Origin of the sequence: Sporomusa sp. GT1, assembly GCF_014634905.1 — a bacterium.
Classification (GTDB): Bacteria; Bacillota; Negativicutes; order Sporomusales; family Sporomusaceae; genus Sporomusa; species Sporomusa sphaeroides.
Window position 1 is genome coordinate 57,672 of the sequence record NZ_BMBX01000014.1, and the last position, 47,392, is coordinate 105,063.

Annotated in this window: 37 protein-coding genes and 2 tRNA genes (1 of these 39 running past the window's edge); 9 read left to right on the plus strand and 30 right to left on the minus strand. The window is 50.0% G+C overall.

Annotated elements, in window-relative coordinates:
* The 17 genes from GT1_RS15165 to GT1_RS15245 form a co-directional block, all read right to left on the minus strand.
* Positions 1-1,014, minus strand: partial view of an AAA family ATPase gene (locus GT1_RS15165; protein WP_188399441.1) — the 5' portion only. Its footprint begins 534 nt before the window's first position; the window shows 1,014 of its 1,548 coding nt (coding positions 1-1,014); the start codon lies at positions 1,012-1,014; the stop codon falls past the left edge of the window.
* A gap of 14 nt (positions 1,015-1,028) precedes the next feature.
* Complete coding sequence (locus tag GT1_RS15170; protein WP_188399442.1) at positions 1,029-1,409, minus strand: DUF1257 domain-containing protein; 381 nt, start codon at positions 1,407-1,409, stop codon at positions 1,029-1,031.
* A gap of 14 nt (positions 1,410-1,423) precedes the next feature.
* Positions 1,424-2,827 carry a hypothetical protein gene (locus GT1_RS15175; protein ID WP_188399443.1) on the minus strand — a complete coding sequence of 468 codons (1,404 nt, stop codon included), beginning with the start codon at positions 2,825-2,827 and terminating at the stop codon, positions 1,424-1,426.
* Positions 2,828-2,848: 21 nt separating this feature from the next.
* On the minus strand, positions 2,849-4,954 hold the full coding sequence (locus GT1_RS15180; protein WP_188399444.1) for a WD40 repeat domain-containing protein: 2,106 nt from the start codon (positions 4,952-4,954) through the stop codon (positions 2,849-2,851).
* 79 nt (positions 4,955-5,033) lie between these two features.
* Positions 5,034-6,038 (minus strand): cytochrome d ubiquinol oxidase subunit II, encoded by a 1,005-nt coding sequence (gene cydB / locus GT1_RS15185; RefSeq protein ID WP_075752228.1) that lies wholly within the window; start codon positions 6,036-6,038, stop codon positions 5,034-5,036.
* Positions 6,029-7,414 carry a cytochrome ubiquinol oxidase subunit I gene (locus GT1_RS15190; RefSeq protein WP_188399445.1) on the minus strand — a complete coding sequence of 462 codons (1,386 nt, stop codon included), beginning with the start codon at positions 7,412-7,414 and terminating at the stop codon, positions 6,029-6,031. Before GT1_RS15190 ends, cydB begins: the two co-directional genes overlap by 10 nt.
* A 179-nt stretch (positions 7,415-7,593) precedes the next feature.
* A complete protein-coding gene (locus GT1_RS15195) occupies positions 7,594-8,007 on the minus strand; it encodes an Rrf2 family transcriptional regulator (protein ID WP_188399446.1) in 414 nt (137 codons plus the stop codon).
* Positions 8,008-8,171: 164 nt separating this feature from the next.
* Positions 8,172-9,860: a methyl-accepting chemotaxis protein gene (locus GT1_RS15200; RefSeq protein WP_188399447.1), complete on the minus strand. Its 1,689-nt coding sequence runs from the start codon at positions 9,858-9,860 to the stop codon at positions 8,172-8,174.
* A 207-nt stretch (positions 9,861-10,067) separates the two neighbouring features.
* Positions 10,068-11,561 (minus strand): sigma-54 dependent transcriptional regulator, encoded by a 1,494-nt coding sequence (locus GT1_RS15205; protein WP_188399448.1) that lies wholly within the window; start codon positions 11,559-11,561, stop codon positions 10,068-10,070.
* An 11-nt stretch (positions 11,562-11,572) separates the two neighbouring features.
* Positions 11,573-14,473: a PAS domain S-box protein gene (locus GT1_RS15210; protein ID WP_188399449.1), complete on the minus strand. Its 2,901-nt coding sequence runs from the start codon at positions 14,471-14,473 to the stop codon at positions 11,573-11,575.
* Positions 14,474-15,084: 611 nt separating this feature from the next.
* Entirely contained in the window at positions 15,085-18,600 is a 3,516-nt protein-coding gene (locus GT1_RS15215) for a bifunctional glycogen debranching protein GlgX/4-alpha-glucanotransferase (protein ID WP_188399450.1), read from the minus strand.
* A gap of 18 nt (positions 18,601-18,618) precedes the next feature.
* Positions 18,619-21,060: a glycogen/starch/alpha-glucan phosphorylase gene (locus GT1_RS15220; protein ID WP_075752214.1), complete on the minus strand. Its 2,442-nt coding sequence runs from the start codon at positions 21,058-21,060 to the stop codon at positions 18,619-18,621.
* A gap of 26 nt (positions 21,061-21,086) precedes the next feature.
* Positions 21,087-22,523 (minus strand): glycogen synthase GlgA, encoded by a 1,437-nt coding sequence (gene glgA / locus GT1_RS15225; RefSeq protein WP_075752212.1) that lies wholly within the window; start codon positions 22,521-22,523, stop codon positions 21,087-21,089.
* Position 22,524: 1 nt separating this feature from the next.
* Positions 22,525-23,646, minus strand: coding sequence for a glucose-1-phosphate adenylyltransferase subunit GlgD (gene glgD / locus GT1_RS15230; RefSeq protein WP_188399451.1), 1,122 nt, complete (start codon positions 23,644-23,646; stop codon positions 22,525-22,527).
* Positions 23,647-23,689: 43 nt separating this feature from the next.
* Positions 23,690-24,892: a glucose-1-phosphate adenylyltransferase gene (locus GT1_RS15235; RefSeq protein WP_188399452.1), complete on the minus strand. Its 1,203-nt coding sequence runs from the start codon at positions 24,890-24,892 to the stop codon at positions 23,690-23,692.
* A gap of 30 nt (positions 24,893-24,922) precedes the next feature.
* Entirely contained in the window at positions 24,923-26,869 is a 1,947-nt protein-coding gene (gene glgB, locus GT1_RS15240; RefSeq protein WP_188399453.1) for a 1,4-alpha-glucan branching protein GlgB, read from the minus strand.
* A 121-nt stretch (positions 26,870-26,990) separates the two neighbouring features.
* Positions 26,991-28,148, minus strand: a complete 1,158-nt coding sequence (locus GT1_RS15245; protein ID WP_188399454.1) for a glucose-1-phosphate adenylyltransferase — start codon at positions 28,146-28,148, stop codon at positions 26,991-26,993.
* A gap of 181 nt (positions 28,149-28,329) precedes the next feature.
* Between GT1_RS15245 and GT1_RS15250 the strand changes: the two genes are divergently transcribed.
* Complete coding sequence (locus tag GT1_RS15250; protein WP_075752204.1) at positions 28,330-28,719, plus strand: hypothetical protein; 390 nt, start codon at positions 28,330-28,332, stop codon at positions 28,717-28,719.
* Here GT1_RS15250 and GT1_RS15255 read toward each other — a convergent pair.
* Positions 28,676-29,467: a polysaccharide deacetylase family protein gene (locus tag GT1_RS15255; protein WP_223226290.1), complete on the minus strand. Its 792-nt coding sequence runs from the start codon at positions 29,465-29,467 to the stop codon at positions 28,676-28,678. The genes GT1_RS15250 and GT1_RS15255 overlap by 44 nt on opposite strands.
* 93 nt (positions 29,468-29,560) lie before the next feature.
* Here GT1_RS15255 and GT1_RS15260 point away from each other — a divergent pair, with 93 nt between their 5' ends.
* Entirely contained in the window at positions 29,561-30,718 is a 1,158-nt protein-coding gene (locus tag GT1_RS15260) for a D-alanyl-D-alanine carboxypeptidase family protein (protein WP_075752200.1), read from the plus strand.
* 26 nt (positions 30,719-30,744) lie between these two features.
* Here the strand turns inward: GT1_RS15260 and GT1_RS15265 are convergent, their stop codons facing one another.
* From GT1_RS15265 to hypA, 6 genes are all read right to left on the minus strand, one after another.
* Positions 30,745-31,524, minus strand: coding sequence for a protein-glutamate O-methyltransferase CheR (locus tag GT1_RS15265; protein ID WP_188399455.1), 780 nt, complete (start codon positions 31,522-31,524; stop codon positions 30,745-30,747).
* 238 nt (positions 31,525-31,762) lie between these two features.
* The gene (alr, locus tag GT1_RS15270; protein ID WP_188399456.1) at positions 31,763-32,875 is read right to left on the minus strand and encodes an alanine racemase; all 1,113 of its coding nucleotides are present in this window, start codon (positions 32,873-32,875) and stop codon (positions 31,763-31,765) included.
* 18 nt (positions 32,876-32,893) lie between these two features.
* Positions 32,894-34,261, minus strand: a complete 1,368-nt coding sequence (locus GT1_RS15275) for an amino acid permease (RefSeq protein ID WP_188399457.1) — start codon at positions 34,259-34,261, stop codon at positions 32,894-32,896.
* Between the two features lie 109 nt (positions 34,262-34,370).
* Positions 34,371-34,550, minus strand: coding sequence for an aspartyl-phosphate phosphatase Spo0E family protein (locus GT1_RS15280; protein WP_075752192.1), 180 nt, complete (start codon positions 34,548-34,550; stop codon positions 34,371-34,373).
* Positions 34,551-34,564: 14 nt separating this feature from the next.
* Positions 34,565-35,230 (minus strand): hydrogenase nickel incorporation protein HypB, encoded by a 666-nt coding sequence (gene hypB, locus GT1_RS15285; protein ID WP_188399458.1) that lies wholly within the window; start codon positions 35,228-35,230, stop codon positions 34,565-34,567.
* A gap of 3 nt (positions 35,231-35,233) precedes the next feature.
* Positions 35,234-35,575 (minus strand): hydrogenase maturation nickel metallochaperone HypA, encoded by a 342-nt coding sequence (gene hypA / locus GT1_RS15290; RefSeq protein ID WP_075752188.1) that lies wholly within the window; start codon positions 35,573-35,575, stop codon positions 35,234-35,236.
* Positions 35,576-35,803: 228 nt separating this feature from the next.
* Between hypA and GT1_RS15295 the strand changes: the two genes are divergently transcribed.
* Positions 35,804-36,088 carry an alpha/beta-type small acid-soluble spore protein gene (locus GT1_RS15295; protein WP_075752186.1) on the plus strand — a complete coding sequence of 95 codons (285 nt, stop codon included), beginning with the start codon at positions 35,804-35,806 and terminating at the stop codon, positions 36,086-36,088.
* A gap of 88 nt (positions 36,089-36,176) precedes the next feature.
* On the opposite strand, the gene GT1_RS15300 is transcribed toward GT1_RS15295, so the two are convergent.
* Together GT1_RS15300 and GT1_RS15305 are read right to left on the minus strand one after the other, a co-directional pair.
* On the minus strand, positions 36,177-38,153 hold the full coding sequence (locus GT1_RS15300) for a penicillin-binding protein (RefSeq protein WP_188399459.1): 1,977 nt from the start codon (positions 38,151-38,153) through the stop codon (positions 36,177-36,179).
* Positions 38,154-38,403: 250 nt separating this feature from the next.
* The gene (locus GT1_RS15305; RefSeq protein WP_075755875.1) at positions 38,404-39,066 is read right to left on the minus strand and encodes a TerC family protein; all 663 of its coding nucleotides are present in this window, start codon (positions 39,064-39,066) and stop codon (positions 38,404-38,406) included.
* A 184-nt stretch (positions 39,067-39,250) separates the two neighbouring features.
* Here GT1_RS15305 and GT1_RS15310 point away from each other — a divergent pair, with 184 nt between their 5' ends.
* On the plus strand, positions 39,251-39,451 hold the full coding sequence (locus GT1_RS15310; RefSeq protein ID WP_143558941.1) for a hypothetical protein: 201 nt from the start codon (positions 39,251-39,253) through the stop codon (positions 39,449-39,451).
* 176 nt (positions 39,452-39,627) lie between these two features.
* Here GT1_RS15310 and GT1_RS15315 read toward each other — a convergent pair whose 3' ends face one another.
* Both GT1_RS15315 and GT1_RS15320 read right to left on the minus strand, forming a co-directional pair.
* Entirely contained in the window at positions 39,628-40,569 is a 942-nt protein-coding gene (locus tag GT1_RS15315; RefSeq protein ID WP_109298173.1) for a dipeptidase, read from the minus strand.
* Between the two features lie 122 nt (positions 40,570-40,691).
* Entirely contained in the window at positions 40,692-41,048 is a 357-nt protein-coding gene (locus GT1_RS15320) for a hypothetical protein (protein ID WP_075752180.1), read from the minus strand.
* Between the two features lie 236 nt (positions 41,049-41,284).
* Here GT1_RS15320 and glgC point away from each other — a divergent pair, with 236 nt between their 5' ends.
* Positions 41,285-42,517, plus strand: a complete 1,233-nt coding sequence (gene glgC, locus GT1_RS15325) for a glucose-1-phosphate adenylyltransferase (protein ID WP_075752178.1) — start codon at positions 41,285-41,287, stop codon at positions 42,515-42,517.
* A gap of 201 nt (positions 42,518-42,718) precedes the next feature.
* Complete coding sequence (locus GT1_RS15330; RefSeq protein WP_075752176.1) at positions 42,719-43,057, plus strand: hypothetical protein; 339 nt, start codon at positions 42,719-42,721, stop codon at positions 43,055-43,057.
* Between the two features lie 248 nt (positions 43,058-43,305).
* On the opposite strand, the gene GT1_RS15335 is transcribed toward GT1_RS15330, so the two are convergent.
* Positions 43,306-43,396: transfer RNA gene (locus GT1_RS15335), tRNA-Ser, on the minus strand.
* Between the two features lie 143 nt (positions 43,397-43,539).
* Positions 43,540-43,628, minus strand: a tRNA-Ser gene (locus GT1_RS15340).
* A gap of 527 nt (positions 43,629-44,155) precedes the next feature.
* Here GT1_RS15340 and GT1_RS15345 point away from each other — a divergent pair.
* The 3 genes from GT1_RS15345 to GT1_RS15355 all read left to right on the plus strand — a co-directional run bounded on the left by GT1_RS15345 (position 44,156) and on the right by GT1_RS15355 (position 47,293).
* A complete protein-coding gene (locus GT1_RS15345; RefSeq protein ID WP_075752174.1) occupies positions 44,156-45,100 on the plus strand; it encodes a magnesium transporter CorA family protein in 945 nt (314 codons plus the stop codon).
* Positions 45,101-45,278: 178 nt separating this feature from the next.
* Entirely contained in the window at positions 45,279-46,163 is an 885-nt protein-coding gene (locus GT1_RS15350; RefSeq protein WP_188399460.1) for an LPP20 family lipoprotein, read from the plus strand.
* Between the two features lie 284 nt (positions 46,164-46,447).
* Positions 46,448-47,293, plus strand: a complete 846-nt coding sequence (locus GT1_RS15355; RefSeq protein ID WP_188399461.1) for a DUF2935 domain-containing protein — start codon at positions 46,448-46,450, stop codon at positions 47,291-47,293.
* Positions 47,294-47,392 lie beyond the last annotated feature (99 nt).

The window sequence follows — 47,392 nt, forward strand, 5'->3', positions numbered from 1 at the left end:
AAAAGCAAAGGCTTTTTCAATCTCATCGACCCACAGGATGCAGGGGGCAATGGTCTCGGCAATATTGAGCGCCCGGCGGGTGCGGTCTTCCGACTCACCGACATAAGAGCCAAACAGCGCGCCGACATCCAGCCGGAGCAGCGGCAATTGCCACAGACTGCTGATCATTTTGGCGGTTAAGCTCTTACCGGTGCCGGGAATACCTACCATGGCAATTCCCTTAGGCGCCGGCAAACCGTATTCACGGGCATCTTTGGTAAAGGCCATTTCCCTGAGCCGCAGCCAGTCTTTCAACACTCCCAGGCCGCCGACACTTTCAGCCGTCTCGCTGGTATTCAAAAATTCCAGGGCTTCGCTTTGGCGCACAAGCTGGGCTTTATCTTCGGTAATCAGGGAAATACTGCGGTCATCCAAGCAGCCGCAGGTAACAATGGCCTTCGAGAATACGCGGCGGGCCTGGCCTGCCGTCATCCCCATAGCGGCCTGCACCACCTTTTCGCGGCCGGTATCTGTCAGATTGATTTTGACATTGGCCCCTTTCAGCAGTCCGTCAAGTACGCCGTCAAGCTCTTCCCCGGTGGGACGTTTCAGATGCATAACCACGGCTTCATCCTGCAGCTCGTCGGGAATTTGCCCAGTGGGAGTGGTAATGACAAGGGAGGTCCGGGTCTGGGTCAGACGCTGCACAACGCTTCTGAGCTTACGCCTGACCGGCGGATTGGTCCAAAAGTCATGAAAATCCTTGCAGACAAAAATTGTCCCGGTATTCTCCATCCCTTCCTTTTCCATCAAATCCAGCGCCACCAGCGGATCCCGGCACTTTAAATCAAGGGAGGTGCGCCCGGTAAGCACCGTAAAGGCATCGGCAACGTCCCAGGACAGGCAGGTGCGGTTTTTTTGCTCGCACACAGCCTTAACATGCTCGATGGCGCGCTGCTCTTCAGGTGTCACGATGACAATGAGTGTAACCCGCGCTCTGATATAGGTATCGAATTGTTCGGCAAAAGTATCCATAGTGTTAACCTCCTCTACACCCATCTTCTCACCGTCAGGCGTATTTCCCCGCCGGCGTCCCGCTGCTGTTCCACAACATTAAAGCCCTGGCGGCGTACCTGCTCCATGACGGTGGTCAGCGCATATTGCTGCTGAACCTTGGTGGTGAACTCCTGTTCATTGGTCCCCTGCACGCCAAACCAGTCGGTCACAAAGCTGTACGTGCCGTCAGGACCCAGCACAAAACCAATATCATATCCCTGCTGCATGCGGACAGCAATATCAACCGGGGTTTCCTGCCCGCGATAGCCTGTAATCAGGGTATTTTCCTCAACCTCATAGCCTAATTCCCGTAAGGCACTCAGCAGGATCTCTTTATTTTTTATCTTGGTTGCCACCTGAGTAAAATGCGACATCACACGCTCCTCCTTTACACTAACTTAGCGACTACCGCCCTGTCTGCAAGCAGTTCGCCGCTGCCGGCCGCTGTCGCTGTTACCAGTAACTGCCCGGCACTATCCAGGCTGACGCTGACTGTCAGCACTGCCTGCCCTTTAGCGGCCGGCAGCCGGGTTGTCAAAATCAGCGGATTGTCCTCATTAATACACTGCCCGCCATCTTCCAGGCGGTAGATAAATAACGCAAACTCCTGCTGCCCGTCATAGCTGGCCTTAACCGTAAATTCACCGACCGCGCCGGTACTCGGATAAAACATGCCTGCTCCCACAAGCTCACGGTACTGGTAACCTGCTGCCGCTAAAAAACGCAAACCATAGCTATGGCGGATATAGCCGCAGGCATCCTCCCCGGCGGCCAGAGCTGCGCCGCCGCAAGCGGCAGCAGCCAGCGGCTGCTTATCATATACCGGAATCCCGGTAAAAAGGCTGTGCAGTGCTGCCACAATCGCCGGGGTTACACTACTGCCTGTTACCACTGCCCCTGCCAGGCTGCCGACCGGATACCCCAGCCGCTCAGCCTCCCGTAACGCCTGCTGTACAATAGCTGTCAACTGCATCGGTTCACCGCCCGGCTCCTCGCCGGTCAGCCATTCGGCACAGCGGCTCAGCACCCGCAGGTGCCGCTTACTGGTATCATCCTGAGAAAAAGAACCGCTGCCGCCTGAATAAGGGTAGCAGCCGCCCGGCCCTGACATCAAACACCTGGCATCTGCCATGTTTTCCTTGCCTGCAGGAATAGTCACCCGGACAATGACAGCCTCCACCATATCGGCGTTTACCGTAATAACAACATATACTGCCTCAGGCTTAAGCGGCATACCTGCCCCCCTGGCGGCCGCCCATGGTTGTTCTACCAATTCCAAACGGCTAAAGCCCGCCTGGCGGACGGCATTTTCCAGCCAGCGCCGGTAACGCTGCCAAATCTTTTCTGATTGGCACGCCGCTGCCGGCATCGTAAACATAATAGCCGCTTCACCGGCTAATCCCAGAGCCTGACCGGCACGGCTGATAAACGAAGCTAAGTAGTCTCCGGCGATCTCCTGTCCGCTCAGCCGCCGTCTGCCGGCCAGGCTATACACCGTTTTGCCGGTAATTACGTCGGCCTGTAAGTTACTAAATAGTTTCCGCTCAACAGCCACGCCGCTCAGTCCCTCTGCCGCCTCTTGCCCGACCAGCAATACCTCACCGGCCTCGGCTGCTCCATAGCTGATTAAAGACGGAGCCGCGTACACCCTTTTCGCCTGACCAACGGCATTTCCCGGTATCGGGCGGGTCACGCCGGGAATATATAAAACCTCTGCCTGCCGGACATCCTGCCGCCAATAGGCTGCCACCGTATAGCAATTGCCAAAATCAATAGTCAGGCCTCCAGCCATTGGCATCACCCCTTACCACACTCACGCTAAAGTAATATCATAACGAAATTTAGCCGCCAGCACAGCCTCGAAAAAGGCGGTTGCCTGCCTGGCCTCCGGCGGGCATTCAGGCGCCGCCAGCAGCACCAGCGCCTGTTGCCAGTCCGCATGAGTTGCCAGCGCCAGCGGCTTGGTAAAACGCAGCTGCTGCAGGGCGATACTGCCCTCAGGTCCGGCCACAGCGGCCACAGCCGCATCACGGCTGACTGCCAGCAGCCTGCCCGAACAGCCAGCGCTCCATAAGAGCTTACTGCCCTCAACTGTCCAGACCTTAATCATATCATCCGCACCATGAGTAATCAGCAACCGCCCGTCGCCGCTGAACAGCATGGCCTTAACCGGTCCGGCATGGGCTGCCCAGGACCGATTCCCCCCCTTGCCGCCGGCCAGCGTATAGATACGGATTTTGCCGTCCCGTCCGCCGCCGGCCGCTTTGCTTTGCTCCAGATTCAGGGTACCGGCAGCAAACAGGCTGCCGGGATACTGTCCCCGGTTGGTCATGTACGCTCCGTCCCAGGTCCAAACCCGTGCCGGCAGCACACCGCCGGGACATGCCAGCGCCAACAGCCGGCCGCCGTTATCGGCTGTTATGGCAGTAACCAAGCCAGGCTGACCGCTGACACTGCTCACCCATTTAATATCAGGCATGTGCCAGACATGCACCTTGGCTTCCCGGCCGGCAGTCACCAGATAACGGCCATCCGGGGTAAAGGTTATTGCCGTAATACCGTCAGTATGCAGGTCTACTGTACGCCACAGGCTGCCGCTGGCCACCTGCCACAGGCGCAGCCGCCCGTCGCTGCCGCCGCCGGCCACAATCCGCCCATTTGGATGGATGGCAACACATTCAATGACCGCTTGCACCTCCTGCGTCTCCAGCATAACCGGCTGCCTTCCGGCCGGCACAAACAGCTCCCGGCCGGCCGGCGGGCAGTTGGCACAAATTTTTTCCCAGCCTGTATACTCCCAGTTCTTCGGCACCCAGCCGGCACTGTCCAAAGCCAGCACAATCTCGGCAGCCCAGCCGGCCGGCGCCCGATACGCCAAACGGTACAGCTCCTGCCAGCGTTCCTGACTGACCAGCATATCCAGCATGGCTGCCCAGTCGTCATCGGTAAGCTCTTCATACTCATCCCGGCTGCCGCCTTCCAATAACAGCCCGGCCAGCAGCAAACTGTGACCGCTGCGGCGGGCAGCTGCCAAAAACAGCTGCCGCTCGGCAGGAGTGGCCTGATTATAGCCTTTGGTCAGCAAAGGCCTGGTCTCTTGCCAGTCAAGTGCATAATAGTTCTCCCACTGCCCGGTAATGCAATAATAGAGAGCGGCTTTACTGGCTGTGGCCGGAGCATAGCGGGCAATGGCCGCCCAATGTTTCAGCCGCTCGTTTTCTCCGGCAAGCACCATTTCGCATACCGCATTAATGGCCTGCCGGTCAGTCAGGGTCAGCAACAGACGCCTGGCCCGCCCGGCAATGCTTCTATCGGCATCATCCACTGCCGCCAGCAACTCCGGGATCAGTGCCGGGCCTTCTGCCAGCATCCGTCTGTCGGCACCGGTCTTGAGCACAGTTAAAAGTCTTAATCCCAGCGGCTGTGATGCCAGATAACCGGCATCCAGAATGATTTGCTCCAGGTGCGGGTTGCGGGACTCGGCCCACAGCCCGCATAAGGTATCAATAGCACTGCCGTCAGTTAAGCGCGTAAGGGCTTCCCGGGCATTAGCCGCCAGTTCATCCTTGCCTGCCAGCGCTTCCACCAGGGGACCAATTACCTCCGGCCCCATTTCAGCCGGGAGGTGGGGCTGGCCGTCACATAGAGCTGCCAGTACCTTTTCCCGTATAACAGCTTCAGCCTCCGCCTGAGCCGCAGCGGCATCGTCAGCCGCAGCTTCTGACAAGCCATTCTCCTGTTCCGGCTGGATTTTCGCCATAATTCCCCAGACGATTTCCCGGATATTCTGACGCTCCCCGCCAGCCAGTTGCTCCTTAATCACAGCTTCTGCCAAGCTTTCAAGCTCGGCTATATAACCACCGGGATAAATCCAGGATAACTGCCATAAATACTCTTTATCCTCGTCCTGTAACGCCATAGCCCCTCACCACCCGTACCTAGTATCTTACGCCACCTACATTTTAAGTTCTGCAAGGTACTGTCGCTTAGTCGCTGAATCAATACTCCAGGTCTTTAGCCGTAACCCGCTTGCGGAAGGTCCAGTATACCCAGCCTTGGTAGACAAGCACGACAGGTACCAGTGCCAGCGCCGCCACTGTCATGATCTGCAAGGTATACTGCGACGATGACGCATTGGTGATTGTCAGGCTCCAGGCCGGATTGAGACTGGATACCATAAGCCGGGGAAACAGGCCCCAGAAAAAAGCTACTGTCGTGAAGGCAATCGTCAGACTGCTTAAAGTAAAGCCCAGACCATAGCGTTTGGCATACACGGCGGCATAGGCGCCGACAAACAGGACAACTGCCCCCCAGAGAGTTATGCCTGCGCCGGTACTGGCAAATAAATCGGTATTAGTATAGGTCATACCAACAAGCATCAGGCAGAATACGGCTGCCGGCACCCCGGCCTTAACAGCAGCCTTCCGGGCGCGTTCCACCATCTCGCCGGTGGTTTTGAGTGTCAGATACATAGCGCCATGGAAGATAAAGACCAGCAGGAAGGCTAGACCGCCAACCAGCGTATAGGGACTAAGCAAATCGAAGAAAGTACCGACATACTGCATATTCGCGTTGATGGGAACACCTTTGATTAAATTGGCAACAGCAACGCCCCAGAGCAGGGCAGGTATCGCGCTGCCGAAAAAAATCAGCCAGTCCCAGGTTGTGCGCCAGGCAGGATTTTCATCCTTACTGCGAAATTCAAAGGCCACACCACGCACAATGAGTGCCATCAGCATGAGGAACAAGGCCAGGTAAAAACCGCTGAACATGGTGGCATACACGTGTGGAAAGGCGGCAAACATGGCTCCGCCGGCGGTAATCATCCATACCTCGTTGCCATCCCAAACCGGGCCGATAGTGTTAATCAGCACCCGGCGTTCGGTATCGTTTTTCCCCAAAACAGGAAGCAGTATCCCTACGCCATAGTCAAACCCTTCCAGGAAAAAGAAGCCAATAAACAGCACCGTAACCAGAACAAACCACAGTACACTTAACTCCACAATGTCGCCCCCTTTGCTGCCGGTTTAGTCGGAGTAACCGGAGTATCCACCGGACCTTGCCGCACAAACTTCTGCACAAGATATATGGCGGCAATGGCCAGCAAAGCGTACACCACGGTAAAGCCAATCAGCGAAATCCAGATGCTGCCTGCGCCAACTGACGGCGATACCGCCTCTTCCACCCGCTGCAAGCCAACCACAATCCAGGGTTGACGCCCGCCTTCGGTGACAAACCAGCCTGTCGAATTGGCGATATACGGCAGCGGCAAACTCCATAACACTGCTTTCAGTACACAGGGTTTGGCCTCCAGTTGGCCGCGCCACCACAGAAAACCGGCTGCCAGCACAATCAGCATCATCGCACTGCCTGCGGCCACCATAATGCGGAAGCTCCAAAATACCGGGGTTACTGCCGGCACATAGTTGCCGGGGCCATACTTGGCAATATACTCTTTTTCAATATCATTAATCCCCCTGATCGGAGTGTTGGGATCATTATTAGCCATAAGCGACAGCATGGCCGGAATCTTGATTTCAAATGAATTGGTTTTGTTCTCCTCATCAATCAGGGCGGCTACGGCAAAAGGTGCCGGATTGGCCGTTTCCCACAAGGCTTCGGCGGCAGCCAGCTTCATGGGCTGCGCCTTGGCAATAAACTGTGTCTGGGCATGACCGCTGCCCATTAAGAGGAACAAACTGATTGTCGTCCAGACAAGCCCCAGTTTAAAGGATGCCCGGAAAAAATCCACATGGGTTTTCCGGATCAGGTGATAGGCACTGATGGCAAGTACGAAGAAGCCGGCAGTGACCAAACCTGATAAGACAGTATGCGGAAACTGGTAGAAAACATAGGGATTAGTAATAAGTGCGATAAAGTCGGTCATTTCTGCGCGGCCGTTTTGCAGGGCATACCCCACAGGATTCTGCATAAAAGAGTTGGCAACCAGAATCCAAAAGGCCGAAAGATTGGTAGCCAGCGCCACAATCCAGATACTGGCGGCATGCAGCACTTTGGGTATACGGTCCCAGCCGAAAATCCATAACCCTAAGAAAATGGATTCCAGATAAAAGGCGGTAAGCGCCTCCAGCGCCAGCGGCGCACCAAAGATATCGCCCATAAACCGGGAATACTCAGACCAGTTCATCCCGAAATGAAATTCCTGAACAATACCTGTGACCACACCCATGGCAAAATTAATAAGAAATAGTTTGCCCCAAAACTTGGTTTGCTGCTTATACATTTCATTACCGGTGCGGACATAGATAGTTTCCAGAATGGCGATAATCAGCGACAGTCCGATCGTCAGCGGCACAAACAGAAAATGATAGACTGTCGTTATCCCGAATTGCCAGCGGGATAAAAGTAATTCTTCCATACTCCTACCTCCTACTTAATTTTAGCTTCAGCAGTCGGTAGTCCACCAAGCCCAAATCCACAGTGTTCTTGCCGCGATATTTCCCGCCCAGCTTCGTTGTCGTCACCTTACATATGTCCGATATGTGCGGCTCCTCCGCCTTGCTGGACGAAAAATCTCACGCAATTCATCCTATGGCTTTAGTCTTGGTTGACTACCAATGCTGCAAAAGTCACACTTGATAAATCGGCTGCCAGCCGTTCCTGAATGCCTGCCAGCGCATGGTGCACCGGGCACTCCTGCCCGCAGCTTTTATTGCAGGCATTGCGATCAGCCAGACAGCGGTGAATACCGAGCGGCCCTTCCATAGCGGTAATAACATCATATAATGTGATATTGTCCGGCGATTTTGCCAGGGCAAACCCGCCCTCTACCCCGCGATACGATTTCACCAGCCCGGCCGCTGCCAGCATGCGTACAATCTTCTGGAGAAACCGGTAGGGTATATTCTGGCGCTCGGCAATAATTACACCGCTTTCCACCGTCCCTGACGGCAGCCCCGCAAGATATAATACTACCCGGAATGCATAATCTGTGGCCTGATTAAGCTGCACAGCATCACCTCTTTCTAGTTGTCATAATTAATCAATACTGAACTGGTATAGTATTAATTTCATTGTACTGCCATTGCCTAAATTTTGTCAATATATATTCGTAAAAAAAATACATTCCCAAGGGATAATTTTTATCCCTTGGGAATGTCATTGTATCGCCTTTTTTACAATCTAAACTTCTGCACTGCTGTCTGTAAATTTTCTGCCAGTTGGGCGAGCGCCTGGCTGGAAGCGGCAATCTCTTCCATTGAGGCAGAGGTTTCTTCTGTTGCCGCCGAGATAGTTTGTGTTTGCCCGGCGGTATCTTTACTGATTTTATCAATATCCCGTACAGCTGTTACTATTTGTTGACTGGCTGCCGACATTTGCTGGATGGAAGCTGAGATTTCCCTGATTTGCTCTGAAACAGCGCCAATAAGATCAACAATCTCCTTAAATGCTTTGCCGGCAGTATTGACGACTTCACCGCCGATTTTTGCCTCCCGCGATCCTTCATTAATAGCCACAACCGAGTTTTCCGTCTCGGTCTGGATTTCCCCAATCAGGGCGGCAATCTGTTTGGCCGCTTCCTGGGACTGTTCGGCCAGCTTGCGCACCTCTTCGGCCACTACGGCAAAGCCCCGGCCTTGCTCCCCGGCACGGGCCGCCTCAATTGCGGCGTTTAGCGCCAACAGGTTCGTCTGCCCGGCAATCCCTGAGATAGTATTGACAATTTGTCCAATTTCCGTGGAGCGTTCACCTAGCTTTGTCACTACCTGCGCCGAACCGGCCACCGTCTTTTCAATGCTGGCCATTTGGGTGATTGCGGCATCCACAGCCGTATCTCCCTGCCGGGCTGTGGTCGCCGCCCTATCCGCCATCCGGGCCACATCATTGGCATTTACCGCCACCTGCTGAATACCGGCAGACATTTGTTCCACAACCGAAGCCGCCGTAACAACGGCGCTCACTTGCCTTTCCGCCCCTGTGGCCACTTCACTGACAGCTGAGGCTACCTGCTCAGTTGCCTGGGCCGACTGTTCGGCACTGGCTGTCAGTTCCTCGGAGGAGGCCGCCACCTGCTCAGTGGTTGAAGCAATTTGCCGAAGTAATTGTTTCAGATTGGCCTTCATGGTAACAAAGGCCCGTGCTACCTGACCAATTTCATCGGCAGAATCAATAATAACATCTTCATGGGTCAGATTACCCTGGGCAATTTCACCGGAGGCAACCGTTATCCGTTTCAGCGGATTGGCAATGCTTCGGCTGAGCAAGATCCCAATGGCAACCGCGATACAGGCTACCAGAATGTTAATAATCAATATCAGCATCTGGCTTTCTTTAGCCGTTTCTGACTGAGTTTGCGCTTCCGCCCGGACAATTACTTCGATTTCTTGTACCAATTCCTCGGCCGCACCCATTGCCGCCTTATAAGGCCCACCTGCTGCCTGCATATGCAGTGCAACTTGTTCGAGGTTGTTTGCCTGTTTAGCTGCTATCGATTTTTGGGCAATTGCCTCATAGGCAGCCTTGTCGGCCTTCATCTGCTGGAGAAGTTCCTTCCCTTTTCCGGTTTGTATCATTTGTTGTAAAACAGTCAGCTTTTCTTCAGAGCTTTTGCGATATTCCTCAAAAACCGGTAAATCTGATACATCACCGGTGAAATTGAACCTTCTCATGGCTACCGCCTCATTGGCTAAATCAGCAGCAAACCCCTGGGTCATACGCATTTTTTCCAGGTTACTGTTCATGGTTTGTGCATAGGATTCCTCGATTTCGCCGATTTTGAAATAACTGAAAATACTCATGATCGCTACCAGACCAACAACAAGCAAGAAGCCTCCTGTAATTTTTTTACCAATCGTGATGTTCATTTGATTTCCCTCGCCTTTCTGGACATAATTTCGTTGCATTTGTGAATGATGCAACAATCATGCCAGTCTGAAAGGACAGCCGGGTTACGCTTGCCGCGAACACAAGCGTTATCTTGCTTTTTTCAACAAAACTTTTCCCTTTTCGTCAATTGCATGACTATGCATTTTCAACAATAATTGCATAGTCATACCGGCAATACTATGCAATTATTGTTTGGAACTTACTTCGTTATCGGCTTGCCTGCCGCGCATTTGCTCTAAACGGTAACAAAAAGCTCTCAGCGACATATCCAGATACTTAGCCGCGGCCGTCTGATTGCCGTGGTGAGCATCCAGAACTGCTTGAACAATAAGATCATTATATGCTTTTATTGACAGTCCTGCCTCCGGCAAAGGCAGGATAATGCGCCTCTCGCCAGTGGCGACAGCTGCCCTGCCGTCGGCAGGCACCAAGGTTCCTCTAACGACCTTTTCCAGGTGGCATGGCTGTAGTTCTTCCTCGTTGTACATAAAAACGGCCCACTCTATGGCATTGCGCAGTTCCCGTACATTTCCCGGCCAATTATACGTTTGCAGGAGCTGCTGCGCCTCGTTATTAATGCCGCTAAAACGTTTTTTCCTGGTTTGGGAAAACTCCCGCAAAAACATGGCCGCCAGCGGCACGATATCTTCCTGCCGCTCTCTTAATGGCGGAATAACCAGATGGCCTATTTTCAGGCGGTAATACAGGTCACTGCGAAATGACCCCTCTTGCATTTTTTTATCCAAATCAACGTTAGTAGCACAAATAATCCGTACATTTGCCTTTATTTTTTGCAAACCACCCAGCCGGTAGTATTCTTTGGTCTCAACGACCCGGAGCAGTTTAGCCTGGATTTCCGTCGGCATCTCGGCTACCTCGTCCAAAAGCAGCGTACCGCCGGCCGCAGCATCCAGCTTGCCTTTTTTTCCTTGTCCTAAGCTGCCGCTAAAAGCGCCGCCTTCATAACCGAACAACTCGCTTTCAAATAAATTGTGCGGAATGGCTGCACAATTCAATTCAACCAGCGGAGCTGCCGCCGAATCAAGCTCCGAACCATAATGGATGAGACGGGCAATCACTTCTTTGCCTGTACCTGTTTCTCCCTGCAGCAGTACAGGAATTGTTCTGTCTTCATTATACCGCAGCGCCATGGCCTTTATTGCCTGCATTTGGGGAGAAAAAAAGCCGACCTTACCCATTACCGTCTCTGCCACCAGCTTGCGCATCTGGGTTAACTCCTGTACTGTATGCATTGTCGCTGATTTAAGCCGGGCATCAAAATTCTTAGTTAGCTCCCGGTTTTCCCGCAACAAGGCCTGGTGTTCCGCTACCCGCTGAATAACTGTCGCCAGCTCTTCAGCATCCACAGGTTTCAGCAAATAATCATAGGCTCCTGCCCGCAGTGCCGCCACTGCGGTTTTCATATCCCCATAGCCGGTAAATAATACAACATCGGTGCGCCAGCTGTCAGGCTGTCCGTTAATGGCGTTTGCCAGCTCCAATCCCGACATGCCAGGCATCTGAATATCTGAGATTATCAGCGGATAATCTCCTACCCTCCATTTAGCCAGTGCCTCCCGGGCATTATCACACTCGGTCACCTTATGTCCTTGTTCCTGCAAAAACCACATTACCGCCTCCCGGCTATGCCGGTCGTCTTCGACTAGCAATATCTCCATAACCTTGCCTCCTACACTGCTTCAGTTCTGCTGCCAGGCAGAGTAATCAAAAAAGCGGCTCCCTCATTTTCCTTGGAAACAACGGTAATGGTTCCCTGGCAGGAGGTAACAATAGCCTGCACAATCGGCAATCCTAAACCAAGATTGTCCCCGCCCTGTTTACTCGAGAAAAAGGGTTCAAACAGCCTGCTTCGGTTAGCGGCAGGGATACCCGGCCCAGTGTCTGAGATTTTTAAATTTACTGTGTTTTGGTCCGCCCAGGTCTGAATAAGCAGCCGTTTGTCCCGGCATTCTGCCGAATCCATGGCCTGCATGGCGTTAGATGCCAGATTGACAATAAGCTCTTCCAGTGCCGTGGGTATCGCATAAACTAACAGCATATGTTCAGCCAATTCTGTTTGAATCTGGATTCCATGTGCTGTTAATTGGCTGCCAATAATTCTAAGCGATTGTTCCACCGCAGCATTAAGATTGCAATAAGCCGCCTGACTGGCATCCTGCCGGATAAAACTGCGCATGTGCATAATAATCCGGTTTATGCGATCAGCCTGATTTGATATTTCTTCGACATTACGCATAAGATCGCTAACCGGCCGTTCTTTGCCCTTATTGTACGCATACACCATACCGCTGGCTATCATCTTTATGGAGTTAAGCGGTTGATTAATCTCATGCGCAAGACCGGCAGCCATGGTGCCAAGCGAAGAGAGTTTCTCAGCTTGCGCTCGTAGCGCATTTGCCCTTTCCATAGCAGCGGCAGCCAGCTTTTGTTCAGTTATATCTTCCTTTATGGCAATGAAATTTACAATTTCCCCCTGATTGTTGCGAACAGGCGTAATTGTCATGACTTCTTCGTATAAACTGCCGTCCTGCCGGGAATGGGCTGACTCACCCCGCCATACCTCTGCCGCCGTCTGTAATTGTTGCCAAAACTGGCGGTAGAAGCTCTCATCCGGATAGCCTGATAAAGGCATGAGGTTCCGGCCGTAAGCCTGGTCCTCAGCATAGCCGGTCAGGACGCTAAAGGCCGAATTAACCCAGACAATATTGCCATCCCTGTCGGTAATGACAATGGCATTGGCAGCAGCCTCCAATCCGGCAATCAGCAGCCTGCGATGCTGGCGGCTGGCAGCCGCACTGACGGCTATTGCCAGTTGACCGGCAAAACGCTGCAGCCGGGCCACAATCCGTTCATTCCAATAATGGGGGATATTGCTTATAAGATACAGCGCACCGGCAGTGCTCCCCTTCAAGTTGAGAGGCAGCGCAATCTCAGACTGAATAGCGTCCTTGTCCGCACCCGACTCGGCAATGAGTGTTTCTTGCCAGGTTGATAACCGCTCTTTGTGCTGAACCACTTGCAGCTCACCGGTTCTGATAGCCAACCGGCTTAACCGGCCTTTTTCGCTGCATCTCAGCCTGCCGGATTCCACCTTTGCCAGTCTGCCGGCAACAGCACTGATTTTGCCTGTGCCATCATCAGTTTTCAGCGATACGCGGGCAAATGATATCGAGAAAACAGCCGCCAATTGCTCACAGGTATAGCTTAATATATCTTCAATGCTTGCTTCTTCCAGCACTTTAGCTGAAATTTGCGTTAACAGCCGCTCACAGGCTTCATCCTGTCGCTGCTCCGTGATATCACGGATAATAACCAGTATTTCATCTTTTTCGCTTACTGCCAAACGGGATTCATACTCTTTCTTCACATTATTTTTCGCAAGTTGATACTTCACGGTCAACGGTTCACCGGTAGTTAACATCTTTTCACCGGCGTCCAGGAATTTTTTCCATACCTCTGCCGGCAGCACATCCACTATGTTTTTGTTTAATATTTCCGCTTTCGGCATGTATAAATCTTCCGGTTTTTTTACTTCGACATCCAGAATTTTACCGGCCCGGCTTACCCGGAACAGCTTGTCCGGGACGGCCGCAAGCAAAGTAGCCATACGCTCTTCACTTTGCCGCAGCGCCTGTTCTGTATTTCGGTGTTCCTGCATTTCCAATTCCAATATTTTGTTTTTCAGCAAGAGTTCCCGGGTTTTTTGGTCAACGGCTTGTAACAGCCAGGCTTGCCGCCGTATTAAACCATTAATCAAGAGGAGCAGCAGGCTAAGCGTACTGATGCCTAAACCCCAGATAAGTCCGCGTATATAGATACTAGGGCGCGGCACCCGGCTCCAGCCTGTTTTTACCTGCCACTGTACATCGGCAACAGTAAGCGTAAATTCCCGCACAGGCGAGTTGTCCGCCAAGTGATTAGCCATGTAAAACGGATCGCTGTCCGGCACACCGACTTCAACATGATACATGCACTCATTGTGCTCAAGCGCCGGATCAACTTTTTTTACAGCCTTATGCAAAACCGTAATTGGCGCAACGGTCACCCAAACCATGCCGCGAAAGTTGTCGCCGACAAAAAGCGGCGCCCTATATTCTAAAACATCGCCGCCTGCCTGTTTTACAATAGGCAGCCTGTTTACCGTTATAATCTGTTCCCGCTCGGCCTTAAGCGTAGCAGTAAGAAAATACGGAGATCGGCTTATATCGGTCAGATCTTCACCAATCCGGCTCAGGCCCGACCCTTCCGGATACAGATAGCGTATGATATAATTTGCGTCAGAATAGGACAATTCAATGATTTCAGGATAAAAAGGTAACAACCGCCTGGCAAAGCGTTCAAACGTCTCCTTATCAGGTATTGCCTCACCGGTCAGCATGAATCTTCTTACAGCCTCTATAGCATGCGTGTGCTGGTTTACTTCAGACTGTAATGTGCGCTCCAGGCGTTCGGTGAAATTATCCAGTATCCAGGCATGGCGCCTGGTTTCCTGGTCACAATAAATCCAGTCAAGGCTATATATACAGAGCAGACCAACCGACAAAACCAGCATCAGCCAATGTTTTCCCACTATCTTGCACCAACCTCATTATCTCACGATTTATCAGGATCTTACTTCTTTATCCTAACAGAAAGTATAACTTTCTTAAGAACAGGATAAGGGCAACATCGGCTGCCGCTGTCGCCAAAGGCTCGGCACAAGCCGTGTTTTCTTTATAGCAATTTTAGTCAAACCTGTAAAGAATCCTTTCGTGAAAATATGCTCTATTTGCAACTGACAAGGGCTGCCGCGCATAAGTTTTTTTGTACCTGTGCACGGCAGCCCCCGTATTACTCAGATTTTCTTGATCTAAATTAGTGAGTCAAGACTCCTGCCTATAAACGGCGTTAGTTCTGGCGGGGTAGACTCCCCACACGAATCCCCGATGGTTCAACTGCGCTGCAACGAGTTTACTCTTATGGCTTCAACAACTTATTATGCTGCAAAAAAATCATGTCCTAACAGTTTTTTTACAAAATATAGAACTGACATTCCGGCTATATTATTCAACTGTAGCAAAAATCGTGCCAAAATGTAAATCTGCCGCAAAAGCCTGTTTAGCTGGAAATAAGATGCATTCCCAAATACAAATAATCAACAAAAGTTGCATGCCTATGCAATTTTTGTTGATTATTTTTTCACTATTGCCGACCAATTGTCAAACTGCTCCACTCCCGCAAACAACTGCTGACTTCGGAGGTGAGCATACCGGGCTCCAGCCGCCAGCCCCAATTGCCGTCCGCTGTTCCCGGAGTGTTCATCCGCGCTGCAGAGCCCAGGCCAAGTACATCCTGCAGCGGCAGTATCACTGTCTTAGCCTGGCTGAGATAAGCCAGGCGGATAAGCTGCCTGCATACACCGGCATCACTTAAGTCACTGTCCAGGCCCAGCCGGTTGAGGTGGCGAAGCACCCGGCGCTTAAGCTCCGGCTCAGTGCTGTCAAGCCGCCCAAACCAGCCCAGCAGCGTATCATTATCATGTGTGCCGGTATAAGCGATGGTGTCGGCACCGGTATTATAGGGGAAATCAGGCGCTGACAGGCCATCACCAAAACTAAACTGCAATACTTTCATGCCCGGATAGCCAAGCCGGTGTTTAAGCCTGTTAACCTCCGGAGTAATAATACCCAAATCTTCAGCCACCAGCGGCAGCCTTCCCAGATATTTTTCCAATATGGCAAAAAACCCGGCTCCCGGCCCGGCTATCCACTGCCCGTTGACCGCCGTCGGCTCGCCGGCCGGAATTTCCCAATACGCCTCAAGACCCCGGAAATGATCAATACGGATGACATCAACCAGCGTAAGCAGAACTTCCAGACGGCGGCGCCACCAATGGTAGTCATCCAGCGCCATCTGCTCCCAGTTATAAAGTGGATTGCCCCAGAGCTGCCCGGTATCGCTGAAATAGTCAGGCGGTACACCGGCTACCTTGGTCGGATTGCCGGCTGCATTAAGCGAAAACAAGTGGGGATTGGCCCACACATCGGCACTGTCATGGGCAACAAACAGCGGCAAATCACCGAACAGGCAAATGCCCCGGCTGTTGGCATACTGCTTTAATTCCTGCCATTGCTGCCAGAAAACAAATTGCAGAAAGGTTTGATACTCAATTTCTTCGGCAAGCAGTTGACGGTAGTGGCTGATGACCTCAGGCCGGCGCTGGCTGACAGCCGGCGGCCATTGGTTCCAGGGCAGGCCCTGAAAATGCCGCTTAAGTGCCATAAACAGCGTGTACTCTGGCAACCAGTCAGCCGCCGCCGCCACAAAATCGGCATAGGCGTCTGTCGGTTCCTGCCGCCGAAAGCGGTCAAAAGCCTGCCGGAAAATCTGCTCCTTCCACAGCTTGACATGGGGGAAATCGACACAGGCAGGATCTTGCCGGAAAAATTCGTTGTTATGCTGTAGTTCGGCCTCTGTCAGCCAGCCGGCATCTCTCAGCCTTTCCGGCGAGATAAGCAGCGGATTGCCGGCAAATGCCGACAGGCACTGATAGGGCGAATCACCAAAGCCTACCGGGTTGAGTGGCAGAAACTGCCATAGCTGCTGGTTGCCGGCAGCAAGAAAATCAACAAACCGGCAGGCTTCCGGACCCAGATCGCCAATACCGAAGGGGGAAGGCAGCGAGGTGGGGTGCAGCAGGATGCCATGGGTGCGTTCCGGTCCGGCGGGCGGCGTTTCGTCCCGGGCCAGCAGCAGCCGGCCTGACAGCGGCGGCAGCGTCAGTTCCAGCCGGCCTGTGTCAGGCAGCGCAATCGTATCACCGGTCAAAGCATCCACAACATAGGCCTGACCGGCAAACCAAGCCGCCGTATCAATGCTTATCGCAGCCGCCTCATGACAGCTGCGGTTAAACACAATAACCGCCGTATTATCTGCCGCCAGATCCCCGAAGATATCCTGACCGCTGCGGATACGGCGCACATAACCATACACATCGTCTGCGGCACATAAGAGCAGCCATTCACCTGTCCGCAAAACCTGATGGCTGCGGCGCAGGCCAACTAATTTTTTGTACCACGCCAGCAATTCTTTATCTTCCCGGCCCCACGGATAGGTGCGGCGGTTTAACGGGTCACTGTAACCCTCAACCCCAACCTCATCACCATAGTAAATGCAGGGAGTGCCGGGAAAAGTCATTTGCCATAAAACAACCAGCTTCAGCCGTGCCAGCCCCAGCTCCCGCTGCGCCGGCGTCAGACGGTGTTTAAAAGCGTTTAGTTTACTGTGCGCCGCTTCGGGCGGCGCTTCGGCTAGCAAGGTGAGAATACGCGGCACATCATGGCTGCCGATAATATTCATATTGGCATAAAAGTTTTCTTTCGGGTAGTTTTCATATAAATTGAATAACCGGCGGTGTACCGCCTGCGCGTCCCGCCAGCCTAACATAAAGTCAAGGACAAGTTTGCGGAAGGGATAATTCATAACCGAGTCAAGCTCGGTGCCGTCAAAATACTGACGCAAATGGCCGTAAGACACCTTGCGTGAAGCGTCTTCCCATACCTCGCCGATCAGGACGGCCTCCGGGTCCTGCTCTTTGAGCGTCTTATAAAATTTGCGCAAAAAGGATTCCGGCAGTTCATCGGCCACATCCAGCCGCCAGCCTTTTACACCGGCTTTAAGCCAATATTTAAGCACACTGTCCGGGCCATCAATGATGAAGTGTTGATAAGAAGGATCCTCTTCATTGACATTCGGCATTGTGCCGATCCCCCACCAGGATTCGAATGTATCCGGATGGTCGATAAATTTATACCACGAATAGTAGGGAGAAGCTTTAGACTGGTAAGCGCCAAGTGTGTCATAGCTGCCTTCCTGATTGAAGTACAGGCTGTCGCTGCCGGTATGGCTGAACACGCCGTCTAAAATAACGGCAATGCCATGCTCACCGGCCTTGGCACAAACTTTAGCAAACAGGTTGTTGTCGCCAAACATGGGGTCAATGGTCAGGTAGTCGGCGGTATCGTATTTGTGATTGGAAGGGGAAGCAAATACCGGGTTTAAATAAATGGCGGTTACTCCCAGTTCTGCCAGATAAGGCAGCTTGGCCATAACCCCGGCCAGATTGCCGCCGAAAAAGTCGTAGGCTAAGATTGCACCTGTCTCCATATCCCGGGTATACACCGGCGTATCCTGCCAGTCGGCATGCAGCAGGCTGCCTGGCCGCGGATTAAGAATTTTCCCTTCAGGCAACCCATTATAAAACCGGTCAACAAAGATTTGGTATACCACCGCATGTTTAAACCAGGCCGGTGTAACCGCCTCCGGCAGGTAGGTGCTGATCTGGTATGAGGGCGGCGGATAGCTGAGAAGCTGTCCCACACCGCCCAGCTCGGCTGCGTTGTTGCCATAATAGAAAGTTTGTTCTCCCCGCCTGATAATAAAGTAGTACCAAATAACACCCGGATTGCCCGGAGCGGTAAAGCTGGCTTCATACAGACGCCGTCCCTGCTCCTCCCGGACAAGCTGCATGTCAAGGAGAATTTCTCCGGCACCTTCCTGCCACAACCGTAAATCAGCGGTTTCTGCGGGCAGTTCACCCTGCCGCTTGGTATTGACAGTCAGCAAACGTAATGTTATTTCTGTATAACAAGCAGCAGCCCCAAAGGGGCTGCGAAAGTCCTTATTATGGGAATCATGAAAAATCGGGCACTGGTTCATGCCGGTCCACCTCCGGTATTAGAATTCCCTGATTACAACCGGCTTAATCTGCCAAATGCCAATAGCATATTCGGAAATTGTGCGGTCGCTGGCAAATCTGCCCGAAAAGGCAATATTATTTATGGACATCGTCTGCCAACGGCTCTGATCGCGATACAGATTGCCGACCTTTTCCTGGGCTGCCGCATAACCGGCAAAATCCTTTAAGACAAAGTACTCATCATTGGTACGCATGAGAGAATGATGAATACTGTCAAACTCATCGGCACTAACAGGGAAAAAGCCGTTAATCAGCTGGTCAACCGCTTGCTTTAGGCGCGGGTTGCTGTTATATACGTCCAGCACATTGTAGCCGCCATATTTATAATAGTTCAGGACTTCGTCGGCGGTTAACCCGAAAATAACTATATTATCGTCGCCAACTTCATCATGAATCTCAATATTGGCACCATCCAGCGTACCGATGGTAACCGCACCGTTCATCATAAACTTCATATTACCGGTGCCGGAGGCCTCGCGGCTGGCTGTTGATATCTGCTCACTGACATCGGCGGCCGGAATAATAAGTTCAGCCAGCGATACACTGTAGTTTTCCATAAAGACAACCTTAATTCTACCGCCAATATCCGGGTCGTTGTTAATGACCTGGGCCAGGGTGTTAATAAACTTGATAATGCGTTTGGCCAGATAATACCCGGCTGCCGACTTACCGGCGAAAATAAAGGTGCGCGGCTCAATATCCAGACTGGGATCCGCCTTGAGGCGGTTATATAAGTCTAAAATATGGAGCGCATTTAATGTCTGGCGTTTATACGCATGAATCCGCTTTACATGCACATCAAAAATAGACTGAGTGTCAACCGTTATATTCATTTTAGCCTTAATATACTGAGCCAGCCGTTCCTTATTGGCTTGTTTAACGGCTTTAACGCTTGCCTGGAAGGCCGCGTCGGTACCATAACGGTGCAGGTTTGCCAGTTCAGTGGGATGATCCAGCCAGCCTTGGCCGATGGTTTCGCTAATAAGATCAGCCAGTGCGGGATTGGCTTTAGCCAGCCAGCGGCGGTGGGTAACCCCATTGGTTTTATTATTAAAGCGATGGGGGTAGAATTTATGAAAATTAGCCATAACTTCTTGTTTCAGTATATTGCTGTGCACTTCAGCCACACCGTTGACACTGTGACTGCCGACAACCGCCAAATGCGCCATATGCACATAACCTTCACTGATGATGGCCATATCCCGGATTTTATCCCAATCACCGGGGTATTGCTCCCACAGGGCGGCACAGAACCGCTCATTAATTTCGCGAATAAGCGTATACATGCGCGGCAGCAGGCGTCCTACCAGCTCAACCGGCCATTTCTCCAGCGCTTCAGGCAAAATCGTGTGATTGGTGTAGGAAATGGTTTTGCAGGTGGCATTCCAGGCCTCAGCCCAGCCTAACCCCTCTTCATCCAGCAGAATGCGCATTAACTCCGGTACGGCCAGCGCCGGGTGGGTGTCATTGATATGGATGGCAATTTTTTCGTGAATTTTGGCCAGATCGGCCGGCGTTCCGCCATGGGTGCGCTTATACCGCCGGACAATGCTCTGCAAACCGGCAGAAACGAAGAAATATTGCTGTTTGAGCCTGAGCACCTTGCCTTCCGGATAATTGTCGTCAGGGTACAGGATCTGCGAGGTGGCTTCCATGGAATACTTCTGTTCCACCGCTTTTAAAAAGTCGCCTTTGCTGAAAGAGGAAAAATCAAAATGGTTGGTCTCGGCACTCCACAGCCGCAAGGTATTGACGGTATTGCGGTTAGCGCCGACAACCGGTATATCATAAGGCACAGCCAGTACCGGTTCATAATTTTCATGAATGGCAACAAGCCTTCCTGCCCGTTCCTCCATCCGGACAGTACCGCCGAATTTAACAGTTACCGCCCGGCTGGCCTTGCGCATTTCCCAGACATAGCCGTCACGCAGCCAGTTATCCGGCAATTCCATTTGATACCCATCGACAATCTTTTGTTCAAACATGCCATGCCGGTAACGGATGCCGTTGCCGTGGCCAGGCAGCTGCAGTGAAGCCATAGAATCAAGAAAACAGGCGGCAAGGCGCCCCAGGCCACCGTTTCCCAAACCGGCGTCTGCTTCCACAGCCTCCAATTCTGCCAAATCAATGCCTAATTCAGCCAAACCTTCCCGGCATAGGTCGGTCAGCCCCAGATTGAAAAGATTACTGCCAAGCAGCCGTCCCAGCAAAAATTCCATAGAAAAATAGTACACCTGCTTATCTTTACTGACACGATATTGCATATTGGATTTATACCAGCGTTTGTTGATAATCTCCCGTATCAAAGTGCTGAGGGCTGCATATTTATCGGTAAGCGTGGCATCATCCAGATGTTCTCCGAACAGGGTTTCCAGGCGTTCGATAAAAGCTGCTTTAAATTCTTCTTTAGTTCTGAACATATTATTTATCCTCCCCCGTCCGTTTGCTAGCCGGCAATCAAACTCTCATACATCCGGCAATACTCGCCGGCCGAATGACTCCAGCTGTTGTCAGAGCGCATAGCATTCTTAACCAGCTTACTCCACTCGGTCCGGTCCTGGTATAAGAGCACAGCTTCTTTAATAGTACCCAGCATTTCATGAGCATTATAATTAATAAAAGTAAAACCATTGCCTTCACCGGTTTCCGGCTGGAAGCGGATAACAGTATCCTTAAGGCCGCCGATTTCCCGGACAATAGGAATACTGCCATACCGGAGCGCGATCAGCTGCCCGATACCGCAAGGCTCAAACCGGGACGGCATAAGAAACATGTCAGAACCGGCATAAATCTTATGGGCCAAATCGTCAGAAAAAGTAATCTTGGCCGATACTTTATCCGGGCGGCAGCCTGCCGCATAGGCAAACAGGTTTTCAAAGCGCCTTTCACCGGTTCCCAGCACCACCAGCTGTACATCAAGGTCCAGCAATTCTGCCATGACATGAGCAATCAGATCCAGCCCCTTGGAATCCACCAGCCGGGAAACCATGCCAATAAGCGGAATGTGTTTGCCTACAGACAAACCCAGTTCGGCCTGGAGTTTGATTTTGTTGTCAAGACGTTTGGTGGTTCCCCGCCAGGTATAATTGGTATAGATGAAACTATCCCCGGCCGGATTATAAGTTTCATAGTCAATGCCGTTTACAATCCCGCAAATATCAGCCCGGCGTTTGGCCAAGATACCCTCCAGTTTTTCCCCGAAATAAGGATATTGCATCTCCTCGGCATACGATTTGCTGACAGTGGTTATCTGATCGCTAAACGCCAGACCTCCTTTCAAAAAGTTGACCTGCCCGTAGAACTCCAGACCATCGGCGGTAAACGCACTGGTCGGCAAACCTAACAGGTCTACCAAAATATCACTGGGGAAAATCCCCTGATACATTAGATTATGAATGGTGAATACCGTTTTGACACCGGCATATTCATTTCTGTCAATATATTGGAGTTTAAGCATAGCTGCCAGCGGCCCGGTCTGCCAGTCATGGCAGTGAATGATTTCAGGCATAAAGTCCAGTCGCGGCAACGCCTCAAGCACCGCCCGGCAAAAATAGGCAAACCGCTCGGCCTCGTCATAATAGCCATACAGGCCCTCGCGCTTAAAATAATATTCATTGTCGATGAAATACCAGGTAACCCCCTGAAAGTCAAGCTCATACAGTCCCGCATACTGCCTGCGCCAGCCGACAGATACGGTAAAGGTGGCCCGCTTAACCATCCGGGAGACAAATTCGTCCGGAATACAACTATACTTAGGCATAATTACCCGAATATCGCCGCCTTGCGCGGTAAGCGCTTTTGGCAGCGAGCCAATCACATCACCTAAACCGCCGGTTTTGGCAAACGGTGCAGCCTCAGATGCCACAAATAAAACTTTTCGCATATTAAATCACCGTTCCCTTCGTAATGACAATGGGGTGGTTTAATTCCCCCTTAAGCCGTTTGCCTGCTGTAATTTTGACATCTTTGTCACAAATGACATTCTCGATAATCGCTCCCGGTCCGACCTCCCCGTTTTGCATAATAATGCTGTTGGTAATCCGGGCGTCTTTATGAATCTTAGCACCACGGAACAAAATACTGTTTTCCACCTTGCCGGCGATTACCGAACCATTGGCGACAAGCGAACTTCTAACCTGAGCGTCCTGCTGGTATTTGGCGGGAGCCGCATCCTTAACCTTCGTGTAAATGGAGCCGTTGGAAAAAAAGAGTTCCTGCCATACGGCGGGAGTTAACAGCGCCATACTGTGACTAAAATAATCCTGCACCGAATTAATCTGGGCCAAATAACCCTGAAAAGGAAATCCATAAATTCTGAGATTCTCCAGGTTTTTAAGAAAACAATCGCGTGCCAGATTCGTCCCGCCCCGCGCCACACTGGCATCAATTAAATCAACAAACAAGCTGCGCTCCATCAGGTACATGGCCAGCGATAATTTGTTGCTGCGGGCGCTGACCGGACAAATCTCCATATCCACAATCCGGCCGTCGGACGCGGTTTCCAGCAGGGTGGCGCCGGTCATCTGCCGGACATCGGTGTCACTGTATTCTTTGTATAATATGGTTATATCGGCGTTTTTTTCCTGGTGAAAACGAAACGCGGCCTCATAATTAATATTACAAACTGCCCGGCTGCCTGAAAGCAGAACATAGCGCTGCCGGCTGCTTCTAATATAATCAAGATTATTGAAAAAATCCACCAGGTCTTTGGGAAATGCCCCCTGCACGTTGTCGGTCTGCAACGAAGGCAGGATAAACAGGCCATCCCGCTTCCGGGCCAGATCCCACTCCTTGCCTGAACGGATATGGTCCATAAGCGAACGCGAATTGCCGGCAGATAAAATGCCCACATTGGTTATGCCGGAATTGATAAAATTTGACAGCACAAAATCAATCAAGCGATACCGGCCACCAAACGGAATCGCGGCCAGCGGCCGGTTTTTGGTTATCTCCCGGAGCAGGTCATGACTCTCATGCAAATTGATCAAACCCATTACATTCTTCAATAGACTTCCTCCCTTCATAACCATGCTGCTTTGCGCCGGAAGCTTACGAACGGGCAAGCAGGGCATTGCGCTTAATCTTAGTCTCGCTGGTAATTGTCAGGTTATCGCCAATTAAGGTTATCCCGGAAAACCAGCGGGTTGCCTCCTGTTCAGTTATTTCATCTGTGCCAATCTGAGCGCCGGCTTCAATGACTGATTTGCGGCCGATAATGGCTTTATTAATAACGGCATTGGCACCAATAGTCGTGTAAGGCATAATAATAGAATCCTTTACCCTGGCACCTGCCCCCACATACACGCCGGGAAACAATACGGAATTTTCCACCTGGCCGTGTATTTGGCAGCCTTCCGTGATCATCGAACAAATAATCTGCGCCGTATCTGCCACAAAATGCGGCGGCTGCGCAGGGCTGACAGAATAAATCCGCCAGCTGGGATCATACAAATTGAGCGTCGGTTCATCACTGAGCAAATCCATGTTGGCTTCCCAAAAACTTTCGACTGTGCCAACATCCTTCCAGTAGCCGCTGAAGCGGTAAGCATACAGGCGCTCACCACCGGCCAGCATCTTGGGAATGACATTTTTACCAAAGTCATGGCTGGAGCTGGTATCGGCAGCATCGGCCGCCAGATAGGCTCTGAGTGCCGGCCAGCTAAATACGTATATTCCCATGGAAGCCAGGTTGTTTTTGGGATTCTTGGGTTTTTCCTCAAATTCCACAATACAATCCTCGGCTGCCATATTCATAATGCCAAACCGGCCGGCTTCCTCCCACGGCACCTCAATAACAGCAATGGTAACATCAGCCTGCTTGGTTTTATGATAATCAAGCATCAGCGAATAATCCATTTTATAAATGTGATCGCCTGACAGGATCAGCACATATTCCGGGTTAAACATTTCGATAAAATTAAAGTTCTGATAAATGGCATCTGCCGTGCCTTTGTACCATTCGCCGCTTTTTTCCCGGACATATGGCGGCAGTACATACACTCCGCCGTTGCGGCGGTCGAGGTCCCAGGCACTGCCAATACCAATATAGGAATGAAGGGCTAATGGCTGGTACTGGGTCAGCACGCCGACAGTATCAATGCCGGAGTTATAACAATTGCTCAGCGGGAAATCAATGATGCGATACTTGCCGCCAAACGGTACAGCCGGCTTGGCCAGCTTTTTGGTCAGCGCCCCCAGTCTGCTTCCCTGACCGCCGGCTAAAATCATGGCAACACATTCCTTGCTTCGCATAGTGCTCCACTCTCCCCTATGTAGTCCTTTTTAATCTGCAACAACACCGGTATCTTCAAGGTCTCCCCCAGTTGCTTCCGGACAACTGGCGCCAACCGGTTTTAAATATACAGCCGCCAAGGGTGGCAGCGTAATAAGAAGAGAGTTAGGCTGACCATGCCAGGTAACGGTCTCCGGAATAAGTTCTCCCGGATTTTCCTGACCTGACCCGCCATATACCGGCCTGTCGCTGTTAAATACTTCGACATAATGCCGGGCAGCCGGTACACCCAGCCGGAACTCCTGCCGGACAACCGGCGTAAAATTCAGCACAGCAATAATAAACTCACCGGCTTCTTTCCCTTGCCGTTTAAACACCAGGACACTCTGCTCGCTGTTGTGACAATCAATCCAGGAAAAGCCCTGCCAATCCTGCTCGTTTTGCCACAAAGCCGGATGTTCCAGATAAAAGTGATTCAGCGCTTTAACATAGTCCAGCAGTTTACTGTGCATTTCGTAGTCAAGCAAATGCCAGTCCAGGCTGTCCTGGTAATTCCATTCAATGAATTGACCAAACTCCCCGCCCATAAACAGCAGCTTTTTGCCGGGATGGGCCATCATATAGGCGTAAAAGGCCCGGAGATTGGCAAACTTCTGCCAGTAATCACCCGGCATTTTATCCAGCAGCGATTTCTTGCCATGTACTACCTCATCATGGGATAAAGGCAGGACAAAGTTTTCGGAAAAAGCATACATGAAAGAAAAAGTCACCAAATTATGATGATGCTGACGATGAAGCGGATCCAGCGCCATATAGCGCAGCATATCGTTCATCCAGCCCATATTCCATTTAAAATTAAACCCTAAACCACCCAAATAAGTCGGTTGAGTAACCAGCGGCCAGGCTGTCGAGTCCTCAGCAATCACCAGCGCCGCCGGATAATTGGCAAAAACAGCTTCATTAAGCTGCTGCAAAAAGCTGACGGCTTCCAAATTTTCCGTCCCGCCCTGGCAGTTAGGTTCCCAATCGCCCTGATCACGGCCATAATTGAGGTACAGCATGTTGGCCACCGCGTCAATCCGCAGGCCGTCAATATGGTAGACCTCCAGCCAAAATAGCGCATTTGAAATTAAAAAGCTCACCACTTCCGGCCGGCTAAGGTCAAAATTGGCCGTACCCCAGCCGCGATTCTCGCGCCGCCAGTCACTGTATTCGTAGAGGGTTGTACCGTCAAAGCAGGCCAGTCCATGAGCATCTTTGCAAAAATGTCCGGGAACCCAGTCCAGAATGACCCCGATTCCCTGCTGATGGCAGCAATCAACAAAATACATAAAGTCTTCAGGCTCGCCGTAACGGCTGGTAACAGCATAATAACCGGTGGCCTGATAGCCCCACGAACCGTCAAACGGATGCTCGGCAACAGGCAGCAACTCAATATGGGTATAGCCCATACTGGCGGCATACTGCGGCAGTTCCAGCGCCAGCTCCCGGTAGGACAGCTTTTGGCGGTCACTGCCCCGCTTCCATGAACCCAAATCCACTTCATAGATATTCATTGGCTGGTTATAAGGACTCTTTTTGGCTTTGGCCTCACGCCAAGCGTCATCCTGCCAGCAATAGCCTTCCAGGCTGACCAGTTTTGAGGCTGTATTCGGCCTGACTTCGGCAGCAAAAGCATATGGGTCGGCCTTATGCAGCACTTCCCCGCTACCGGTAACAATCTCGTATTTATACAAATCCCCCGCTGCAGCCCCGGAAACAAACAACGCCCACACACCGCAGTCACGTGCCTTTACCATGGCATGACCGCTGCCGTCCCAGTTGTTAAAACTGCCGATAACCCTGACTGCTCTGGCACGAGGCGCCCATACGGCAAACCAGGCGCCAGCCACCCCGCCGGCTGTGGCTAGATGCGCTCCCAGCATAGTATAACTGCGGGTATTGCGGCCCTCATGGAATAAATACTTATCATAATCGGTAAGCCACGCCATAGTCATCACTACCCACCCCCTGCTGTTGTTAGTAGTCTGTTCTAAATCTACTATATTACTTCTACCTGGGCAGAGAAAATACCTGTTATGTCATGCTAATTTTTCCATAATTTTCATTATTACTAAATCAGCCTGCCCGCTCAATTTTCGCCAAAATTTCCGCTGTTATGAACTGGCGGTTGCCCATAACCGGAATGACGCTGTTCCCGGCATGCGCTGCCATTCCCGGACTCACTACGGCATTGGCCGTAATGATAGCGCCAGCCAGCGTGGTGTCGCGTTCGATCCGGGCATACTGCATAATAATACTGTCCTTAATTTTAGCCCCCGGGCCAATATATACACCGGGAAAAACAATAGAATTCTCCACCTCTCCCAAAACAGTGACTCCCCCGGCAATTGCCGAATTGCTCACTTTAGCTCCCGGCCCGTGATACTGGGGCGGCAAACTTACCTGCGGCGAATATACAGGCCAGTCCGGATCATCCAGCACCAGTTTCGGGGCCAGCCCCAATATATCCATATTGGTCTGCCAATAACTGCTGATTGTGTCCACATCCTGCCAATATCCGGCAAACTTATAGGCATATATGCGCTTGCCGGCAGCCAACAAAGCAGGGATTATGTCTTTGCCAAAATCATGGGTGGATGTAAAACTGGCAGCATCTCTTTCCAAATACTGTTTTAACACTTTCCAGGAAAAAATATACACTCCCATGGAAACCTGATTACCCCTGGTCTGGCGGAGTTTCTCACCCAAACCTGTTATTTGTCCGTCAACACCTATATCTATGAGGCCAAACCGGCCGGTTTCCTCCCGGGGCACCTCAAGCACCCCCAGAGTCACATCAGCCTGACAGGCTTTGTGCAGGCTGAGCATGTCGGCATAATTCATCTTATAAATATGGTCGCCTGACAGCACCACCACATACTCGGGCCCAAAATGTTCGATAAATTCAACATTCTGATAGACGGCATCTGCCGTTCCTTTATACCATTCACCACCCTGCTCCCGGAAAAAAGGCGGCAGAATATGCACCCCGCCGTCTCTTCTATCAAGATCCCAGGCACTGCCATTGCCGACATAACTATGTAACAGCAGCGGCTGATACTGGGTCAGTATCCCCACAGTATCCAGGCCGGAATTCCGGCAATTGCTTAAAGTAAAATCAATAATGCGATACTGACCGCCAAACGGCACGGCAGGTTTGGCTACTTCTTGCGTTAAAGCTCCCAGACAACTGCCTTGTGCCAGTATCATGGCAATCCATTCCTTATTTTCCAAAAAATCTCCCCTCCCTGAAAGTTAGCCATCCGACAGACATGATTACCATATGCAGGGGCAGGGAAATATAGAACCAGCATTTATCCGACTAGAATTCAGACAGAATTAAAATCCCACCTGAATCAAGTCTCCATTTATATCCGGCGATTTTTTCGGACACAATAAGGGCGGAGGGATGTAAATGAATGAAATTGTATGTATGGGCTGTCATAATTATTTGCCGGACAATTTGACCGCCTGCCCGGGCTGCGGGGGTGAGCTTATTTTCACGGGTGACAACAAAAATGTAATCGACCACCTGCAGCCCAACTGTCTAATCCACCGCTACGAAGGTTCCGACCTGTTAGAGCCGGCCGTTATCCTCAAAGAGACCAAAGCCAACTGCAAGGTGGCGACCAAACTCAAAGAATATGCAAAGCCGTTGACCATATCCAAAAATAAGGTGTATTCGTTTGACCAAAAAACCCTGGGCGCTATTCAAGCCCTGCGAAACGAACGTACCGCGACCATGCACCGGTATGATCAACTCATTCATACCCACTGGCAGAACTTGAAACAATACGAGCCGTAGTACCTAATGTTAAGTACCGCAAGGTACTGGCCGGTCTGGCTGCCTCATAATATTGCAGCAGCTCGCTCACCGTCACAAATTGATAATCCTGGCTGCGCAGGTTATCAATAACTATGCCTATGGCCTGCGGCGTAGGCAGCGGATATTGTCCGTCATGCATAAGGATGATACTGCCTGGCCGGACATTGTCCATAATAGTTTTAACCACTTGTTCAACAGGTAATTGGCGCCAGTCGCCACTATCAACAGACCACAATACTGTCGTGTAACCCCGCTCACGGGCCATTGCCACAATGCGGTCATTGTACCCGCCGCCTGGCGGGCGAAAGAGTGTCGGCTTAGGTGCGCCAATACCGGTAAGGATGGCCTCAGACTGTTCAAGCTCTGCCGCCGCCGCCGTTAGCGACATCCGGTTGAGAAATTGATGGCTGTAAGCATGGGAAGCAATTTCGTGCCCGTCAGCCAGGGTCTGGGCTGTAATGCCAGGATGAACCTGGGCATTGGCTCCCAAAACAAAAAAAGTGGCCTTTACTTGTTTGTCCCGCAGAACTTTCAGCACTTCCGGCGTGGCCTGAGGATGCGGACCATCATCAATAGTAAGTGCCACTACTTTGTGGGTAGTGGACACTTTACGGATAACCTGATATTTGTCATCAACTGCCAGCATGGTTTCATATATCAGGCCGCATACTAAGCCGACAGCCAACACGGCTATACTGAAAAAACTCCGTTTGCGCAAATTACGCAATACAATCCCCCCTATGCAGTACTCCTTTTTGGATACTACGCCGACCGGGGGCCAGATATGACAATAAGATAGCTAACACTAAGGGGGTATCCCATGACCCGCATTGTCTTACGTTGTACCGCCTTACTTACGTTTTTCCTATGGCTGGCTGCCGGCACTGCCGGAGCTGCGCCGCCAACCCTGTCGGCTCAGGCGGCTGTTCTAATGGATGCCAAGACAGGGCAAGTGCTTTATGACCGAAACATGAATAAAAAGCTGGCTCCGGCCAGCACCACCAAAATCATGACAGCCATTATCGCCATTGAGAGCGGCCGTTTGGACGAAACAACCCGGGTAAGTATCCATGCCGCCTCCACCCCCGGTTCTTCGCTCAATCTCTATCCCGGACAAAGCATCACACTCCGTGAACTGCTTACCGGGCTATTGCTCCGGTCCGGCAACGACGCGGCGGTAGCTATTGCCGAACACCTGGCAGGCTCGGTGGATGCCTTTGTGGCAATCATGAACCAGAAAGCCGGCAGCATCGGTGCACTGCACACACATTTCCGCAATCCGCACGGTCTTAGCGCCCCTAACCATGCATCCACAGCTTTTGATTTGGCCTGGATTACCCGCTATGCGTTGAATAACCCCACATTTGCCGAAATTGTCGGCACCAAGGAAACAAATATTGAATGGCTTGACCGCAAAGGCAAAAGCCATGACCGCAATCTCCGCAATACCAACAAACTGCTCTGGATGCTGGAAGATGCTGACGGCGTAAAAACCGGTACCACCAACGCGGCCGGTCCCTGCCTGGTTTCAAGCGCTACCCGCAACAACCAAAAGCTCATTGCCGTTGTCCTGCATGATCACTCGCGCTGGTTTGATTCGATGATGCTGCTAAAGCACGGTTTTGATACCTACGACCTGTATGAATATGCCGAGCAGGGGGCGGTATTTGCCTCACTGCCGGTAGACAACGGCATAACAGGCATGGTAGATGCCCTGGTAGCCGCCCCTGCCGCCCTGGTAGTCAATGCTGCCGATTATTCCGCAGTGACGGTCGAAGTGGATTTGCCGGAAAAAATAAAAGCCCCGGTATACCAGGGCCAAAAAATCGGCGAAATCATTTTCTATGTGCAGGATAAAGCCGTAAAAACAGTTGATCTTGTTGCCGGCAACGCGGTGGAAGAACGCACCGTAAGCAAGGTCCTGCTCAGACACTGGCTGGATACCGTGCGCCGCCTGTCCAACTGGGGATTATTATAGCGGCCGCCCCTGCCGGGCGATTACAACTAAAAAGGCTTGCGGTAGAAGAACGGCAAATAGTGGCTGAACCCGATATCGCGGAAATTGAGTATCGCCTCCGTACCGCCGACAAACAGTACCCCGCCCGGTTTCAAAGCGGCGAAAAAACGGCGGTACAGACTGTCTTTGGCTGCCTCAGTAAAGTAAATAACAACATTGCGGCACAAAATCAGGTCAAAGCCGGTTTCAAACTTATCAACCAGCAAATTATGACGCCCAAACTCCACCTTTGCCCGAATATCGTCATTGATTGTGGCCTTGCCGTCTGCCTGCTTAAAATATTTAGCAAGTCTGGCAGACGGTATATTTTTGAGTTCATTGGCTGTATAGGTTCCCTGTTTAGCCTTGGCCAGCATCTCGATATCGAGATCTGTGGCCAAAATACGGTGTTTCACCTGTGGTGTCAGTTCATTAAGCATAATAGCTAACGAATAAGGCTCGGCGCCAATGGAACAGCCGGCACTCCAAATATTGAGCTTAGTACTCTGTTTCAGGAGGTCTGGAATAACTCTTTTCTCCAGTTCGTCAAATTTCTCCGGCGTCCGGAAAAATTCAGTCACATTAATGGTAAGAAAATCGACGAAATCCTTATACAGCTTTTGGTCGGTCTCCAGCTTACCAAAAAAATCGACATAACTGCCGGCTCCGTGGCGGCTCATCATATTGCCAATACGGCGCTGCATTTGCGCCGGCTTGTAATCATTAAGGTTAATACCTGACTTTGTATGAACCTTCTGCTTAAACAACTCCCAATCCTTGTCACTCATGGCAAAGAAACCCCCTGTTTTATTTTAAGCATACTTTTGATACTAATGGTTGAAAATTCGACACAATACCGGTATTTTCCTACTTACATTCCCTTTATGGATAGTAATTTTCCACCAGTCAACCCTGAAAATGAAGTAAGTCCTGGTACAGGAAACGCTATACCAGGACTTACTTCATTTTCGTTGCATCAGACTAAGACTGCTTCCGTACATTGCCGCAGCAGCAAAATCCAGCCTGCTACCTGTTGATATATATGCGGGGAACCCGCTCCCCGACCATACAGACAAGCTCGTAAGTAATTGTCCCTAACACCTCTGCCACCTTATCGGTTGTCAGTTCAGGCACCCCAAATAAAATGGAGGTATCGCCGTTCTTGACCTCAGCAATACCGGTAACATCGGCCATGCACTGATCCATGCAGATCCTGCCGACCAAGGGGGCATAACCGCCGTTGATCAAGACCTCCGTCCTGCCGGATAGTTCTCTGCGCCAACCGTCGGCATACCCGATAGGCAAGGTGGCAATTTTGCGTTCTGTCTCAGCAATGTATGTCCGTCCATAACTGATGCCGGCTCCAGCCGCCACCGTTTTTATATGGGCTACCTGGGCTTTGAGGCACATAGCCGGCTTCAGTCTGATATTTTTATTTACTTCAGGAGATGGCCATAGTCCATAAAGAATAATTCCAGGCCTGACCATATCCAGATGTGTTTGGGGCAATTCCAGGGTGGCGGCACTATTGGCCATATGCCGCAGGGGAACATGGATGCCTTTAGCTTTTATCCGCTGCAGTGCTTCTTCAAATCTGGCATATTGAAATTCGGCATAGCTCTTGTCCGCTTCATCAGCGGTAGCAAAATGCGAAAAAACTCCCTCAATTTCTACACCAGCCATGTTGGCTACCGCGGCGGCAAACTCACCTGCCTCTTCCGGCAAAATGCCAATTCGCCCCATGCCTGTATCAATTTTGATATGCAATTTCACCTGTTTGCCGGTTTGCGCTCCGGCAGCCGCCAACGCGCGAACCATATCCAGGGAATATACCGTCTGCGCTATATCATACTTTGCCACCACCAGGGCCTGCTCCGGCGGAGTATAGCCCAATACCTGAACAGGCACCACAATACCGGCTCGCCGCAGCTCAATCGCCTCACTGACAATCGCCACCGCCAGCCGGTCGGCACCGGCTGTCAGCAAAGCCTGCGAAACGGCTACTGCACCGTGACCGTAAGCGTCGGCCTTGACCACAGCGCAAAACTTGACGCCAGGCCTTAGCCCTTTTTTTATTTCTCTAACATTGTGTTTAATGGCAGATAAGTCAATCTCTGCCCAAACCGGACGTTCAAACATGAGTAAGACCCCTATCATTTACTTTATATTGCGAGACCGCCGCCAATAGAGAAAGACCAATCCCAGCAGCCATAACGGGCCAACCAGGAGAGCCATTGAAGTATCGGCATCCTGGCCCATAATGACAATCACCAGTGCCAGCATCGCCAAACAAAAGATACCGGAAAAAGGATACCACGGCATCGGGAACCCTAGCCTGACTGTTTGTGCCGGTGATAAACTCCGCCTAAACTTTATCTGGACGATAATGATAATAGCCCAAACCCATAAGCAGGCGAAGGTGCCGACACTGGTTACATAGGTGAATACTTTAGCCGGAATGAAATAATTGAGAACAACGCCCACCAGCAGGCAGGCCGACGAAAGCAGCACCCCGTACACAGGAACGTGGCTGCTGTTTAATCTTCCCAGAAAGGCCGGGGCCTCTTTCTGCATAGCCAGAGTATACAGCATCCGGCCGGTGCTGAAAACACCACTGTTACAGGAAGAAAGCGCCGCCGATAATACGACAAGGTTCATTATCGCAGCAGCGTTGCCAATCCCCAGCTTTTCAAACACCGATACAAACGGACTGCCAACACTGCCAATCTCTGTCCAGGGGTAGATAGACATAATCACATAGAGCGAGCCAACATAGAACAATACAATACGCCAAAACACCTTGTCAATAGCGGCGGGCAGCGTCTTGCTGGGGTCCTTGGCCTCACCGGCCGTGATACCGATGACTTCAATCCCCACATAAGAAAATAGTACCATAGACAGAGCCATGAGTACACCGCTGGCGCCTTGCGGAAAAAAACCGCCATGCTGCCAGAGATGCGATATCCCAATCGGGACTCCGCCATTGCCGATGCCAAAGATAATCATGCCTAAGCCGCCAATAATTAACAGCACAATGGCAACCACCTTAATTAAGGCAAACCAAAACTCAACTTCGCCATATACCTCTACGGCAATGAGATTAACGGCCGTCATAATAAGCACTGCCACTAAGGCCGGTATCCACTGCGGCAGTTCCGGCATCCAGAAATTCACATACATACCCACTGCCGTAATCTCGGCCATACCGGTAACAATCCACATAAACCAATACATCCAGCCGGTTACATAACCGGCCAGCGGCCCGATGAAGATATGAGCATAGGCACTGAACGAACCTGCTACCGGATAGGCAACCGCCACCTCTCCCAATGCCCGCAGCAGGCAAAAAACCACAATCCCGCCGAGCAGATACGAAACCAATAGCGACGGCCCGGCCGCCTGGATGGCGGTGGCTGAGCCTAAAAACAAGCCAACCCCGATGGAACCACCCAGCGCAATAAGCTGAATATGCCGCTCCTTAAGACCGCGCCTCAGTTCACGCGGCTCCTCCCGTTTATGCACCATGGACTCCCTCCGCCACTAGCAATATACTAACAGTAATCATCACCTATTAGTAATTTATAGCTATAGCGTCGGGATTAGACCTCAGATTTTCGTTACTGCCGACAAAAGGCTACTTAGCTCGCTGCTGCAAGGCGCAGCTCAACTCGTATTCGACAATAAGCCGGTCAAGATAAGCACTAAGTTCTCCTACTTCCCGGTCTGCGAAATTACCACATTTTTGTTCTACTAAATGATGCAGCCGGACACGAACCTCTTCAATCTCCCGCTGCTTTTCCGCCAGGTTTTCCACAATACTCCTCCTACTCATAAATCCCCTCTGCGGACTAACCGTACCCGGTCTTTCAGCCATTCTGTCCAAAGCACCAGGCCCTCCCCGGTTTTGCAGGAGGCCTTGATTAAAGCAGCGGCTGCATTTAAGCCGTTAATATCACTGACCGCACAGTCTATGGCAAAATCAGTGTAGGGCAGCAAATCAATCTTATTAATGATGATGGCCTCAGACTGGCGGAAAACAAGCGGATATTTCAGCGGCTTATCTTCTCCTTCAGTAACGCTGAGTACTACCACCTTAGCATGCTCCCCCACGGCAAATTCAGCCGGGCAAACCAAGTTACCGACATTCTCCACAATTAAGATATCCACTTCCGACAAATCCAATTGTTCAACGGCTTTCTTAACCATACCGGCATCCAGGTGACAACCGCCCCGGGTATTGATTTGAATAACCGGCGCTCCATACGCGGCAATTCGGTCAGCATCTTTGGAGGTATACAAGTCACCTTCGATAACGGCAATTTTATATTCATTGCGGAGCAAGCGTACTGTTTGCTCCACAAGTGAGGTTTTCCCACAGCCGGGAGAACCTAACAAATTAACGACGAAGATTCCCTGCCGGGTCAACAGGGTATTTAGCTCTGCTGCAACTTCATCATTCTTTCCCAGAATATCGCTCATAACAGTAATTTCCAAGGGCTATTCTACCTCCACACTCTCCACTTTTAATTCACGGCCTGACACGATCTCAACAGCGTAAGAATTGCAGCTTCCACATACAAACCGGTACTTGTCCACACGGCTTTCATGTCCACAGTCCCGGCAGCGTCCTGTCAGCGGAACCATGCAAATGGATAACTGAGCGCCGTCGGCCACCGTACCTGCAGCCAGCGCGCTAAACCCAAATTCCAACGCTTCAGGTACAATACCGGTAAGCTCACCGGCCAGCACCTTTACGCCTGTCACTTTGGCAGCACCATGGCTGACTGCCGTTTTTACCGCAATATCCAAAATACCTTCCGCAATTGCCATCTCATGCATGTGTTGTCTCCACCTAACTCAGCCCCTGCATATATTAACAACAGTATTCTCCATACCTTTGTAAATTCCTTCCATGCAAAATCCGACATTTTACTTTAGCCGGCACAAGCCCAGCGCCAGCAGGCGTCAATTGGTTTTTTTTTACTTAATTGACATAATATTTATAGGATAATGAGCATTGTTCGCGCAGATACTAGGACTAGAAAAATTTCAGGAGGTGCTTTATTAATGGCTAGAAGCAGAAAACCTGTTAACCCTGGTGCCGAAAATGCTCTTGATAGGATGAAAATGGAAGTGGCTAACGAACTGGGTATCACCGAACGCGTACGCAGCCAAGGATGGTCTACTATGACTTCCGCTGACTGCGGCCGGGTTGGCGGCCACATGGTTCGCCGCATGATCGAGCAATATGAATCCACTATGGGTGGACAAACAGCAACTGCCTCGACCACCGGTTCAACTACTGCTACCAGCGGCACTATGACTTCCCAATTTGATATTAACAGCAAGTAATACCTCACGAAAAGGCGGCCCAAAAGCCGCCTTTTCACTTTTTTCAGTTTGTGTTAGGTTATCCACCCGGCAGCAATGTATTCCTCTTCTATCGGGGTTCAAAATAGACGATAATCTCAGTTCCTGGCTTAACAGGTGTATTGGCAGTCACACTTTGTTTTATTGCCACGCCGGTACCGACAGGCACAAAAGTAAGCTCCAGACTGTGCAGCAGGTCAGCGGCCTCACGGATAGTTTTGCCGGCAAGCGCAGGCATCAGCACCTGCCCCGGCGGCACTACCGGCGGTGGTCCGGGATCAGGAACCGGCGCGGCATAAGGCTGAACGGCAGCCGGTTTTACCGGCGGCAGCACCTGATTGGTATCATTGGGACGTACATTCAAATAACGCATAACCTGGGTCATAATATCATTAAATACCGGCGCTGCAATTTGTCCGCCATAATAAATGCCTGCCGGATCATCAAGCACAATCAGCGCTGCCACCTGAGGGTCCTCCACCGGTCCAAACCCGGCGAAAGAGGCAATATAACGTCCTTCCAGATAGCCTTGCCCGCCTGGTTTTAATTTTTCCGCCGTACCGGTTTTTCCGGCAAAACGATACCCCTGCACCGCAGCCCGCTTAGCGCCGCCCTCGCTCACCACTTTCTCTAACATCATCGTCAGGGTACGGGCGGTTTCCGAACTGACAGCCTGTCTGACCACAACGGGGTCAAAGGACTCTGCCAGGGTGCCGTCTTCATGACGGTATTCTTTTATAATCCGGGGTTGCAGCAGTACCCCGTCATTAGCAATGGCGGCGATGGCGGCAGTAAGCTGCAGCGGGGTAACAGCAATACTCTGTCCAATAGACATGGTGGCGATATCGCTGTCACGCATCTCCTTCGGGTCAAACAAGATGCCTGCCTCTTCACCGGGTAATTCAATGCCGGTAGTGTTGCCAAAGCCAAACGCCCGCACATAGTTTGTCAATTTAGCCGCCCCAACCCGCATACCGACTTCGACAAAACCGGTATTGATCGAGTCTTTAATAATATCCATAAATGTAATTTCACCGTAACTGTCGCCGCTCCAGTTTTTGATCCGCCGCCCCGATATTTCTACATAGCCTTTATCAATAAATTTTTCATCAGGGCGCACCTTGCCTTCTTCCAGCGCCGCGGCTGCAATAACGGCTTTAAAGGTTGAACCAGGCTCATACACAACAGACACTGCCCGGTTTTTCCATTCTTCCGGGCTATATTGTCCAAATTGATTCGGATTATAGTTGGGCCGGTTGGCCATAGCCAGAATTTCTCCGGTTTTCGGGTTCATAATGATGACGGTCGCTGCTTTTGCTTCCGTCTGTTCCATAGCCTTGTCCAAAGCCCGTTCCACTATATACTGAATGGTGCTGTCAATAGTCAGATAGACCGATTGGCCCTGTTTCTTGGGAATAAATGAAAATATTGAAGAAAAGATGGGCGTCCCATAACTGTCAGTATCAATAGCCTGCTTAAGCTCCCGCCCTTTAATTCTCTTATCCAGCGCCATCTCCAGGCCTTCAAGTCCCACGTCATCGGTGCCGACAAACCCCAAAACCTGTGCCGCTAAGCCATCGTTTGGATAATAACGTTTACTTTCCTCAATAAACCCAAGACCGGTAAGCTGATGTTCCTTGATAAGCGCAATGACGGCAGCAGCCTGTTCCGGCTCAAGTGTGCGTCTAAGCCAGACAAAGCTGGCACCGGCTATGAGGCGATTCTTAATATTATCTGCCTTCATGCCAATAATGGGCGCCAGCAGCTCGGCCAGCATATCCGCGTCTTTTATCTCCCGCGGATTGGCATACAGCGACTTGCTCATACTGCTTACAGCCAATTCCCGCCCGGTACGGTCATAAATAGTACCACGCGGTGACTGGATAATTCTGTTTTCTCTCAGCTGGTCCTGCACCCTGGCACTAAGCCGCTCCCCTTCCCCCAACTGAATCCAGGCAATCCGGGCTGTCAAACCGGTAAGCGCCAGTATTGTCAGCATCAAGAACCAGGCCAGTCTTTTCTGAATAGCTCCCGGCATTACTTTCATCCTATGTCAATCCTTCCTGAAATCCCAAGTTAATAAAAAAATATGGCTAATGAACTGCTTACAACCGCCAACATTACTGAGTCACGATACATAAGCGGAGATTAAGCGCCAGCGGCGCAGCGCTGTATGACGGCGAAATATTATTATTTATTCTCCATACAGGGGGAATTACCTGCAAAAAAAACACCGCCTGAAAGCGGTGTTGGATTATCTTACATAATTAGTATTCCTGATGACTTACCGGGCTATCTTAGTCGACGGCTTTCTCTTTTTGGTTTTTCTTCTTCCAAAGACCCAAAGCCACAACCCCAATAGTGATAACTGCCGGCACCAGCCAGCCGGGAATCATACCGTGAATGATCGGACCAACCTTATCATCGGCCAGCATCATTTCACCGGCTGTCCAGGCAATAAGAGCAGCACCTGCATAAACGACAATAGGGTATTTATCCATAATTTTAATAATAATCTGACTGCCAAAAATAATCAGCGGGATGCTGAGAGCAAGACCTACTCCGAGCAGCAGGTAATCTCCTTTAGCAATCGCGGCAATGGCCAGAGTATTATCAAGGCTCATAACCAAATCCGCAATAATAATGGTCTTGATCGCGGCCCAGAAGGAAGTCCCTGCTTCCACATTCTCCTCACCGCTGTCTTCCACAAGTAATTTGGCTGCAATCCACACAAGAAGTAAACCGCCGACGAATTGGACATAAGGAATTTGTAAAAGTATAACTGCAACAAGTGTCAAAACAATCCGCAGACCTATCGCCCCGGCGCTACCCCACAGGATGGCCTGTTTTTGCTGCTTTGCAGGCAAATTTCGACTGGCCATGGCAATAACCACCGCATTGTCGCCGCTAAGCACAATGTTAACCATCATGATTCCAGCTAGCGCTACTAAAAACTCCATTTCTCTGCACTCCTTTTCCTCAGGTGATTGTTCTAAACGCCAATCCGTTTTATAATGAACCGGCATTTTCTCCTGATAGCTGATTTTAATACCAGATATCAAGGGCATTAACATTTTCATTATACTTATCCACGACAAAATATACAAGTTATCCGACACAATATTACAATAATTGCTTTTTGCCATGCTTAGGTATCATCAGGCAGCACTATTTTCGGAAAACGCACTGCTGTTAACAAGTGGCCAAACCCCAACCACCGGTAAGCCTGTCCACCTGCTAATATATGTAATAATGCGAAATCACCCGGTAATCGTAGCCGTTAAGGCAAAACTCCGGCTGCAGGCGGCATTAGTTCAGGCAGAGCAGACTCGCCACCGGAACTGACAATGCTGCCGTTCTGCTGAAACGAGTTCACTTCTGCCTGTTATTAACACTAGCTACTAATACTATCCCGCTTTTGCAGGCAGGAGTTATATCCCTACAGGCACAGGCGTGCGACTAAGTCCCTGGATAATCCCGGCTAAGCTTCAGATAGAACCCCTTCTGAAGCAAGTCTCCATTTATCCCAAAGTCTCTTTTATAATCCGCAGCGCATTACCCCAACAGATTTTTTCAACCTCATCCTGCTTAAAACCGCTTTTTGTCAGAGCATTTACCAGTTTATTCACTTCCCCGGCATGAGCAATCTCCAGCTCCGGGCTAATGCCGTCAAAGTCCGAACCTATCGCGATAACCTCAATGCCGCCCACTTTACGTATATGCTCAATATGCAACACCATGTCATCAACCCGGCTGACAGGAGCTTCACCCAAAAAGGCTTTTTCAAAATTCAAGCCCATAATCCCACCCTTATCGGCCAGGAGTTTGATCATATCATCGGTTAAGTTACGGGGATGCGCTGCCAGGGTACGGGCATTAGAATGAGAAGCAACAAAGGGTTTGGCCGATAAGGCGGCCACCTCGTAAAAACCCTTGTCAGACAAATGGGAGACATCCACAAGCATACCCAGCCGGTTCATTTCAGCGACAACGTCTTGCCCAAACGGCGTAAGCCCTTGTTCACGGCACTCCGGCAGGGAATTAGGATAACCGATTTCATTGGGATAATTCCAGGTCAGCGTAATCAGCCGCACACCCAAACGGTAAAACTTCTCAATATTGCCCAGTTCCCCCTTGAGAGCACCGCCTTCCTCGATAGTAAGAAAAGCAGAAATCTTGCCCTCAGAACGGTTTTGCAGCAACTCGGCATAATTCCCAGCCAGCGCAATATCCTGTTGGTTCTGTGCCAGCTCGTAATGAAACCGGTCTGCCATGGCAAGAGCCCGTGCCAGTGGATCACTGGTCTTTGCTTTATTTACAAATAGCGCAAAAAATTGGGCCTGCGCCCGACTTTCCCTGAGTTTTTCAATATCCACACTAAACGGATTACTATAGAGACCAAAATGGTCGCCTGCTTCCATCAGCCGCAAAATAGTATCACAGTGCAAATCAATACAATTCACCCGGCGCCCTCCTCTATTCCCGGCACACTGCCTGACGTATAGCATTAATGCGTTATTGATATGTATTCATCAACACTCAATTCCATGCTTTGCTGTGTCAAAGCCGCCTGCTATCCCCGGCCCTAATAATTGCATTCCCCGCGTGCTTGCTGTACCTGAGCCTCGGCAGCCAATTGCAGATTGAAGCTGTCGAACTCGGCACCGGTCATTATTCCGGCCTCTTCCAGCACCAGCTTAAGTTCTTCCGGGCTGAGAGAGCGCCAAGCCTGATATTGCTGACTATCAATTAAAAAATTGCCGACAAGATAGGCTAACATCTGTCCTGCCAGTACGCTGTCCGTATCACTCACCCCCAAACCGGCGGCAGTATCGGCCTCTGGGATAACCGGACAGCCTGGAACCGTCCGGCGCGGTCGCAGCAGCACAGCGGCGGCGATAGCAATGATTATGACCATGATTGTACCAATCAAATACAACATCCTTGTTCCTCCCTGCTAGGTCTACGGTGCACCTAATTCGGCACAAGTGCCTGTAAACCCTTGTGTTCTTACTGCGCTGAACATTACTCATTCTGTAATTAAGAGCAGCAGAAATAATTTTTAATATTCTGTCTCACAGTTTTTTTATCCATACAGGAAAAATCGAAAGATTATGGAAATATATATATATAGTAAATAATTAATATTCTGATTGTATACAGGAAGGGGGAAAAGAGATGTATCCGATGGGAAATGTTACAAGAAACACAATTGCTATGGTTTTAGCGGGAGGTAAAGGAGAACGTCTAAGCCCTGTTACATTAAACAGACCCAAACCCTGCGTTTCTTTTGGCGGAAAATACAAAATCATCGATTTTGTATTAAGCAACCTGTTTAACTCAGGTATTAAGAAAGCCTATATTCTGACACAATATCGAGCCCATGCATTGAATAAGCACATTAAGAATTCGTGGGCCAAATGGGCCGGCCTGGAAGAGTTTTATGACACACTATCGCCTGAGACCAGCAGTGCAGGCGAAGAGTGGTTTAAAGGTACTGCCGACGCCATCTATCAGTTTATGAGATTTATTGAATCCAGCAATGCTGAGTATGTGGCAATATTTGGCGGCGATCATATTTATAAAATGGACATCAGTCAAATGATAGCCTACCATATCGTAAACAAAGCAGATATCACCCTGGCAGCGCTTGAAGTTCCTGCTGAGGAAGCTAAACGGTTCGGGATCTTTTCCGTAGACGAGGATTTTAGAGTGACGGCGTTCACGGAAAAGCCGGATAATCCCGCCACAATTCCGGAAAGAGACACCTGCTTTGCCTCCATGGGCAATTACATTTTTTCAGTAAAAATTCTGCTTGAGATACTGAAAGAAGGCAAGAAAAAACATGCCGATCTGGATTTCGGCAAGCATGTCATTCCAATGATGCTCGAAAGAGGCGACAGGGTCTTTGCTTATAATTTCATCGACAATTTAGTTCCCGGAATGAGACAGGAGGAAAAGGGATACTGGAAAGATGTCGGGACAATTGACTCCTATTATGAGGCGAATATGGATCTCATCAATGTAGTTCCTCAGTTGAATCTCTATAATTATAAATGGCCGATACTTACGAATCAGAGTAATCTTCCTCCGGCGAAAACGGTTTTTGATGAGGAGGGCCGGTGCGGCCAAAATCTTAACTCCTATGTATGCGGCGGCTGCATAACCAGTGGCAGCACAGTGCGAAGATCCATCATCGGGCCGCGCTGCAAAATTAATAGCTATAGCCTGATAGAGGATTCCATTCTATTCGAAAATGTCGAAATCGGCAGACATGTAAAGATAAAAAAAGCAATTATCGATGAAAATATAAAGATTCCCGATGGAACGGAAATTGGTTATGATCACGAAGCAGATAGACGTAGAGGGTATGTTATCTCAGATTCAGGAATTGTTGTAGTAACAAAATAAGTTCTACTATCCGCAAGCCTGTAAATTATTTCAAATTTACAGGCTTGCGGATTTTTACGGTTACTGTGAACGTACAGCCTGGCATAATTTTGTTCTTCCATTGAAACAGCCTAGAAGCTAATCACAATTCACTTTAACAATAATCTGTGCATAGTATACAGTGAGGAGCGGCCCTCAGAAATTGAGCAAAGGAGCGTAAAAATGAGAGCTAAGGATTGGGTTAAATTTGGTGAAGTTACAATTCTGGTTAACATCCCGGGGCTTCCGTTCACAACCAATACCGGCTTCACGCTACTAACACTGACCGGAACAATACTCACAGAGTTTCCGCGCAAGCATGATTGTGCACCGCCTGTCGTCATACCGGATAAGATTGAAGTCACCGGCAAGGTTACAGAAGAAGAAGAATTTCTTATTGTGCGGGTTTCGGACGCAGTACTCCCCAATGGATTCCCTCTCCCAATAAGTGATCTTACCACCGATGTAGCCATCAATACCAATTATATCATAATGATACTGCCGGTAATTGTTGTTTGCTAACCCCCCGCTTGACCACTTATTATAGTTAGCGTTTTTTTAATAAGCAACGGTTTCCGTTGCTTATACATATATACGGCCATAAGAGCTGCCGACACAACAGGACGGTGAAGCCATTTCAGTAAAGCGACGGTAGTGCCGGCTGACGGGCGTCGGTGCCGGGTCTTGTGTTTGTCACGCAAAACTTATACCTTCTGTTAGACAGACAAAAACGGCTATTAACCAATTGGTTAATAGCCGTCACTTTCATATGGCGGAGTGGGTGGGATTTGAACCCACGCAGGCCTCACGACCTCTAACGATTTAGCAAACCGTCCTCTTCAGCCACTTGAGTACCACTCCGTATCTCGTACTTAACAGTTTGATTATAGCAAAAGCCTAATGCTAAGTCAATTATATAGATGTTCCTCACTACCGCTCGGAACTAAACGATTCGCACAAGTTTTCGCGTCGCTCACGCTCCTAAAAACCCGGCTCTCTGTTTATGGCGGAGGGGGTGGGATTCGAACCCACGGTCCCTTGCGGGATCACTGGTTTTCAAGACCAGCTCCATAAACCACTCGGACACCCCTCCGCGTCCGGCACAGTTAGTATTATAGCAAACGCCGCAAGGGATTGTCAACAAAACCGCTGCCGGTAATTTTTATCCATTGTGCGTGGGCGCATTTTTTAAAAGCAAGTAATAGAATAGTACATATAACTTCCTATTAAGTATCATTCTATAAGGAGTCTGATAAAGTTTTGCCAGGCGGCTGTAAGCGCCGGCGGCAAGCAAACATTGCCGGCAAAAATTACTGCCAACACGCCTGGCAGAAAAATCTTTATGATTCCATACAAAAAGGTTGACTATTAACGTAAACAGAATTATATTCTTTATAGAGCTATTTAAAGATAATCAATAATAATACAAAGGCAGGTGAAGATAAATGGAGGTAGACCGACCTGGAGGGGCAGTTTTGCACAAATTAATAAAAATTAGGGGAATATTCCATTTTTCTCGCCTGACTTATCTGCATATCGGTTTTATTAAGATTCCGGCTGTTTGATATTTCAGGCTTAAAATTGTATTCCCCTCTCACTATCTTGGAAGGGGGAGCAATCATGCTTAAAATATTTCGCAGCAACTGTACACACCTATATGAACTAACTCTCCAAACACTGGAAAAAGGCGCCTGGTTTAATCTTATTAACCCCACTCCCGCGGAACTGGAACAAGTAGCTGCCGCCACCGGCAGCCCGCTTGATTTTCTTAAAGCAGCCTTGGACGAAGAAGAACGTTCCCGTATTGAACTTGACGAAAACCATATGCTGGTCATCACCAATATTCCGATTATGCGTGGTCATGACAGTTATGACGCACTGCCGCTCGGAATTGTCCTGACTACCGAATATATTATTACTATCTGCCTGGAGGCCAATGAAGTATTGGCTGATTTCAACCCTGATAATCCCCGTGCCTTCAGCACCTTCAAAAAGACCCGGTTTCTCTTTCAGCTTTTGTACAAATCAGCGACCTTGTATCTAAAATACCTGAAGCAGATTAACCGCCGTACAGACGAAATAGAACGCTATCTGCGCCGTTCTATGAAAAACGAAGAAATCTTTCAGCTGTTAGAACTGCAAAAAGGTTTAACCTACTTCGCCGCCTCACTCCGTTCCAACGGCATTGTCCTGGAACGGCTGCTCCGGCTCCGCTCTACCAGTCAGCATCTTATTAAAATTTATGAAGAAGACGAAGACCTGCTGGAAGATGTTATCATTGAAAATAAGCAGGCCATTGAAATGGTTGAAATGTATAGCCGTATCTTAAGCGGCATGATGGATACCTTCACTTCAATTATCTCCAATAACCTTAACCGCGTTATGAAATTCCTGGCTTCGATGACCATTATTCTGGCCATTCCGACGATGGTTGCCAGCTTTATGGGAATGAACGTCGATGTTCCGTTGGGTGAAATACCTGGTAGCTTTGTAACCACACTGGTATTTGCTTTTGGCGTTACCGCATTCAGCGCCTTTGGCCTATGGCGCAAAGGCATGTTCTAAAAATAATAACATACTACACAAAAACCCGGGAATACTTTCCGGGTTTTTGCTTGTTTAGCGCCGCACTACCTCTTCGAAGCAGGAAACCAGTGCCATTGAGCGAAATAGTATACAAAAATGGAAACACCGCCCAATGCATGCAATTATTCGCAATATGAATTTCTCAAGGAGGATACACATGTTCAAGAAATCATTGTTCTATTTTACCATCTGCACACTGCTGCTCACCGCATTGCCGCTGACGGCAGGCGCGACTACTGCCAGCACTCAAAACGTATTGCCAGCCTCTGTTGACCAGGTAGGTGCCTATGGCTCTATCAATTGGGAGCAAGGTGTGGTCGAGGCGATTGGTGCCGGAATACCGTCCCGTATGGCTAAATCTCCGGCACAAGCCCGTCTTATGGCCAGACGGGCGGCTATTGTTAATGCGCAGCGCAATCTCCTGGAAACCATCGAAGGTATCAAAGTTACTGCCGAAACCACTGTGCAGAACCTCGAAACTACCAGCGACACAGTTAGGACACGAATAACCGGTATTGTCAAAGGCGCTAAAATCGCCGATGAACAACTGCTGGCCGATGGCTCCTACCAAATAACCCTGCGTATTGATCTGTTTGGCCGAGGCGGCTTGACGGAAATTATTACCGATGCCATCAAACCGGCTGCCCCTGCGTCGCTGCCTATGCCCTCAGCGGCCTACACACCGGTAGTACTCCCGGTATATACCGGCCTGGTAGTTAACGTAACCGGCCTGCCAGTAACCCGGGCTCTGTCACCGGTCATTTACGATGACACCGGCCGCATCATTTACAGCTATGACAATCTCATTCCCGAGTATGCCGTGTCCCATGGTATGCTGGACTATTTGTGCACTCCGGAAGACCGCCGGTCGCTTGAGCTTGGACAGTCCCGCGCCGGCACCACGCCGCTTGTCGTTAAAGCCGCAGGCCTTCGCGACAATAATATCAATATCATCATCAGCCAAGCCGCTGCCGACAAAATCCTGGCTGCAAACGCCCAGGACAACTTCCTGCCAAAAGCCATGGTCTGTGTAAAGCAGTAAGGCCTGGGCTGATGCAGTGACCAAGTAAAATTAAATCAAAGTATCGCGTTTTTAATTAATGCGCCGCAGAAAAGACAAAGCAAAAATCAGGCTGCCAATTATGCAGCCTGATTCTTATTTTACTGCACCAAGGACACGGAACATGTCCCTGTAAGATATATAGTACAGAAGTATTATCCATTTAGGAGCAAAAACTCCGAACAATCAGTTTTGTGTAACTAGTGACTATTTAACCCGACTTAACATATTATGTAATATACTTATTATTTTTGGGAGGAATTACAATGGACATCTTCTGTCAGGACGTAAAACCATTTGCTCCCCTCAATATATGTGAAGTTAGGTTTTGGCTCCGCATAATGAAGGAACATTCTCTGTTCATTAAACTTGGCCTGCCCTGCGACCAAACAGATTTAATCGGCGAAGCACAGGAATTCTATGATATCTTTGAAAAACTTGAAAATATGGCAGAACGAATTAATTGTGACAGTAACTTTGAACGGTTTATTAATCGGGTTATAGTTGCCGTAAAAAACATCTTTTGTTTCAAAAGACATCTGCTGCATCTGCTGATAGAATGCAAAATCCGCGGCGGTGGCAACTATCCCTTACTCATTGACCATGTATCACGCGAAGCTATGTATTTTCTAAAGATACTGGAGAAAATCCACTGTGATGAAATGAAATATCCTGTCGATGCTATCGTCAGCGAAAACGTCTTCTGGTTAAGGATTATGGCTGACCATCTCAAATTCATCCGCGGCTTGCTTGATCCATCGGAACGTGAGGTTTGGGGTACATCAAACATGCTTAGTGACAAATTTGACCAGCTCCAGTTGCACGCCCGGGATTTTGACAGCATGTTGTGGCATTTTTGTCCCAACAATGATTTTGTGCGTTTTGAAAAAGCAGTAACCGATTCCACTACAGAATTGAGAAACTTCAAAGCAACCGCTGAGGAATTAATCCAGCAATGTGCGGTTTTATCACTAATCCCACCCTTGCTGGCAGACCATGTCCGCCGTGAAGCTGAGCACTTCCTTGAAATTCTTGCAATGATTCAAAGTGATATAACTGATTGCCGGCCTCCTGAAATAGTTGGCTGTGATTACGAGTATCGCAAAAAGTAACAGGAGTGGGACAAGGGGACAGCAGACTGTGTGAAATATCCTCTCACGCCCTCTAATAAAGTAGCTTAAAATACAAAATGCTAGGCAAATCGTTAACTT

Coding starts and splice junctions, on each gene's coding strand:
- GT1_RS15300 (WP_188399459.1), bottom strand. CDS start 38,153: ATGAAAGTAATGCCGGGAGCTATTCAGAAAAGACTGGCCTGGTTCTTG.
- GT1_RS15215 (WP_188399450.1), bottom strand. CDS start 18,600: ATGAACCAGTGCCCGATTTTTCATGATTCCCATAATAAGGACTTTCGC.
- GT1_RS15175 (WP_188399443.1), bottom strand. CDS start 2,827: ATGGCTGGAGGCCTGACTATTGATTTTGGCAATTGCTATACGGTGGCA.
- GT1_RS15295 (WP_075752186.1), top strand. CDS start 35,804: ATGGCTAGAAGCAGAAAACCTGTTAACCCTGGTGCCGAAAATGCTCTT.
- GT1_RS15345 (WP_075752174.1), top strand. CDS start 44,156: ATGCTTAAAATATTTCGCAGCAACTGTACACACCTATATGAACTAACT.
- GT1_RS15235 (WP_188399452.1), bottom strand. CDS start 24,892: ATGCGAAGCAAGGAATGTGTTGCCATGATTTTAGCCGGCGGTCAGGGA.
- GT1_RS15265 (WP_188399455.1), bottom strand. CDS start 31,524: ATGAGTGACAAGGATTGGGAGTTGTTTAAGCAGAAGGTTCATACAAAG.
- glgA (WP_075752212.1), bottom strand. CDS start 22,523: ATGCGAAAAGTTTTATTTGTGGCATCTGAGGCTGCACCGTTTGCCAAA.
- glgB (WP_188399453.1), bottom strand. CDS start 26,869: ATGACTATGGCGTGGCTTACCGATTATGATAAGTATTTATTCCATGAG.
- GT1_RS15320 (WP_075752180.1), bottom strand. CDS start 41,048: ATGTTGTATTTGATTGGTACAATCATGGTCATAATCATTGCTATCGCC.
- GT1_RS15200 (WP_188399447.1), bottom strand. CDS start 9,860: ATGAACATCACGATTGGTAAAAAAATTACAGGAGGCTTCTTGCTTGTT.
- GT1_RS15250 (WP_075752204.1), top strand. CDS start 28,330: ATGAATGAAATTGTATGTATGGGCTGTCATAATTATTTGCCGGACAAT.
- GT1_RS15275 (WP_188399457.1), bottom strand. CDS start 34,261: ATGGTGCATAAACGGGAGGAGCCGCGTGAACTGAGGCGCGGTCTTAAG.
- GT1_RS15305 (WP_075755875.1), bottom strand. CDS start 39,066: ATGGAGTTTTTAGTAGCGCTAGCTGGAATCATGATGGTTAACATTGTG.
- GT1_RS15205 (WP_188399448.1), bottom strand. CDS start 11,561: ATGGAGATATTGCTAGTCGAAGACGACCGGCATAGCCGGGAGGCGGTA.
- hypA (WP_075752188.1), bottom strand. CDS start 35,575: ATGCATGAGATGGCAATTGCGGAAGGTATTTTGGATATTGCGGTAAAA.
- GT1_RS15350 (WP_188399460.1), top strand. CDS start 45,279: ATGTTCAAGAAATCATTGTTCTATTTTACCATCTGCACACTGCTGCTC.
- GT1_RS15220 (WP_075752214.1), bottom strand. CDS start 21,060: ATGTTCAGAACTAAAGAAGAATTTAAAGCAGCTTTTATCGAACGCCTG.
- GT1_RS15180 (WP_188399444.1), bottom strand. CDS start 4,954: ATGGCGTTACAGGACGAGGATAAAGAGTATTTATGGCAGTTATCCTGG.
- alr (WP_188399456.1), bottom strand. CDS start 32,875: ATGTTTGAACGTCCGGTTTGGGCAGAGATTGACTTATCTGCCATTAAA.
- GT1_RS15260 (WP_075752200.1), top strand. CDS start 29,561: ATGACCCGCATTGTCTTACGTTGTACCGCCTTACTTACGTTTTTCCTA.
- GT1_RS15355 (WP_188399461.1), top strand. CDS start 46,448: ATGGACATCTTCTGTCAGGACGTAAAACCATTTGCTCCCCTCAATATA.
- GT1_RS15330 (WP_075752176.1), top strand. CDS start 42,719: ATGAGAGCTAAGGATTGGGTTAAATTTGGTGAAGTTACAATTCTGGTT.
- GT1_RS15190 (WP_188399445.1), bottom strand. CDS start 7,414: ATGGAAGAATTACTTTTATCCCGCTGGCAATTCGGGATAACGACAGTC.
- glgC (WP_075752178.1), top strand. CDS start 41,285: ATGTATCCGATGGGAAATGTTACAAGAAACACAATTGCTATGGTTTTA.
- GT1_RS15310 (WP_143558941.1), top strand. CDS start 39,251: ATGCTTAGGTATCATCAGGCAGCACTATTTTCGGAAAACGCACTGCTG.
- GT1_RS15170 (WP_188399442.1), bottom strand. CDS start 1,409: ATGTCGCATTTTACTCAGGTGGCAACCAAGATAAAAAATAAAGAGATC.